51 protein-coding genes and 1 pseudogene are annotated in these 56,087 nt (G+C 64.3%); 17 read left to right on the top strand and 35 right to left on the bottom strand.

From position 1 onward, the window contains the following. Positions 1-36 precede the first annotated feature (36 nt). Positions 37-4,320, bottom strand: a complete 4,284-nt coding sequence (locus tag DMX06_RS18755) for a DEAD/DEAH box helicase (protein WP_110738822.1) — start codon at positions 4,318-4,320, stop codon at positions 37-39. A 139-nt stretch (positions 4,321-4,459) separates the two neighbouring features. On the opposite strand from DMX06_RS18755, the gene DMX06_RS18750 reads away from it, so the two are divergent. Next, positions 4,460-4,873, top strand: a complete 414-nt coding sequence (locus DMX06_RS18750; RefSeq protein WP_110738821.1) for an NUDIX hydrolase — start codon at positions 4,460-4,462, stop codon at positions 4,871-4,873. Here DMX06_RS18750 and metR read toward each other — a convergent pair. Both metR and DMX06_RS18740 read right to left on the bottom strand, forming a co-directional pair. Further along, positions 4,857-5,774, bottom strand: a complete 918-nt coding sequence (gene metR / locus DMX06_RS18745) for a transcriptional regulator MetR (protein ID WP_110738820.1) — start codon at positions 5,772-5,774, stop codon at positions 4,857-4,859. The two genes, DMX06_RS18750 and metR, sit on opposite strands and share 17 nt — an antisense overlap. A 111-nt stretch (positions 5,775-5,885) precedes the next feature. After that, positions 5,886-11,240 carry a hypothetical protein gene (locus tag DMX06_RS18740; RefSeq protein ID WP_110738819.1) on the bottom strand — a complete coding sequence of 1,785 codons (5,355 nt, stop codon included), beginning with the start codon at positions 11,238-11,240 and terminating at the stop codon, positions 5,886-5,888. A 257-nt stretch (positions 11,241-11,497) separates the two neighbouring features. Between DMX06_RS18740 and DMX06_RS18735 the strand changes: the two genes are divergently transcribed. Next, positions 11,498-12,493, top strand: coding sequence for an alpha/beta fold hydrolase (locus DMX06_RS18735; RefSeq protein ID WP_110738818.1), 996 nt, complete (start codon positions 11,498-11,500; stop codon positions 12,491-12,493). Positions 12,494-12,540: 47 nt separating this feature from the next. Here the strand turns inward: DMX06_RS18735 and DMX06_RS18730 are convergent, their stop codons facing one another. The 11 genes from DMX06_RS18730 to DMX06_RS18680 form a co-directional block, all read right to left on the bottom strand. Then, entirely contained in the window at positions 12,541-12,876 is a 336-nt protein-coding gene (locus tag DMX06_RS18730; protein WP_110738817.1) for a GlpM family protein, read from the bottom strand. A gap of 27 nt (positions 12,877-12,903) precedes the next feature. After that, positions 12,904-14,232 (bottom strand): sigma-54-dependent transcriptional regulator, encoded by a 1,329-nt coding sequence (locus DMX06_RS18725; protein ID WP_110738816.1) that lies wholly within the window; start codon positions 14,230-14,232, stop codon positions 12,904-12,906. Then, a complete protein-coding gene (locus DMX06_RS18720) occupies positions 14,229-16,133 on the bottom strand; it encodes a sensor histidine kinase (RefSeq protein ID WP_110738815.1) in 1,905 nt (634 codons plus the stop codon). Before DMX06_RS18720 ends, DMX06_RS18725 begins: the two co-directional genes overlap by 4 nt. 68 nt (positions 16,134-16,201) lie before the next feature. Beyond that, the gene (locus tag DMX06_RS18715; RefSeq protein ID WP_110738814.1) at positions 16,202-16,936 is read right to left on the bottom strand and encodes an amino acid ABC transporter ATP-binding protein; all 735 of its coding nucleotides are present in this window, start codon (positions 16,934-16,936) and stop codon (positions 16,202-16,204) included. Continuing rightward, a complete protein-coding gene (locus DMX06_RS18710) occupies positions 16,933-17,604 on the bottom strand; it encodes an amino acid ABC transporter permease (protein WP_011532506.1) in 672 nt (223 codons plus the stop codon). The genes DMX06_RS18715 and DMX06_RS18710 overlap by 4 nt, the downstream gene beginning before the upstream one ends. Beyond that, entirely contained in the window at positions 17,605-18,351 is a 747-nt protein-coding gene (locus DMX06_RS18705; RefSeq protein ID WP_023629014.1) for an amino acid ABC transporter permease, read from the bottom strand. Between the two features lie 147 nt (positions 18,352-18,498). Further along, entirely contained in the window at positions 18,499-19,416 is a 918-nt protein-coding gene (locus DMX06_RS18700; protein ID WP_110738813.1) for a glutamate/aspartate ABC transporter substrate-binding protein, read from the bottom strand. Positions 19,417-19,750: 334 nt separating this feature from the next. Continuing rightward, entirely contained in the window at positions 19,751-21,283 is a 1,533-nt protein-coding gene (gene glpD / locus DMX06_RS18695; protein WP_110738812.1) for a glycerol-3-phosphate dehydrogenase, read from the bottom strand. Positions 21,284-21,549: 266 nt separating this feature from the next. Then, complete coding sequence (glpR, locus tag DMX06_RS18690; protein ID WP_110738811.1) at positions 21,550-22,305, bottom strand: DNA-binding transcriptional repressor GlpR; 756 nt, start codon at positions 22,303-22,305, stop codon at positions 21,550-21,552. A gap of 113 nt (positions 22,306-22,418) precedes the next feature. Further along, entirely contained in the window at positions 22,419-23,918 is a 1,500-nt protein-coding gene (glpK, locus tag DMX06_RS18685; RefSeq protein ID WP_050704018.1) for a glycerol kinase GlpK, read from the bottom strand. Positions 23,919-23,997: 79 nt separating this feature from the next. After that, complete coding sequence (locus tag DMX06_RS18680; protein ID WP_110738810.1) at positions 23,998-24,849, bottom strand: MIP/aquaporin family protein; 852 nt, start codon at positions 24,847-24,849, stop codon at positions 23,998-24,000. A gap of 306 nt (positions 24,850-25,155) precedes the next feature. On the opposite strand from DMX06_RS18680, the gene ybaK reads away from it, so the two are divergent. After that, positions 25,156-25,626, top strand: coding sequence for a Cys-tRNA(Pro) deacylase (gene ybaK / locus DMX06_RS18675; protein WP_028690086.1), 471 nt, complete (start codon positions 25,156-25,158; stop codon positions 25,624-25,626). Between the two features lie 99 nt (positions 25,627-25,725). Continuing rightward, a complete protein-coding gene (locus tag DMX06_RS18670) occupies positions 25,726-26,505 on the top strand; it encodes a PhzF family phenazine biosynthesis protein (protein ID WP_110738809.1) in 780 nt (259 codons plus the stop codon). A gap of 247 nt (positions 26,506-26,752) precedes the next feature. Here DMX06_RS18670 and DMX06_RS18665 read toward each other — a convergent pair whose 3' ends face one another. Together DMX06_RS18665 and argF are read right to left on the bottom strand one after the other, a co-directional pair. Beyond that, entirely contained in the window at positions 26,753-27,862 is a 1,110-nt protein-coding gene (locus DMX06_RS18665) for an ABC transporter ATP-binding protein (RefSeq protein ID WP_110738808.1), read from the bottom strand. Continuing rightward, a complete protein-coding gene (gene argF / locus DMX06_RS18660) occupies positions 27,859-28,779 on the bottom strand; it encodes an ornithine carbamoyltransferase (RefSeq protein WP_110738807.1) in 921 nt (306 codons plus the stop codon). Before argF ends, DMX06_RS18665 begins: the two co-directional genes overlap by 4 nt. Before the next feature lie 364 nt (positions 28,780-29,143). Between argF and DMX06_RS18655 the strand changes: the two genes are divergently transcribed. Together DMX06_RS18655 and grxD are read left to right on the top strand one after the other, a co-directional pair. Further along, positions 29,144-31,252, top strand: coding sequence for a molybdopterin oxidoreductase family protein (locus DMX06_RS18655; protein ID WP_110738806.1), 2,109 nt, complete (start codon positions 29,144-29,146; stop codon positions 31,250-31,252). 91 nt (positions 31,253-31,343) lie between these two features. Next, positions 31,344-31,679, top strand: a complete 336-nt coding sequence (gene grxD / locus DMX06_RS18650; RefSeq protein ID WP_103449407.1) for a Grx4 family monothiol glutaredoxin — start codon at positions 31,344-31,346, stop codon at positions 31,677-31,679. Positions 31,680-31,949: 270 nt separating this feature from the next. On the opposite strand, the gene bfr is transcribed toward grxD, so the two are convergent. Further along, on the bottom strand, positions 31,950-32,423 hold the full coding sequence (bfr, locus tag DMX06_RS18645) for a bacterioferritin (protein WP_110738805.1): 474 nt from the start codon (positions 32,421-32,423) through the stop codon (positions 31,950-31,952). A gap of 202 nt (positions 32,424-32,625) precedes the next feature. Next, positions 32,626-32,847 carry a bacterioferritin-associated ferredoxin gene (locus tag DMX06_RS18640; protein WP_011532520.1) on the bottom strand — a complete coding sequence of 74 codons (222 nt, stop codon included), beginning with the start codon at positions 32,845-32,847 and terminating at the stop codon, positions 32,626-32,628. A 214-nt stretch (positions 32,848-33,061) separates the two neighbouring features. On the opposite strand from DMX06_RS18640, the gene DMX06_RS18635 reads away from it, so the two are divergent. Beyond that, the gene (locus tag DMX06_RS18635) at positions 33,062-33,664 is read left to right on the top strand and encodes a peroxiredoxin (RefSeq protein ID WP_023629028.1); all 603 of its coding nucleotides are present in this window, start codon (positions 33,062-33,064) and stop codon (positions 33,662-33,664) included. Between the two features lie 77 nt (positions 33,665-33,741). On the opposite strand, the gene rnt is transcribed toward DMX06_RS18635, so the two are convergent. After that, complete coding sequence (gene rnt, locus DMX06_RS18630) at positions 33,742-34,353, bottom strand: ribonuclease T (RefSeq protein ID WP_225933324.1); 612 nt, start codon at positions 34,351-34,353, stop codon at positions 33,742-33,744. A 59-nt stretch (positions 34,354-34,412) separates the two neighbouring features. Next, positions 34,413-35,459 carry a dihydroorotase gene (gene pyrC / locus DMX06_RS18625; RefSeq protein WP_110738804.1) on the bottom strand — a complete coding sequence of 349 codons (1,047 nt, stop codon included), beginning with the start codon at positions 35,457-35,459 and terminating at the stop codon, positions 34,413-34,415. 130 nt (positions 35,460-35,589) lie between these two features. On the opposite strand from pyrC, the gene DMX06_RS18620 reads away from it, so the two are divergent. Both DMX06_RS18620 and DMX06_RS18615 read left to right on the top strand, forming a co-directional pair. Beyond that, entirely contained in the window at positions 35,590-36,570 is a 981-nt protein-coding gene (locus DMX06_RS18620; protein ID WP_110738803.1) for a flagellar protein MotY, read from the top strand. 128 nt (positions 36,571-36,698) lie between these two features. Further along, entirely contained in the window at positions 36,699-37,916 is a 1,218-nt protein-coding gene (locus DMX06_RS18615; protein ID WP_110738802.1) for an argininosuccinate synthase, read from the top strand. Positions 37,917-37,958: 42 nt separating this feature from the next. On the opposite strand, the gene DMX06_RS18610 is transcribed toward DMX06_RS18615, so the two are convergent. Continuing rightward, positions 37,959-38,414, bottom strand: coding sequence for a hypothetical protein (locus DMX06_RS18610; protein ID WP_110738801.1), 456 nt, complete (start codon positions 38,412-38,414; stop codon positions 37,959-37,961). A 371-nt stretch (positions 38,415-38,785) separates the two neighbouring features. Here DMX06_RS18610 and DMX06_RS18605 point away from each other — a divergent pair, with 371 nt between their 5' ends. Next, positions 38,786-39,412 (top strand): response regulator transcription factor, encoded by a 627-nt coding sequence (locus DMX06_RS18605; RefSeq protein WP_110738800.1) that lies wholly within the window; start codon positions 38,786-38,788, stop codon positions 39,410-39,412. Positions 39,413-39,458: 46 nt separating this feature from the next. Here the strand turns inward: DMX06_RS18605 and DMX06_RS26365 are convergent, their stop codons facing one another. From DMX06_RS26365 to metG, 7 genes are all read right to left on the bottom strand, one after another. Further along, positions 39,459-39,635 carry a PA3496 family putative envelope integrity protein gene (locus DMX06_RS26365; protein WP_181427862.1) on the bottom strand — a complete coding sequence of 59 codons (177 nt, stop codon included), beginning with the start codon at positions 39,633-39,635 and terminating at the stop codon, positions 39,459-39,461. A 104-nt stretch (positions 39,636-39,739) separates the two neighbouring features. Next, complete coding sequence (nth, locus tag DMX06_RS18600) at positions 39,740-40,378, bottom strand: endonuclease III (RefSeq protein ID WP_110738799.1); 639 nt, start codon at positions 40,376-40,378, stop codon at positions 39,740-39,742. Between the two features lie 4 nt (positions 40,379-40,382). Continuing rightward, entirely contained in the window at positions 40,383-40,907 is a 525-nt protein-coding gene (locus DMX06_RS18595) for an Rnf-Nqr domain containing protein (protein WP_110738798.1), read from the bottom strand. Continuing rightward, positions 40,904-41,515, bottom strand: a complete 612-nt coding sequence (locus tag DMX06_RS18590) for an RnfABCDGE type electron transport complex subunit G (RefSeq protein WP_110738797.1) — start codon at positions 41,513-41,515, stop codon at positions 40,904-40,906. The genes DMX06_RS18595 and DMX06_RS18590 overlap by 4 nt, the downstream gene beginning before the upstream one ends. Next, positions 41,512-42,483, bottom strand: a complete 972-nt coding sequence (locus tag DMX06_RS18585; protein WP_110738796.1) for an RnfABCDGE type electron transport complex subunit D — start codon at positions 42,481-42,483, stop codon at positions 41,512-41,514. The genes DMX06_RS18590 and DMX06_RS18585 overlap by 4 nt, the downstream gene beginning before the upstream one ends. A gap of 75 nt (positions 42,484-42,558) precedes the next feature. Next, positions 42,559-43,107 (bottom strand): Rnf-Nqr domain containing protein, encoded by a 549-nt coding sequence (locus tag DMX06_RS18580; protein ID WP_110738795.1) that lies wholly within the window; start codon positions 43,105-43,107, stop codon positions 42,559-42,561. A gap of 89 nt (positions 43,108-43,196) precedes the next feature. Next, complete coding sequence (metG, locus tag DMX06_RS18575) at positions 43,197-45,239, bottom strand: methionine--tRNA ligase (RefSeq protein ID WP_110738794.1); 2,043 nt, start codon at positions 45,237-45,239, stop codon at positions 43,197-43,199. Between the two features lie 158 nt (positions 45,240-45,397). Between metG and apbC the strand changes: the two genes are divergently transcribed. Next, complete coding sequence (gene apbC / locus DMX06_RS18570) at positions 45,398-46,492, top strand: iron-sulfur cluster carrier protein ApbC (RefSeq protein WP_110738793.1); 1,095 nt, start codon at positions 45,398-45,400, stop codon at positions 46,490-46,492. 128 nt (positions 46,493-46,620) lie between these two features. On the opposite strand, the gene DMX06_RS18565 is transcribed toward apbC, so the two are convergent. Further along, positions 46,621-46,830 carry a cold-shock protein gene (locus DMX06_RS18565; RefSeq protein WP_003254922.1) on the bottom strand — a complete coding sequence of 70 codons (210 nt, stop codon included), beginning with the start codon at positions 46,828-46,830 and terminating at the stop codon, positions 46,621-46,623. A gap of 328 nt (positions 46,831-47,158) precedes the next feature. On the opposite strand from DMX06_RS18565, the gene dcd reads away from it, so the two are divergent. Both dcd and DMX06_RS18555 read left to right on the top strand, forming a co-directional pair. After that, positions 47,159-47,725, top strand: a complete 567-nt coding sequence (gene dcd / locus DMX06_RS18560; protein ID WP_050704036.1) for a dCTP deaminase — start codon at positions 47,159-47,161, stop codon at positions 47,723-47,725. 97 nt (positions 47,726-47,822) lie between these two features. Further along, positions 47,823-48,065 (top strand): hypothetical protein, encoded by a 243-nt coding sequence (locus DMX06_RS18555; protein ID WP_062363571.1) that lies wholly within the window; start codon positions 47,823-47,825, stop codon positions 48,063-48,065. Positions 48,066-48,071: 6 nt separating this feature from the next. On the opposite strand, the gene DMX06_RS18550 is transcribed toward DMX06_RS18555, so the two are convergent. The 6 genes from DMX06_RS18550 to DMX06_RS18525 form a co-directional block, all read right to left on the bottom strand. Further along, positions 48,072-49,187 (bottom strand): succinylglutamate desuccinylase/aspartoacylase family protein, encoded by a 1,116-nt coding sequence (locus tag DMX06_RS18550; protein WP_110738792.1) that lies wholly within the window; start codon positions 49,185-49,187, stop codon positions 48,072-48,074. A gap of 178 nt (positions 49,188-49,365) precedes the next feature. Continuing rightward, positions 49,366-51,801 carry a penicillin acylase family protein gene (locus tag DMX06_RS18545; protein ID WP_110738791.1) on the bottom strand — a complete coding sequence of 812 codons (2,436 nt, stop codon included), beginning with the start codon at positions 51,799-51,801 and terminating at the stop codon, positions 49,366-49,368. Positions 51,802-51,994: 193 nt separating this feature from the next. Beyond that, positions 51,995-52,192: an SEC-C metal-binding domain-containing protein gene (locus tag DMX06_RS18540; RefSeq protein WP_110738790.1), complete on the bottom strand. Its 198-nt coding sequence runs from the start codon at positions 52,190-52,192 to the stop codon at positions 51,995-51,997. A 7-nt stretch (positions 52,193-52,199) separates the two neighbouring features. Further along, on the bottom strand, positions 52,200-52,676 hold the full coding sequence (locus DMX06_RS18535; protein ID WP_110738789.1) for an LEA type 2 family protein: 477 nt from the start codon (positions 52,674-52,676) through the stop codon (positions 52,200-52,202). Positions 52,677-52,678: 2 nt separating this feature from the next. Continuing rightward, positions 52,679-53,155 (bottom strand): YchJ family protein, encoded by a 477-nt coding sequence (locus tag DMX06_RS18530; RefSeq protein ID WP_110738788.1) that lies wholly within the window; start codon positions 53,153-53,155, stop codon positions 52,679-52,681. 4 nt (positions 53,156-53,159) lie between these two features. After that, positions 53,160-53,654: a DUF6231 family protein gene (locus DMX06_RS18525; protein WP_110738787.1), complete on the bottom strand. Its 495-nt coding sequence runs from the start codon at positions 53,652-53,654 to the stop codon at positions 53,160-53,162. Between the two features lie 160 nt (positions 53,655-53,814). Between DMX06_RS18525 and DMX06_RS18520 the strand changes: the two genes are divergently transcribed. From DMX06_RS18520 to DMX06_RS18505, 4 genes and pseudogenes are all read left to right on the top strand, one after another. Next, a complete protein-coding gene (locus tag DMX06_RS18520; protein ID WP_110738786.1) occupies positions 53,815-54,507 on the top strand; it encodes an OmpA family protein in 693 nt (230 codons plus the stop codon). Positions 54,508-54,596: 89 nt separating this feature from the next. Beyond that, the gene (locus tag DMX06_RS18515) at positions 54,597-55,316 is read left to right on the top strand and encodes an OmpA family protein (protein ID WP_110738785.1); all 720 of its coding nucleotides are present in this window, start codon (positions 54,597-54,599) and stop codon (positions 55,314-55,316) included. Between the two features lie 98 nt (positions 55,317-55,414). Beyond that, a complete protein-coding gene (locus DMX06_RS18510) occupies positions 55,415-55,690 on the top strand; it encodes a DUF1145 domain-containing protein (RefSeq protein WP_110738784.1) in 276 nt (91 codons plus the stop codon). After that, a pseudogene (locus DMX06_RS18505) lies at positions 55,683-56,087 on the top strand (collagen-like protein); the annotation flags it as partial. The gene DMX06_RS18510 and the pseudogene DMX06_RS18505, both read left to right, overlap by 8 nt.

Genomic DNA, 56,087 nt, shown 5'->3' with positions numbered 1-56,087 from the left:
GTTGGTGATGCTGCCAGGCGTACTCTGTACGATTTTCTAAGGTGGTGTGTCGCGCAACAGATGCTGGCGCCATTGCGCCTGTTCGGTGGCTGGCGCATCGACAAGAAACTGGTACTTGCCCGCCACGCGAGTGGCTACCGCGACACCCTCCCGGTACAGCACCCGGTTGCCCGCCACCGCCGGTACCTTGGCCCCAGGCAACAAGGTACCCACCAGGTTCAACGGATCGCAGCCACTGACTACCACCAGCTCGCCCTGCGGCGAGCGTCTGCGTACCTGGCGCAACAGCCCTACCGCTTCGGGCAAGGCGAACTGCTCACCCGCCAGCCCGGCGATAAAGCGCCCGCCACGGATCTCGCCGCGGGCTTCGAGGCGGTGGTAGCAGCGCAACAGCTCACGCCAGGGTGGCAGCACATCGCTCTCGCGCTCCAGAAGGCGCCAGCAGACGACACCGTAACGGCGCAGCAGGCTGCGAGACACATGTTCCAGGCGTAGGTCCACGTCCACGGCGGTGCTCGAACGACGCAGCAGCGCCCAGCGTCCGGCGTGAACCATGCTGCTCGACAGCGCAGGATGGCCGCGGCGGCTGTTGCGCGAAGTGCGCTTGGCCGCGGGTGTGATCAGGCTACGCAGGCCGCTGAAACCATCGGCGCTGACCAGGCCCGAACCGACTAGCTCCTGCAGGGCTATCTCCAGCTCGCTGGGTAGCAGGTGGGCCTCTTGGGCCAGCTCATCGAAGAACAGTGCGCCTTGTTCCTGCAGCGTCTGCAACACCCGCCGCGCACGTGCGCCCAATTGCTCGAGGTCTGGTGTGGGCGCCAGGCTGCGCCACAGCCCCAGGTGTTCGCGCGGCAGCAGCACCAGTGGCGTGCTGGTCAGGGTACTGGCTGATTGTGTGGAGGCCAGCCGGCTCCAGGCCCACTGGCCGCTGCGACAGGCATCGTCCAGCCAGTGCGGGCTGTAGTCCTTGATCCGTGCCGGCAGCAGGTCGCTTTCCCAGGCCCTGGCGGCAGCTGGGAAACCCTGCAACTGGGCGAGCACTTCGCTCAGCGCCTGTTGCCCGCGCAGTCGGGTTTCGCCGCCCAGGTGCTGCCAGTCGAACAGAAAACGCAGGAAGTCCTGCAGACTGACCGGCTCGATTTCCTGGCGCAGGCGCTTGACCGTGTAGCGGTGGATGCGTGCCAGCAGGTGCCGCTCGCACCACTGCAGGCCAGTCTGGCCTGGGCTGAAGTGGCCACGCATCACATAGCCTTCGCCTTCCAGGCGGGCCAGCGCCTGTTCGGCATTACCCGCTGCCTGTGCAAGCGGTTCGATGATCTCGGCCAAGGTCAACGGACCGAAGCCACTGAGCCGGGCGCGCAGCAACTCGACCAGGGCCGTGTCGAGGTCGGGCGGATCGGCGAAGCCCGGCAACACCGCAACGTCCGGATTCGGGCGTGCGTCGGGATACAGGATCAGCATTGCCTGCAGGCGCTCGCGGGCGAACCACAGGCGTCGCTCCCCGGCATCCAGATGACAGGCGCGCCCCGCCTTGGCCAGTCGCAGCAGCAGTTGCGGCCAACCGGGATTGCCCTCGACTTCAGGTTGGGTAATGGCGCCGAGGCTCATCAGCGCCTCATGCATTTCGTCGGCGTTGTCCGCCTGTGGCCAGGCTTCGGCCTGGACTGCGGTGATGGCGTCGCCGTCCAGCGCACCCAGGTCGTCGGCGCTGTGCACGTCGTTCCAGCGTCGGTTGAGCACGGCCTGGGTACGCCGCTCTTCCAGCGGAGCGTCGTCGAGGAAGGTGTAGGGCCGGGCGTTGAGAATGGCCGAGGCCAACGGTGAGGGGACCGGCAGGTCGCGACTGAGCAGGCGCACCTCACCGTTTTCCATGCGCTGCAGCAACGCCAGCCATCCCTCGCTGTCCATGGCCTCGTGCAGGCAGTCGTCGAGGGTCTGCTCCACCAGGGGGTGGTCGGGGATCTGCCGCTCGCCGACGATATTCTCCAGGCAGGCGATCTGGTCGGGGAACACTGCGGCCACCAGGTCTTCGCTCTTCATTCTCTGGATCTGCGGCGCCACCTTGCGTCCGCCCACATGGCGCGGCAAGGCCAAAGCCACCGCCGCGTTCCAGCGCCAGCGCACGCCGAACAACGGCGCGTCCAGCAGGGCCTGGACCAGGATCGGCTCGGCCGTGCGGCTGTTCAGGTAGCGCCATACCTCGTCCAGCTCGAAGCTATGGCTGCTGGACAGCGACAGCACGATGGCGTCTTCGCTGGCCGCCGCCTGCAGCTCGAAATTGAACGTGCGGCAGAAGCGCTTGCGCAGGGCCAGGCCCCAGGCACGGTTGATCCGGCTGCCGTAGGGGGAGTGGATGATCAGCTGGGTGCCGCCGGACTCGTCGAAGAAGCGTTCCATCACCAGCGTCTGCTGCGAGGGCAGGGCGCCCAATACCTGCCAGGTACGGCACAGGTAGTCGAGCAGTTGCTCGGCGCAGGCCTCATCCAGCAGGTAGGTCGTTTGCAGCCAGGCACGGGCCTGCGGGTTATCGCCGACCTGCAACTGCTGGTCGAGCCGCTGCTGAAGACGGGCCACCGCGGCGGACAGCTCGTCACTGCGTCCCGGCGCCTCGCCCAGCCAGAACGGGATGGTCGGCGGCAGCCCGTGGGCGTCCTCCACCCGTACCCGGCCAGGCTCGACCCGCAGGATGCGATAGGAGGCGTTGCCCAGCTGGAAGATATCACCGGCAATGCTCTCCACCGCGAAATCTTCGTTGACGCTGCCGATGTTCAGCGCCTGGGGTTCGAGCAGCACCGCGTAGTCGGCGGTCTCGGGGATGGTGCCGCCGCTGGTCAGGGAAGTCAGCTGGCTGCCGCGTCGACCGCGCAGGGTGTGGTTCAGCGCATCACGATGAAGGTAGGCGCTGCGAATACCCTGGCGGCCGTTGAAGCCTTCTGCGAGCATGCGCAGCAAGGCCTGGTAGTGGCTTTCGTCGAGCTCGCCATAGGGACTGGCCCGGCGCAGCAGGTCGAACAGCGCCCGTTCTTCCCAGGGCTGGTTGCTGACTTCGGCGACGATCTGCTGGGCCAGCACATCCAGAGGCGCCGCTGGGATGTGCAGTTCGTCCAGCTCGCCCCGGCGCACGCAGTCGAGCAGGGCGACACACTCGATCAGGTCGTCACGTGAGGTGGGGAACAGGCGTCCCTTGGGCACGCCGTCGACCTGGTGGCCGGAGCGCCCGACCCGCTGCAGGAAGGCGGCGATCGAACCCGGTGAGGCGATCTGGCAGACCAGGTCGACCTCGCCGATATCGATGCCCAGTTCCAGCGAGGCGGTGGCCACCAGTACCTGCAGTTCGCCGCCCTTGAGGCGTTGCTCGGCCGCCAGGCGATGTTCCTTGGCCAGGCTGCCGTGGTGCGCGGCCACGGCGTCGTTGCCCAGGCGCTCGCCGAGGTGGCGGGTCAGGCGCTCGGCCAGGCGCCGGGTGTTGACGAACACCAGGGTGGTGCGATGCTCGCGGGCGAGGCTGGCGAGGCGGTCGTAGACCAGCTCCCAGACATCCGTGGCCATCACCGCGCCCAGCGGCACGGGTGGCACCTCCAGGGCCAGGTCACGATGGCGGGCATGGCCGATATCGACGATGGCGCAGGGGCGTTCATGCCCGACCAGAAAACGCGCCACGCGCTCCACAGGGCGTTGGGTGGCGGACAGGCCGATGCGCCGCAACGGCCGACCCGCCAGGGTCTGCAGGCGCTCCAGGGTGAGCGCCAGGTGACAGCCGCGCTTGTTGCCGGCCAGCGCGTGGATCTCGTCGACGATCACCGTGTGCACGCAGGCAAGCCCCTCGCGGCCCGAGGCGGAGCCCATCAGCACGTAGAGCGATTCCGGCGTGGTCACGAGGATGTGCGGCGCCAGCTTGCGCATGGCCGCACGCTCCTTCTGCGAAGTGTCGCCGGTGCGCACGGCGGTGGTGATGCGCGGGGCTTTCAGACCGAGCTGTTCGATCTGCCGGTTGATGCCTTCGAGCGGTGCGTCAAGGTTCAGGCGGATGTCGTTGGACAGCGCCTTGAGCGGCGAGATGTAGACGACCTGGGTCTGGGCCGGCAGTTCGCCGCCCTGCGCCAGGCCCTGGCGGAACAGCTCGTCGAGCACGGCAAGGAAGGCGCTGAGGGTCTTGCCCGAGCCGGTCGGCGCGGCCAGCAGCATTGACTGGCCGCCATGGATCAACGGCCAGGCGCCGGCCTGGGCCTCGGTGACCGTGGTGAAACGCTGGCGGAACCAGGTGGCGACGGCGGGGTGGAACAGGCCGAGCACCGGGTGCTGGTGGGCGGGGAGGTTCATGGGATGGTTATGGCGGGTTGCCGGCGGATTGGCAAGGGGCCGTTCGTCTGCCCCTGCCGAGTACTCGTGGGAGCGGGCTTTCCCCGCGACAGGGCCCTGTCAGGTATCCTGCGCCCTTTCATCCGCCCGTGAGTCCACCATGTCCAACACCATCCGCATCGCCGCCGCCCTGCTGATCGACGCGCAAGGCCGCACCCTGCTGGTGCGCAAGCGCGGCACCCAGGCGTTCATGCAGCCCGGGGGCAAGATCGATGCAGGCGAGTCGCCGGCCCAGGCGCTGGTGCGCGAGTTGCACGAGGAGCTGGGCCTGCGCGTCGATCCGGAGCAGGCCATCCACCTGGGCCGTTTCAGCGCCCCGGCCGCCAACGAACCGGGTTTCGAGGTGCAGGCCGAGTTGTTTCGCGTCCAATGCACCGAGACGGTAACCCCAGCGGCGGAAATCGAAGAGGTGACCTGGCTCAGCGCCGAGCAGACGCCGGACCTGGACCTGGCGCCACTGACCCGCGACCTGATCCTGCCGCTGTGGCGCGAAGGCCTCAACGCACCGCGCTGACCCCGTCCAGGGTGGCGAACGAGGTGTCCTTGGCGGTCAGCAGGAAGTCGCGCATGTACGGTGCATCGAGCATGTCGGTGCGCACCGCCGCGTAGAGCGTGGCGAACAAGCCTTTTTCGCCCAGGCGCTTGCCCTTCACGTAGCCCCGCGAGCTGTACTCGTGCAGCGCCCAGTGCGGCATGCCGCACACGCCCCGGCCGCTGGCCACCAGTTGCATCATCATCACCGTCAGCTCCGAAGTGCGCACCGCCGCCGGCTCGATGTCGGCCGGCTCCAGGAAACGGGTGAAAATGTCCAGGCGGTCGCGTTCCACCGGGTAGGTGATCAGGGTCTGGTCGAGCAGGTCCTGGGGCACGATGAATGGCTTGCCGGCCAGCGCATGCTGGTTGGCCACGGCGAGCATGGCCTCGTAGGTGAACAGCGGCACGTAGGTGATGCCGGCCAGGTCCACCGGATCGGAGGTCACCACCAGGTCCAGGTCGCCACGGGCCAGGGCCGGCAGCGGGGCGAAGGCGAAGCCCGAGGCCAGGTCCAGCTCCACCTCCGGCCAGGCATCGCGGAACTGGTCGATGGTCGGCATCAGCCACTGGAAGCAGCTGTGGCACTCGATGGCCATGTGCAGGCGTCCGGCGGTGCCACCGGCCAGGCGGGCGATGTCGCGCTCGGCGCCGCGCAGCAGCGGCAGGGTGGCGTCGGCCAGTTGCAGCAGGCGCAGGCCGGCGCTGGTGAAACGGATGGGTTTGGTCTTGCGCACGAACAGCGGCAGGCCCAGGCGTTCCTCCAGCTCCTTGAACTGGTGCGACAACGCCGACTGGGTCAGGTGCAGGCGCTCGGCGGCCTCCACCAAGCTGTCGGCCTCACGCAGCGCATGAAGGGTTTTCAGGTGACGCATTTCGAGCACGACAAACTCCGGGACACGAGGGCAGGGGATGTTGAGTTTCTCTCATGTTCACGCGGTTGTCGATGCGCCTGGACGGGAAACAGGGCATCCCTGGGGATGCCCTGTCGATGGTCAGAACAACGGCTGGAAATGCCGCACGGCCATGGGGCGGCCGATCTCGCCTCGCCAGATGTCCTCGACGTGGGTCGCCTGCCACTCGCCGCCCAGGTAGCGTTGCGCCGGAATCTTCAGGTGAGCCGCTTCGAACTCGGTGAATCGCGGTTGTGCCTTGCTGAAATGGAAGTGAGCGAACCAGAGGTCGGCCGGTGGTTGCTGGGTGAGATCACGCACCACGAATTCCTGGAGGAAATCCTGGCGACCGTCCAGCCGTTTGCCCAGGGGGACAAGGCTGCCGATACGCTCGATATCGACGGCCTGCTGGTCCAGGAGGTAGCCAAGCATGGCCGCGGTGGGGCGATGGCTCGTCATGTATTGGCGGACATGCAGTTTGCGTCCGTCTTCCATGAGCGACGCTACTTCCCGGCGCAGCCTGGCAAGCAGCGCAGCGGAGGCGTCCATGGCGTTGATCTGACTGGCAAGGTCGTTCAAATCCTGGGCCTTGAAGCGCATCAGGTCCTCCAGGCTGGCGCCGTCCATGCCTGTGCGGGCATAGCGCTCGATCTGCTGGCGATAGCCGGCAAGGCCATCGAGGTGCCGATTGGCTTCAGCCTCGAGCTCCGCCATTGTCGCGGCCCTGGACCTGGGTGACGCAAGTGGGTTGCTCAGGGTGAACTTGCCCGGGGCGGACTCGATGTAGATCTCGGTATGCCCGCTCGGCCCGGTAATCCGGAATTCGTTGGCCTGTCGGCGCGGTTCGCCGATCAGGTAGTGGTTGTCCGTGGTCTCGAAGACTCGCTGTGTGCTTGCATCGGCTTGTCGGGTTGGTGAGCGAGGTGTCGGGCTTGGCTCTCGCACAAGCATGCGGTAGTGCTCGGTGTGCCGCTTCAGGACACTCTTCAACCGTTCGAACGACGCCGTGTCGAAGAACTGGCCGTAGCTCGCCTGCCAATAGCGCAGCTTGCTTCGGTAGCCGTCGATCTTGCCCAGTGCGGTGCCCAGGATATCCTGTCGCTGATGCTTGCTGGAGTGCACGCCAGGCAGTTGATGGAGGGCATGGAGGGCACGGTCCAGTTCGATCAGCGGATCGTGCATGAGCTTCTGCAACTTGACCCACGACAGATCCAGCGTTGCCGGTGCCCGCGTGATCAGCGCGGTGAGCTGACTGATCAGCAGGTAGTCCAGGGCCGGGCGGGTCAGGCGCATCAGATCGTTGTCGATGGCGTCGAACAGCTTCAGGCGCTTGCGAGGCCGGGCGGTCTTGGCCTCCCAGTGCCGCAACTGTTCCAAGCGCATGCTCAGCTCATCCACCTCGATCAGTGTGCTCTGGCGAATCTCCCGCATCCGTCGACGCAGCTGCAGCATCTGCGAGGTCAAGGCCACCATCCGCGGCCGTTCGAGGTCGGGGGTGAGCTGGCCGGAGACGCCCTGAAGCGTGTCGATGAGCTGCTTGATCTCCTCCAGGTGCCTGAGGAAGCGCTTGTGCGCGTGAACCCGCAGGTGATAGTTGCCTTCGCAGATCGCTTCGGCCATCTCGCTCGCCAGTTTCTTCGCCTCGCTTCGTCTTGCCCTGCTCGAAACGCCTTGAAGCCCTTCGTAGTCGGCATGATTACGGCGTGCCTCGTCGATGTAGCGCATCAGGCTCGACCTTAGCACTGTATCGTCCATGGCATTTTCCGCTGCCGTTCTCGACTCGAGGTCCTTGCCGAGCTTGCTCAGGGTGTGTGTGCGGGCACTGATCGAGTCCTGCAGCTGCTTGCGCAAACGGTAGGTCCGATCACGCCACCAGAGCGGCAGTCGTGCCTTGATGGCGGCAGGCCAGAGCGGATCCAAGGTGTCGGCAATGTGGCTGGCGGCTTGTCCACCACCACCTCCGGCGCCGCGCACATGAACGCCGTGCAAGGCGAAGTGGGTGTCCCAGCGTCCCAGTTCATCCAGGCCGACCGCCATCTTCCAGGAGGATCGGGTATTACCGCTAAGGCGCCAGGTGTGCAGGGTGGCATCCCACTCGACCTGGAAGGGGGTGCCTTCGATCAGGATGAAATCCCCTTGTCCGGTTCGGTACACACCGCGCCAACGTCCCGAGGTGGCGCATGGCAAGCCATGCAGCGACAGCGGTTGATCGTACTCGTACCCTCGCAGGCGTTTCAGGCGTTGCCCGGCTGCGGTAGAGAGGTAGTGGCTGCCTGGCTTGTGGCCCTTGAGCTGGCGCAGTTGTCGTTGCTTGCTGGTGCGCAGGGCTGCGCTGGGGCTGAAGCCCACGCCGTTCACCAGGTCCATCGCGGCGTCGATCAGCGAGGTGATCGCGTTTTCCAGCTCGTCCAGGCCATGGGCAATTTCACCTTGGGTGAAGGATTTGGCCGCCCGGTGCATGGCGTCGACCACATCGTAGAGGCCGATGGCGGTGCCGACGAAGGGAATGAAACCCAAGGCCATTTTCAGGTAGTTGAAAACCATGCCGCTCTGGTAGGTGAAATTCTCCTGCCACAGGTCGCGGCTGGAGCGAGAGGTGGCACGGTTCGCCTCGATCAGCCGGCCCATTTCGCTATCGAGCAGCAATTGCGCCAGGGATGTGCTGGCGGGCCACTGTGCGCCCAGGCCGATGATGCCGCTGAAGCGATTGGTGTGGGCCTGGGCGAGGCGCGACCTGTGGGCGTCGGGATTGCCGAGCAGTGCGCGACTGATCAGATACTCCTGTTCTTGCTCGATCTTGCTGCGGTCGTACAGGCTCAGGCGCGCGTCCTCCAGGCTGGGGTGCTGGCGTACCGGACTGGAGGGATGGTCGGTCTGATAGAGCAGGGTAACGCCACTGGCCTGGTCCTCGATGAAGGTGACGCCGGACAGGGTGACGGGCTGGTCCGCCGTGTCCGGGCCACCGCTGGTCAGCCGGGCCGCGAGCAGGCGTATGTCGTGCCCGTCGGCCTGGTACCGGCCTTCGCTGGCGAGGGCCAGGATGGTCTGGCTCTGGTCATCCAGGTAACCGCGTTCATGGAAGAGCAGCCGTTGGATCTGCAGCATCAGCCGCACGGGCTCGAGCAAGGTTTCCCGGCGGTATGCCCAGGCATGCTCTGTCTCGTCAAGGCCCAGGAACGCCTGGCGGATCCGGTCTTCGTAGGCTTGTGCCAGATCGAGGGCCGTCGCCAGGCCCTGGACGTAACTGGAGGTCAGGCCTGATGTCAGGACTCGCACGGTGTCGGCGCTGGCGGAGGCGACCTGCACCTTCAGGAACGGCAAACGACGGGCCATCTCGGTATCAATGTTCTCTAGCAGCACCGTCTGCAAGGGTACCTGGGTACGTTCCTGGCTGGGGGTATCCTTCAGCTTCGCAGGAACGCCCTGCGCGCCGCTGCCGACGATCGGATCCTTCTGCGAGATAACCCGTATGGGAAGGTCCAGGTAGATCTGACCGGCGTCGTCGGTATCGAAATCTTCCTTCAACTTTCGGTTGATCAATGCCCGGCAGAACGCTTCCCGAACTGGCAAGTCGCGCGCGAGCAGTGCACGGCTGCTGCGCATGGCGCTGATGTAGCGCTTGAGCACCTCCACCAGTGCTTGTCGAGTGGTGGTCGACATGGCTTTCAGCCAGGAGGGCGCGGCCCCGGCCAGTTTCACGGCATGTGACTGTTCTTCGAGCAGGCCATGGGCGACGGCCCTGGCGGCGTGCCCTGGAACCTGCAGGTCCGACTTCAATGCCTGGCTGATGCGTGGTAACGCCTGTTTGAGCGCGTGAATGCCCTCGTCCTGAAGAATGCGTGCGCAGCTCTGACGTGCCGAGGCGAACTTGTGGGCAAGGCTTTGCGCCATGGCATCGCCGCTGATTGGCTGCAAGCTCAGCGACTGGCCATTGTCCTTGCTGACGCCCAGGCACTGTTCCAGCGCGGTCTGGTCGGGGCAACGCAGCAGTCCGCCGTGTTCACCTGCCCAATACATCAGCAGGCTCCGGGTTGTGGGGCGGGCGTCCAATGCCGAAGGATGGGTGATCACCAATGCGTCCATCAGGCGGTGCGTGTTGTCGACATCGGTGGCAGGCGGCTCGGTCTGCTCGAGCTTTGGGCAGGCGACCGAGCCCGCGGTGTCATTGCGGTGGGTCAATGCCTCGATCCAGCCCAGTTCGGTCGCGTCGATCTGGCCAAGCAGATGCTGGATCTGCCCATGGGCACGCATTGCCTTGAAGTGCGCGTCGACCAGCTCGCGGGAAGGGAGGACAGCTGCCGCGTCGGAATGCCAGCGCGGGGATTGCAAATGCGCATCGATCGCCACCAGGGCATTGTCTTGCGCGGTTTGCAGGCTGGACTCGTGGTTCCTGAGCTGTTGCAAGGTCGCTTCGTCCAGACTCGACAGCCGTTCGAGCTGGTCGTTGACCTGGCGTGAGCGCACCGAGTGGGGAATGTCCTTGGTGAGGGCCCCGAAATCGAAGAGCGAAGGCTGGCTGTCGTCCTCGGTGTCCGCTTCAAGTACGGGGGGGCTGGCGAATACGCCGGGCGAGCGCCGCTGGAGATTCAGGTCGTCCGCGCGGCTCAGCGCGAACTCGGCATGCTGCCTGATGTCGGCCCCCGGGTCGTGATCCAGGGTTTCCAGGGTGGCGGCCAGCAGTTCGTCGAGCAGGGCGGTAAAACCATCGGCAATGCCATCGAGCGTGAGGTACTTGAGGTCGGTAGGTGTGCCGGGAGAGAGTGCCGCTTCGAGCCTGGCCTGGTTTTCGTAGCCGCTGAAGACGGGCTGCCCGGCCGGACGATAGAGCACGCGCGCGGGCTCGTCGGCAAGACTGAAGACCAGGCTTCCGGGGTGTCCGACGAGGCTCTGGATGCAAACCTGCTGGCCGTCCTTGACCCGCCATTCTGGATTGTCCACCACCGTCTGTACTGGGCGCAGCTGTGCCTCGCTCAATGCCTGCTCGAGGGTGGCAATCTTCAGTGCCGCGTCGAAATGCCCGACATATTGTTTCCTGGCGTGCTCCTGGCGGCTGAGAGGCGTGCCGGCGGCACGGGCCTGCCAGTAGGTGTTCCAGCGCTCGCGGACCGAGCGGGATGCATCCACTGTCGCCAGCCGTGCGTACAGCTCGCTAGGGCGCAGCTTGGCAAGGACGGGGCCGACATCCGGTGTCCCGCGCACCTCGGCGACGGTGTCCAGATCACTGGGTGGTGTGGGGTGATGGCGGACGAAGGCATGCAGGTGCGTGAGGCTGATAAAGGCGAAGTCGTCATCGGTGCGCAACACCAGGCCGGTGATGTCGGGATCCACCTTGAACGTGTCGGCGAGCAGGGTACGCATGATTTCGCGCACCCCTGGTGCGTTGTCCAGCAGGCCATTGAAGGTGGCGAGCAGGGTTCGCCACTGCTCGACGGCGACATGCGCCGCGGGGCTCTCCATAAAAGAAAATCGCGCGCTCGCAGGCTCGAAGGCGGGCGTGTTGGGGATAATGTTCATGGGGCGATGACACCGTTGCTTGAGGCCGGAATTGGCCTGGCAATTGAGCGTCCACCAGGAGCACCGCAGGTGTTAGTTAATGCTCGTCGCTTACCGCTCGGCAGGGTTCATCAAATTGTCACTGAACTGTGGCAGCGCGCTTGAATGGATTTCATCAGACTCGCGCTCTACTGGGGATTTGCATTCTGGTGTTTCTTTTCATGCGGGCTTTACTACTTTTCTTCTTTCTGATGGTCAGCGTGCCGGCAACTTTCGCCGGTGGCCGCTGTGACGTTCATGTGCCGGTGCAACGTGCCGAGCTAGGTGAGCTGAGCCTGGTCTACCAGAGCATCGGCGCGCCGCGCGATCCCGCGCTGCTGCTGGTCATGGGCCTGGGCGGGCAGCTTATCCACTGGCCTGACGATGTGGTCGAGGCCCTGTGCCTCCAGGGGTTTCGGGTGATCCGCTATGACAACCGCGATGTCGGGCTGTCACGTTGGAACCAGTTGCCGGCCTCGGCGAACCTGACCATCGAGTTGTTGCGCTACAAGCTGGGCCTGCAGGTGTCGGCGCCCTATACCCTCACCGATATGGCCGGTGACGGCCTGCGCCTGATGGATGCCCTGGAGATCCGCCAGTTCCATGTGTTGGGGGTGAGCATGGGCGGCATGATCGCCCAGCACCTGGCGGCCATGGCCCCGGAGCGGGTAAGCAGCCTGACCCTGGTGATGTCCAGTTCGGGCGCCGCTGGCCTGCCGGCGCCGGATCCGGCGCTGGTGCAGTTGCTTGCGCGGCGCAGCGCGCCGAGCCGCGAGGTGGCCATCGAGCAGCAGGCCGACCTGCTGGCGGCGTTGGGCAGCCCCGATGTGCGGGACGACCGTGCCGTGCTGCTGGAGCAAGCCGCCGTGGCTTATGACCGGGCGTTCAATCCGGAAGGGGTCAAGCGCCAGATCATGGCGATCCTTGCCGAGCCCAGCCGGGTCGAACTGCTTAACCAGCTACGGGTGCCGACGCTGGTGGTGCATGGCACCGCCGATCCGTTGTTGCCGGTGATGCACGGGGTGCATCTGGCGGCGCATATCCAGGGCAGCCAGTTGCGGCTGATTCCGGGGCTGGCGCATCGTTTCCAGGAGCCGTTCAAGGCGCCGTTGCTGGGGGCAGTCCTACCCTACCTGCAGGCGCATCGGCAGGATGTCACGCATATCGCCCGGCTCTAGAGCCCATCGCGGGGCAAGCCCGCTCCCACGTTAGCCCCGCGGTACGCTCAGTGCATTCTTACCCAGAGGCTTACCAGCACCGTCGCCGCCACCAGCCAGGCCACCGTGGCCAGTGCCAGCGACGCTTCCAGGCGCAGGCGGTCGACCAGCACATACAAGGTCGCCAGGTACACGAAGTACGGAATGATCGACCACATCCCGAACAGGATGGTGGTCTTCAGGTCTTCCAGCGACCGTCCCTTGCCGACGATGTAGTGGGCGATCAGGGCAAAGGTGGGAAACAGCGGCACCAGGCCGGCAATGTAGTAGTTGCGGGTCTTCGACAGGATTGCCAGGAGCACCACCACGCCGGCGCCCAGGGCCGCTTTGAATACCAGGTCCACGTTGAACTTCCAGGGTCAGGTTGCCGATCAGCCGAGGCCGTACTTCTTCACTTTGTCGAACAGCGTGGTCTTGGCCATGCCCAGCTCCAGGCTGGCCTGGCTGAGGTTGCCGCCGGTACGCTGCAGGGCGTCGCTGAGCAGGTTGCGTTCGAACGCCTCCACCGCCTCGGCAAAGCCCAGGCCCTGGCTGGCGCCGCCGCTGGGGCCCTTCTTGAACGCGGGCAGGCCCAGGGCATGGCGCTCGGCGACGTTGCGCAGCTCGCGCACGTTGCCCGGCCAGTCGTGGGCCATCAGCCGCGACAGGGTCTGGCTGTCCAGCTCCGGCGCCTCGCGGTCGAAGCGCAGCGCCGATTGCTGCAGGAAGTGCTCGAACAGTTGCAGGATGTCTTCGCGACGCTCGCGCAGCGGCGGCAGTTCCAGGGTTACAACGTTGAGCCGGTAGTACAGGTCGCTGCGGAACTGGCCACTCTGGCCCAGGATGGCAAGGTCTGACTTGGTCGCGGCAATCACCCGGCAGTCCACCGGGATGCTCTGGTTCGAGCCCAGGCGTTCCAGGGTGCGCTCCTGCAGCACGCGCAGCAGTTTGATCTGCAGGTTGACCGGCATGCTCTCGACCTCGTCGAGGAACAGCGTGCCGCCGTTGGCGTGCTCGATCTTGCCGATACGGCGCTTGCCGGCGCCGGTGAAGGCATTGGCCTCGTGGCCGAAGATCTCGCTTTCGAACAGGTTTTCCGGCAGGCCGCCGCAGTTCAGCGCCACGAACGGCTGGCCCTGACGCCGGCTGAAGTCATGCAGGCAGCGGGCGACCAACTCCTTGCCGGTGCCGGTCTCGCCTTCGATCAGTACGTTGGCCGAGGTGTCGGCGACGTTGGCGATCAGTTCGCGCAACTGCTCCATGGCCGGCGAGCGGCCGATGATGCGCCCTTCCAGGCTGCTCTGTTCGGCCAGTTGGCGGCGCAGGGCGAATACCTCGCGGGACAGGCCGCGCTGTTCCAGGGCCCGGCGCACCACCTCGACCAGACGTTCGGGCGAGAAGGGTTTCTCCATGAAGTCGTAGGCGCCGTTGCGCATGGCGCCGACCGCCATGTCGATGTCGCCGTGGCCGGTGATCAGCACCACCGGCAGGCTGCGGTCGCGGGCCTTGAGACGGTTGAGCAGTTCCAGGCCGTCGATGCCCGGCAGGCGGATATCGCTGACGACGATACCGGCAAAATCGTCGCCGATGCGCTCCAGGGCCTGCTCCGCGCTGCCGACGCCTTCGCAGGCGATGTCTTCCAGGGCCAGCGCCTGCTGGCAGCCGAGCAGCACGTGCGGGTCGTCTTCGACGATCAGGACGGTGAGAGGTGCTTGTTTCATAGAGGCTCAGCCAATTCGCTAGGGGGCGTGACCAGGGGCAGGGCAAGCACGAACGCGGTGCCGCCACCGGCAGGATGTTCGACGCTCAGTGTACCCTTGGCGGCGGTGGCCAGGCTCGCCGACAGGGTCAGGCCCAGACCCAGGCCATGCTCGCCCGGTTTGGTGGTGAAGAAGGGTTCGAACAGGTGCTTGCGTGCCTCGGCATCGATGCCGTGGCCGTTGTCGAGCACCCGCAGGCGGTACTTGTCGCCTTGTACCTCGCCTTCGAGCCACAGTTGCGGCAGGGGTTGGGTGGCCATGGCGTCGAGGGCGTTGCCGATCAGGTTGACCAGGATCTGTTCCAGCCGGGTCTGGTCGATGGCCAGCAGCTGGTCGTCGAACTGTCGGTGCAGTTGCAGATGACAGGCGCTGATGCGGTTGGCCAGCACCTGAAGGGTGGCCTCCACCGCCTTTTCCAGCGAGGCCTGCCCGCTATCGTCGCCACGTCGGGCGAACGAGCGCAGGCTGGCGGTGATGCGGCCCATGCGGTCGATCAGGTCGTTCATGGTGCGCAGGTTGGCGCTGGCGGTTTCCAGTGCGCCGCGTTCGAGGAAGCGCACGGTGTTGCCGGACAAGGTGCGCAGGGCTGCCAGCGGCTGGTTCAGCTCGTGGGCAATGCTGGTGGACATCTGCCCGATGGCTGCCAGCTTGCCGGCCTGGACCAGTTCGTCCTGGGCGTGGCGCAGGGTCTGCTCGGCGTGCCGACGTTCGCGTATCTGGCCCTTGAGCCGCTCGTTGCTGGCGCGCAGGTCGACGGTGCGCTCGGTGATCTTGCGCTCCAGCTGGCTGTTGGCTTCTTCCAGCGCCTCGCGGGCGGCCAGGCGGGTGGCGATCACCTTGCGCCGCTCGTTCCAGGCGATGGCCAGGATCGCCAGCAGGGCGAAGGCCACGCCCACCAGGATGCCCTGCATCATCGATTCGCGGCGCAGGTCCTGCAGCGGGGTGAGCAGGGTGAAATGCCAGGGGGTGTCGACCAGGCGGCGGGTCTGGGCCAGGTAGGACACTTCACGCTGCTTGCCCTGATCGGTCTCGCTGTTGGCCGGGAAGGTGAGCTTCTCCACGCCGTCGGCCAGGGTTTCGCGGGCCAGCGGTTGCAGTTCGTTGAGCGGCCACCAGTAATACTGCAGGCTGCGCGCCAGGCGTTCCTTGATCTGCGGCGTCAGCGGCCGTACCGATTTCAGGCGCCGGGCCGGGTCGCTGGAGAGGATGATGATGCCGTTCTCGTCGCTGACGAAGGCTTCCAGGCGGGCACGCTGCCAGCGCTCCTCGAGGGTGTCCAGACGCACCTTGATCACCGCCACGCCGATGATCTTGCCGTGCTCCTCCAGCCCGTGGGCCAGGTAGTAGCCAGCTTCGCCGGTGGTGCTGCCGATGCCGTAGAAGCGTCCCGGCTCGCCGCGCACGGCGACCTGGAAGTAGGCGCGAAACGCCAGGTCCTCGCCGAGGAAGGAGTCGGCGTCGCGCCAGTTGCTGGTGGCCTGGACCCGGCCGTTGGTGTCGAGCACGAAGATCGCCCGGCTGCGGCTGCGCCGGTTCAGGCCTTCGAGGTATTCGTTGACGGCCTGGCGATCACCGGCCTCGGGGTCGGTGAGCAGGCGCGAGACGCTGTCCTCCAGCTCCAGTAGGCTGGGCAGGTAGGTGTACTTGCTGATTTCGCTCTCGACGGTACGTGCGTGCAGCTCGAGCTGGCGCTCGCCGTTCTCGCTGAGGGTGCGGATGCCGTTGCTCTCGCTGATCAGGAAGCCGGCAAAGCCCAGCCCGACCATCAGCAGGATGACCAGGGGCGGGACAAGCAGTTGGCGGATCAGACGGGATTTCACGGCAGGCTGGGCAGGGCGAAGGAGCGAAGGATCGCATTTCATCACAGTGGCCTTGTCACGACCAGCATCCGCTGCCCGGCAGGTGGCCGGGCAGCGTCACTGTAGCCGACTCAGTGTTGCAGGATCTTGCTCAGGAAGTGCTGGGTGCGCTCGTGGCGGGCGTTCGGGTTGCCGAAGAAATCTTCCTTCTGGCAGTCCTCGATGATGTTGCCCTTGTCCATGAAGATCACCCGGTTGGCGACCTTGCGCGCGAAGCCCATTTCGTGGGTTACGCACATCATGGTCATGCCTTCGTGGGCCAGCTCGACCATCACGTCCAGTACTTCGTTGACCATTTCCGGGTCCAGCGCCGAGGTCGGTTCGTCGAACAGCATGACGATCGGGTCCATCGACAGGGCGCGGGCGATCGCCACGCGCTGCTGCTGGCCGCCGGACAGCTGGCCGGGGTGCTTCTTGGCGTGGGCGCTGAGGCCCACGCGGTCGAGCAGGGCCAGGCCCTTCTTGGTGGCTTCCGCCTCGCTGCGGCCGAGCACCTTGCGCTGGGCGATAGTCAGGTTCTCGGTGATCGACAGGTGCGGGAACAACTCGAAGTGCTGGAACACCATGCCGACCCGCGAGCGCAGCTTGGGCAGGTTGGTCTTCGGGTCGGCGATGGAGGTGCCGTCGACCACGATGTCGCCCTTCTGGAACGGTTCCAGCGCGTTGACGCACTTGATCAGGGTCGACTTGCCCGAGCCGGACGGACCGCACACGACCACCACTTCACCCTTCTTGACCTCGGTGCTGCAGTCGGTCAGCACCTGGAAGTCCCCGTACCACTTGTTGACGTTCTTGATGGAAATCATACGGTGATCCTTTTTTGCAGGCGCTTGACCAGCCAGGAAGCGGAGAAGCTGATGAGGAAGTAGACGACACCGGCGAAGATCAGGAACTCATGGGAGCGCCCGATGATGTCGCCGTTGGAGCGGGCCGAGTTGAGGAAGTCGATCAGGCCGACGGTGTAGACCAGCGAGGTGTCCTGGAACAGGATGATGCTCTGTTGCAGCAGCAGCGGGGTCATCTTGCGAAACGCCTGGGGCAGGATGATCAGGCGCATGCACTGGCCGTAGCTCATGCCCAGCGCTTGCGCGGCGCCCATCTGGCCCTTGGAGATCGACTGCACGCCGGCGCGGACGATTTCGCAGAAGTAGGCCGCCTCGAACATCATGAAGGCCACGACGCAGGAGGTGAAGGCGCCCACCGGGGTGTCTTCGCCGGTGATCCAGCGCAGCACGAACGGCACCGCCAGGTAGAACCAGGTTATTACCAGCAGCAGCGGGATGGAGCGGAAGTAGTTGACGTAGGTGCCGGCGATATTGGCCAGCAGCTTGTTCGACGACAGGCGCATCAGGGCAAGGATGGTACCCAGGGCAATGCCACCGACCACGCCCATGACCATCAGTTGCAGGGTCAGGACCATGCCGTCCCACAGGGCGGGCAGGGCCGGGATGATTTCACTGAAATCCATGTCCATTTACTTGCCTCCCACGGAAATCAGGCCCGGTACCGCGACTTTCTTCTCGACCATGCGCATGAGCAGCATCAGGCCCATGTTCAGGGTGAAGTAGATCAGGGTGGCCAGGGTGAATGCTTCGAACAGGTTCGCGGAGAACTCGGCGGTCTGCTTGGTCTGCGCCAGCAGCTCCATAAGGCCGATCAGCGAGGCCACCGAGGAGTTCTTGAACACGTTCAAAAATTCCGAGGTGAGCGGCGGAATGATGATCCGGTAGGCTTGGGGCAGCAGCACGTTCATGTAGATCTGCGGCAGGCTGAAGCCCATCGCGCGCCCGGCCGACTCCTGGCCGCGGGGCAGTGCCTGGATGCCGGTGCGCACCTGCTCGCAGACACGGGCGGCGGTGAACAGGCCCAGGCAGATGACCACGCTGATCAGCGCCGAGGTGGTCGGGTTGAGGTCCTGCTTGAACCACTCCTGCAGGCCTTCTGGCAGCAGGTCCGGCACCAGGAAGTACCAGATGAACAGCTGCACCAGCAGCGGCACGTTGCGGAACAGCTCGACGTAGGCGGTGGCAATCCCTGACACCAGGCGGTTTGGCACGGTACGCATCACGCCGAGCAGCGAGCCCAGCAGCAAGGCGATGATCCAGGCGGAAATGGCGATGGCGATGGTCCAGCCCAGACCGGTGACGTACCAGTCCAGGTAGGTTTCGCTGCCCACGCCGGTGGACTTGAAGAACACGCCCCAGTCCCAGTTGTAATTCATCGGGATTTCCCCTCAGACGGTTGTTTCACGGGCACCTCGATACATCCGGGGGCGTTCGACGCCCTCGGATGTAAAGGTTAGACACTAACTAAGTGGCCTGTTGGATGGATTCGCGTGGATGCGCTTCAGGCCACTATTTGCCGCAGGTCAGGACTTCTTCTCGTCCGCGGCCTTGTCGGTCGGCTCGGCGATCAGCTTCTTCAGCTCGTCGCTCATCGGGAACTGCAGGTTCAGGCCCTTTGGCGGAATCGGCTGCTGGAACCACTTGTCGTAGCTCTTGTTGACTTCACCCGACTTGAAGTAGGCGACGATAGCCTCGTCGACCGCTTTCTTGAAGGCCGGGTCGTCCTTGCGCACCATGCAGCCGTAAATTTCGTACGACTGTGGCGTGCCGGTGATGACCCAGTCGGTCGGCTTCTTGGCCTTGGCCATTTCACCGGCCAGCAGGGCGTCGTCCATCATGAAGGCCACGGCGCGGCCGCTTTCGAGCATGTTGAAGGCTTCACCGTGGTCCTTGGCGGAGATCACGTTCATCTTCATCTGCTTGTCGGCGTTCATCGCCTTGAGGATACGCTCGGAGGTGGTGCCGGCGGTGGTCACCACGTTCTTGCCGGCCAGGTCGGCGAAGTCTTTATAGGATGGCTGGCCATCCTTGACCTTGGTCAGCAGGCGGGTGCCGACTTCGAAGATGCCCACCGAGAAGCCGACCTGCTGCTGGCGTTCGACGTTGTTGGTGGTGGAGCCGCACTCAAGGTCGACGGTGCCGTTCTGCACCAGCGGGATGCGGGTCTGCGAGGTGACCAGGTTGTACTTGACCTTGATGTCGGTGCCCAGTTGCTTTTTCAGGGCTTCGACGACGGCCAACTGGATGTCGTGGGAGTAGCCTACCGGTTCCGGTTTGCCGGCCAGGTAGGAGAACGGGATGGAGGAGTCGCGATGGCCCAGGGTGATGGTGCCGGAGTCCTTGATCTTCTTCAGGGTGCCGGTCAGCTCTTCGGCCATGACAGGCGACGAAATGACTGCTGCCGCGATGGCGGCGCCCAGCAATTGACGAACGATGCGCATCAAATTTTCCTCGACGTGTTTGTTTTTTTTATGGAGCCGTTGGCGGACTCTTTCGTTCAACGAATACAGCATGAAGCGTGGTGCATTCGGCTTCCAAGTGTAGAGCATTAGTCGTGCCAAGCTCTGATGTCGATCATAACGCCGCGAAAATGCTGGGGATTAATGTTTTTTGATGCCTTTACGACAGTATGTGTCGTACGGATTTCCGAAAGGGTGGCACGTCGCGCATTCGGAAATCCGAACGAATGGGCACGCAGGCGCAGCAGTCAGATGCATTGGGGCCGCAAAGCGGCCCCATGGATGATGATCGAACCCATACTTTACCGGTTTGGCGTCAGGCAGCCTGCACGCGGTTGCCCTGGGTCTGTTGCAAGTAATCAGCCAGTGCCTGTTGCTCGACCGCGCTGGTGAACAGGCCCAGCTTGGTGCGGCGCCAGAGAATGTCGTCGGCGCTGCTGGCCCATTCTTCGCAGCACAGGTAGTCGACCTCGCGGGTGAACAGGCCACCGCCCATCGACTGGCCGAGGTCTTCAGGGCCGTTGACACCGTCGAGCAGGCGCCACACACGGCTGCCATAGGTCGTGGCCCAACGCTTGGCAATATCCAGTGGCAGCCAGGCATGACGTGCCACCAGCGCATCGACCAGGGCTGGCGCGGTAGTCATGCTTTCACCGCCGGGGAGTGGTGCGCCTGCGGTCCAGCCGCCGCGCATCTGGGTGAAGAATGGCTGCAGCTCGGCCATGGCCGATTCGGCCAGCTTGCGGTATGTGGTCAGCTTGCCGCCGAACACCGACAGTAGCGGCGCCTCGCCCTGGGCGGCGGACAGCGCCAGGGTGTAGTCGCGGGTCACGGCCGAAGGGTTGTCCGATTCGTCGTTGCACAGCGGGCGCACGCCGGAATAGGTGTGCAGGATGTCGGCGCGGCTGAGCTGGTGGTTGAAGTGCTCGTTGACCACCTTGAGCAGGTAGTCGGTTTCCTGTTCGGTGATCGCCACCTTGGCCGGGTCACCGCTGTATTCGCGGTCGGTGGTGCCGATCAGGGTGAAGCGATCCAGGTAAGGAATGCAGAAGACGATGCGCTGGTCTTCGTTCTGCAGGATGTAGGCGTGTTCGCCTTCGTACAGGCGCGGCACGATCAGGTGGCTGCCCTGGATCAGGCGGATGCCGTAAGGTGAATCTAGCTTGAGGTCGTCCTTGATGAAACTGGCGACCCAAGGGCCGGCAGCGTTCACCAGTGCCCGGGCGCGGATGCTCTGCAGGCTGCCGTCGGCATGCTGCAGTTCCACCTGCCACAGGCCATCGACGCGTTCGGCGCGCAGGCAGCGGGTGCGGGTGTGGATGTGCGCGCCCTTTTCTCGGGCGGCCATGGCGTTGAGCACCACCAGACGGGCATCGTCCACCGCGCAGTCGGCGTATTCGAAGCCGCGGGTGATGGCTGGCTTGAGCGGGTAGCCCGGGCCGAAGCGCAGGCTGCGCGAGGCGCCCAGGCGCTTGCGTTTGCCCAGGTGGTCATAGAGGAACAGGCCGGCACGAATCATCCAGGCCGGGCGCAGGTGAGGGCGATGGGGCAGCACGAAACGCATGGGCTTGACGATGTGCGGCGCCTTGGCCAGCAATACTTCACGCTCGGCCAGTGCTTCACGCACCAGGCGAAACTCGTAATGCTCCAGATAGCGCAGGCCGCCGTGGATCAGCTTGCTGCTGGTTGAGGAGGTGTGCTGTGCCAGGTCGTCCTTTTCGCAAAGGAACACCTTCAGGCCGCGCCCGGCGGCATCGGCAGCGATACCGACGCCATTGATGCCACCGCCGATTACGGCGAGGTCGTAGCAGTCCTGGAGTGGTTGCTGGGACGAAACGGGCTGGGACACGGGCAAGGCCTCCTGAGGCTGTTCACATCGAATATGAACATTGATGTTCGTTTTCGAAAATACTAGCGCAATGAACAGGCGGCTGCCAGTCAGTCTTTATAGAAAAAACTGATCGGATGACAGGTAAATGAACATTTGTGAAAAAGTGGGGGGAACGGTTGAAGATTTTCAGGGGGGTTGAGATCGAGCGTCACCCGCGCGGCGCTCGATCTCACAGGCACTACAAGGGCTGAAGCCTGCGCCCTTCGCCCCCCATGCCCTTTGCTTCAAACCACCTCGAGACGAATCTTGTGCTGGTTGAGCAATTGAGTCAGGGCAGGAGAGGGGGCCTGATCCGTCACCAGGCAGTCGATCAGGCTGATCGATCCGAGGCGGACCATGGCATTGCGGCCGAACTTGCTTGAGTCCGCCGCCAGCAGCACCTGGCGGGCGTTGGTGATGATCGCCTGGGATACCCGTACTTCCTGGTAGTCGAAGTCCAGCAGGCTGCCGTCCTCGTCGATACCGCTGATGCCGACCACGGCGAAATCGACCTTGAACTGGTTGATGAAGTCTACGCTCGCCTGGCCCACCACGCCGCCGTCGCGCCGGACCGTGCCGCCGGCCACCAGCACCTCGAAGTCGTCCTTGGCCGCCAGGATCGCCGCCACGTGCAGGTTGTTGGTGATGACCTTCAGGTGGTTGTGGTTGAGCAGGGCGCGGGCGATGGACTCGGTGGTGGTGCCAATGTTGATGAACAGCGAGGCGTGGTCGGGAATCTGCCGGGCCACGGCTTCGGCGATGCGTTGCTTCTCGTCGCGCATCTGGTCGGCGCGCATGGCGTAGGCGGTGTTCTCGATGCTCGAGTCGTAGGCCGCGCCACCGTGATAACGGCGCAGCAGGTTGGCCTCGGCGAGCTGGTTGATATCGCGGCGGATGGTCTGCGGGGTGACGACGAACAGCTGCGCCATCTCCTCGATGCTGACGTAGCCGCGTTCGCGGACGAGCTCGAGGATTTGTTGTTGGCGTGGGGGCAGATTCATGGGCGGTCCTTTGGGGCTGCCGGACAAATTCTGCAATGATGCCGCAGGAAGGGGAGGACGACCAGTAGCCCTTTGGTCAACTGGGGCTGCGCAGCAGCCCCGGCCATCCTGAATCAGGCGTCGTGATCTTCCCAGTCGCGGGTGCGATCGACAGCCTTGCGCCAGCCCTTGTACAGCTTCTCTTTCGCCGCTTCATCCAGTTGCGGGCTGAACTCGCGCTCGATGATCGCCTTGTCGCGCAGCTCGTCCAGGCCGCTCCAGAAACCGCAGGCCAGGCCCGCCAGGTAGGCCGCGCCCAGCGCCGTGGTCTCGCGCATTTTCGGGCGCTCGACGCAGGTGCCAAGAATGTCGGCCTGGAACTGCATGAGGAAGTTGTTGGCCACCGCGCCACCGTCCACGCGCAGCTCGGACAGCCGCTGGCCGCAGTCCTGCTGCATGGCGTCGAGCACGTCGCGGGTCTGGTAGGCGATCGACTCGAGGGCGGCGCGGATGATGTGATCGACCTTGACGCCACGGGTCAGGCCGAACAGCGCGCCGCGGGCGTACGGGTCCCAGTACGGCGCGCCCAGGCCGGTGAAAGCCGGTACCAGGTAGACGCCATTGCTGTCCTTGACCTTGCTGGCGAAGTACTCGGTGTCGTAGGCGTCGTTGACGATCTTCAGTTCGTCGCGCAGCCACTGCACGGTGGAGCCACCGTTGAATACCGCGCCTTCGAGGGCGTAAGCCACCTCGCCGCGGGGGCCGCAGGCGATGGTGGTGAGCAGGCCGTGGGACGACTGGACCGCCTTGTCGCCGGTGTTCATCAGCAGGAAGCAACCGGTGCCATAGGTGTTCTTGGCCTGGCCCGGTTCCACGCACATCTGGCCGAACAGCGCCGACTGCTGGTCGCCGGCGATACCGGCGATATCGATGCCGCTCTTGGTCTTGCCATAGACTTCGGACGATGGGCGCACTTCAGGCAGCATCTGCCGTGGAATGCCGAGGATATCGAGCAGCTTCTCGTCCCACTGCAGCGTATGGATGTTGAACATCAGCGTACGCGAAGCGTTGGTGTAGTCGGTGACATGCACCTTGCCGCCGGAGAATTTCCAGATCAGCCAGGTATCGATGGTGCCGAACAATAGCTCGCCACGTTCGGCGCGTTCGCGGGCGCCTTCGACATTGTCGAGGATCCACTTGAGCTTGGTGCCGGAGAAGTACGGGTCGGTGACCAGGCCGGTGGCCTCGCGGATGTACTGCTCATGGCCGTCGCGTTTGAGCTGGGCGCAGATGTCGGTGCTGCGGCGGCACTGCCAGACAATGGCGTTGTAAACCGGGCGGCCGGTTTCCTTGTCCCAGACGACGGTGGTCTCGCGTTGGTTGGTGATGCCGATGGCGGCAACCTGGGCGTGGCTGATGCCGGCCTGGGCCAGGGCCTCGACCATGGTCGCGCTCTGGGTGGCGAAGATTTCCATCGGGTCATGTTCGACCCAGCCCGCCTGTGGGTAGTGCTGGGCGAATTCACGTTGCGAGGTGCCCACCACGTTGGCGTCGCGATCGAAGATGATGGCGCGCGAACTGGTGGTGCCCTGGTCCAGGGCGATGATGTAGTTCTTGTCCAGGGTATCGGTCATGTCGGTGGCCTTGCACGAATATGGGAGTAGGTCAGGGCGTGGCGGGCGCCGGCCTTGCGGCCCGGGCCCGGCGCGGGTATCAGGAAACCTGGGTATCGCCCTGAGGATTATCGTCTGACTGTTGGGCGGCGGCCTGGGTGGTCGGCAAGTTGCGGGCGATCAGCCCACGGTACAGGGCCGCGCCCAGGCTGGCACCGAGGATCGGCGCGAACACCGGCACCAGGAAATACGGAATATCGCGCCCGCCGGTGAAGGCGACTTCGCCCCAGCCGGCCAGGAAGGTCATCAGTTTAGGCCCGAAATCCCGCGCCGGGTTCATCGCGAAGCCGGTCAGCGGACCCATGGCGCTGCCGATCACTGCGATCAGCAGGCCGATCAGCAGCGGGGCGGTGGCGCCCCGTGGCAGACCGTTGTTGTCGTCGGTCAGAGCCATGATCACGGCCATCAGGATGGCGGTGATGATCACTTCGACCAGGAAGGCCTGGCCGGTGGACAACGCCGGGTGCGGGTAGGTGGAGAACACCGAGGCCAGCTCCAGGCTGGCCTGGCTGCCGCGCACCATGGCGTGGCTTTGTTCGAAATCGAAGAACAGGTTGCTGTAGAGGAAGTACACCAGGGCCGCGCCGCAGAACGCGCCGCACACCTGAGCCAGCATGTAGAACGGCAGCTTGCGCTTGTCGAAACCGGCGAACACGGCCAGGGCGATGCTGACCGCCGGGTTCAGGTGCGCGCCGGAAACGCCGGCGGTCAGGTAGATCGCCATGCTTACGCCGACCCCCCAGATGATGCTGATCTCCCACAGGCCGAAGCTGGCGCCGGCGACCTTGAGCGCGGCGACACAACCGGTGCCGAAGAAGATGAGCAGGGCGGTGCCGAGAAACTCGGCCAGGCATTGCGCGGATAGCGTTGGTTCGCGTAGAGCAGTTGTCATGTGTGACCTCGGTTCTTGTTGTTGTGAGGCGCTGGGCGCTCGACAGCAAAAAAGCCCGGAGTCGATCCCCATTGACGCCGGGCAGGTACAGGAAGTGCACCTTATAGGTGCACCATTTATTCATAAACGAAAAAATATAGACAAGAAACGCTGATGTCAAAGGTCGAAAATGAACGCTTGGCCACAATCTGACTGGTACGCCGGGTCGTGAATCCATGGCCGCTGCTCTAGCCTGGGACCTGCGCTGGCTGCACCGCTGGAATTGCCCTAAAGTACCGGGCGACTTGTGATCGACTGGAGCCGTTGATGACCCCCGCCCTGGACCTCTTGAAGAAGGCGCGCGCCGAGCACCGCGTGCACAGTTACGAACATGATCCGAAAACTGCCTCGTATGGGCTGGAGGCGGCGGAAAAGCTGGGCCTGGACCCGCTACGGGTGTTCAAGACCCTGCTCGCCAGCAGCGAAAAGGGCGAACTGCTGGTGGCCGTGGTGCCGGTGGTCGGGACCCTCGACCTGAAGGCACTGGCCCATGCGGCGGGGGTAAAAAAGTGCGAGATGGCCGATCCGCAGGCCGCCCAGCGCGCCACGGGTTACCTGGTTGGGGGCATCAGCCCGCTGGGACAGAAGAAGCGCCTGCGCACTTTTATCGATCAATCCGCGCAACAACATGAAACGATTCATGTGAGTGCTGGCCGCCGTGGGTTGGAAGTGGAACTGGCCGCCACGGTGCTGGCCACCCATACTCAGGCACAGTTCGCCGAGATCGGTCGCGGCTGATCATCTGTACTGATGGAAGTTCCATGACTCTGTCACTGTCGGGCCTTGGCGGCATGCCGCATGCTCGTGGCCTTTCCCGCCAGATACAGGAGTCGTGGCATGCAGTTGCATTTTCATCAGGTGGACGCCTTCAGTGACCGCCCCTTCGCCGGCAACCCGGCCATGGTCTACCACCTGGAGCAGTGGCTCGACGATGGCCTGATGCAGCAGGTGGCCGCCGAACACAACCTCGCCGAAACCGCGTTCGTGGTGGCCGAGGATGATGGCTATCGGATCCGCTGGTTCACCCCGAGTACCGAAGTCCCCCTGTGCGGCCACGCCACCCTTGCCAGCGCCCATGTCCTGTTCGACGTCTACGGTGAGCAGTCGCCGCGCCTGGAGTTCCAGAGCCGTTCGGGCTTGCTGAGCGTCAGCCGTGAGAATGGCCGCCTGTGGTTGGACTTCCCGCGTTTCGACCCGCAGCCGCTGACCGAGCCAGTGGCGGTGGCCGAAGCGCTGGGGTGCGAGGTACGCGAGGTCTACCAGACCCGCCAGCTGTTCGTGGTGCTCGGGTCGGAGCGAGCAGTACGCGATTGCGCGCCGGACATGGCGGCGCTGGCTCGTCTGTCGGGGCCGGGGGTGATCGTGAGCGCGCCGGGCGAGCGGTATGACTTTGTGTCGCGCTTTTTCGCTCCGGGCATCGGCATCCCGGAAGACCCGGTCACCGGCTCCACCCATTGCTCGCTGATTCCGTACTGGGCGGCGCGCCTGGGCAAACACGAACTGCATGCCTTCCAGTGCTCGGCCCGGGGCGGTGAGCTGTTCTGTCGTCTGGAAGGGGAGCGGGTGAAGATCGGCGGGATGGCTCGGCGCGTGGCCAGTGGCACGCTGATGTTGTGAGCTGTCAGGTTCTTGCTGGAGATCGCCCAGCCTTGTCGAGCAGGGAACTGTCCCTCTGTGGGAGCGGCCTTGCGTCGCGAAAGGGGCGCGCAGCGGCCCCAGATTCCGAGCCGCAATCGAGATTGCTGGGGGCTGCTGCGCAGCCCTTTCGCGACGCAAGGCCGCTCCCACAGGGGACGGTTCCCAGCGCGACAACGCAGCCCAAAGGGCCGGGCAATCTCCTACAGGGGGTGTCAGAACAGATTCATCAATGCGCGGAACTCACGCGCCGCACGCCTTGCTCATGGCTGGCCAGTTGCGCGGCGACGCTGCCGGGCACCGCGAACAGCACCAGATGGTCCGCAGCTACTGCAATACCGACGTCCTGGCCGACCTGATGGTCGTTGTGGCTGGGGAAGATCGCTTCGAGCTGGCTGCCGGTGGGCAGCAGCAGGCGATACAGCGTCGAGGCGCCGAGGAAGCTCTTGCCGATGATCCGCGCCCGCAACGGGCTCTCGGGGGCATGGATGATGTCATCCGGACGCAGCAGCACGTCCACCGAGCTGCCAGGAGCCATGGTGTAGGCACGGTTGCCGCGTAGCTCGCCGAGTTCGGTGGTCACCGCCTCGTGGCTGCTCATCTGACCGCGAATGAAGTAACCCTGGCCGATGAAGCTGGCGACGAACGGGGTCTGCGGCTCGTGGTAGAGGTTGTAGGGGGTGTCCCACTGTTCCAGGCGACCCTCCTTGAACACACCGACGTGGTCGCTGACGGCAAAGGCTTCTTCCTGGTCGTGGGTGACCAGGATGGCGCTGGTGCCACGGCTCTTGAGAATGTCGCGCACCTCATGGCTCAGGCGCCGACGCAGTTCCACGTCGAGGTTGGAGAACGGCTCGTCGAGCAGCAGCAGCTGCGGCTCGGGGGCCAGCGCCCGGGCCAGGGCCACGCGCTGCTGCTGGCCGCCGGACAGCTCGTGCGGGTAGCGCCCGCCCAGGCCGCCGAGCTTGACCAGTTCGAGCATCTCGTCGACCACCGCCGCCTGGCGCGGGTGCTTGCCGATGCCGAAGGCGATGTTCTGTGCCACGGTGAGGTGGGGGAACAGGGCGTAGTCCTGGAACACCATGCCGATCCGGCGCTTTTCCGGGGCCAGGGTGAACCCGGCGCGGGAAATGACTTCGCCTGCCAGCTGGATCTCGCCGTCGTGCACCGGCTCGAAGCCGGCGATGGCGCGCAGCGTGGTGGTCTTGCCGCAACCGGACGACCCCAGCAGGCAACCGATGTCGCCTGCGTTCAGGTGCAGGTTGAGGTTCTGGACGATGCGCTGTTCGCCATAGCCGCAGGCGAGGTTGCGCAGGTTGAGCAGTAACTGTTGACTCATGCGTGGTGGTAAGCCGGTTCTACAAGGAATTCCAGAAGGGCCTTTTGCGCATGCAGGCGGTTTTCAGCTTCGTCCCAGGCGACCGAACGGGGGTCGTCGAGCAGGTCCTGGCTGATTTCCTCGCCACGGTGGGCGGGCAGGCAATGCATGAACAGGGCATCGGGTGCCGCCAGGTCGAGCAGTTCGCGGGTGACCTGGTAAGGCGCGAAATGCGCCAGGCGCCGTGCAGTTTCCTCTTCCTGGCCCATGGAAGTCCAGACATCCGTGGTCACCAGGTGGGCGCCGCGCACGGCTTGCTTCGGATCACGGATGATCTGCACACGGTCACCGCCCATTGCCAGGAAGCGTTGATCAGGCTCGTAGCCTTCAGGGCAAGTGATGCGTAGTTGGAAATCGAACTGCACGGCAGCTTCGATATAGGAGTTGCACATGTTGAAGCCGTCGCCGACCCAGGCCACGGTCTTGCCCTGGATCGAGCCACGGTGCTCGAAGAAGGTCTGCATGTCGGCCAGCAGCTGGCAGGGGTGCGACTCGTCGGACAGGCCGTTGATGACTGGCACCTTCGAGTTGGCGGCGAACTCGGTGAGTGTGCTGTGGGCGTGGGTGCGGATCATCACCGCGTCGACCATGCTCGACAGCACGATGGCGCTGTCGGCGATCGGCTCGCCGCGGCCTAGCTGGGTGTCGCGCGGCGACAGGAAGATCGCCTGGCCGCCAAGCTGGATCATGCCGGCCTCGAAGGACACCCGGGTGCGGGTCGAGGATTTCTCGAAGATCATGCCCAGCACGCGATTCTTCAGTGGCTCGAACAGCACGCCTCGTTTGCGCAGGTCCTTCAGCTCGATGCCTCGACGGATCACGCCGAGCAATTCGTCAGCGGTGAAATCCATCAGGGAGAGAAAGTGCCTTGCGCTCATGATTGACTACCTTATCTGCAACGTTCTGCAGGTCGACCGTATGGGTTTTGTTGACAACGGGGGTGACCTGCGGCGTAAGCCGCACGGGGCGGACGGAATAGGGGGAGGCGCAATACTATAATTAAATGTCGCCTAAAACCAAGAGGGGAAACAGCGCCACTGTGTCAAAGGGTGTCGTAAGCCCTTGCCGGCTAGCTGTTTTTTATTTGCTACAGCGGTTGTACACGGCTCGGAGCGCATTTGGCAAACCCGTTGTCGCGAATCGCCCGCCTGATGTCGTGCGATTCACGTCGCGAACCTCGCTGGCGAGCCCCCGTCGGCGGGCGCATAGTCGAATCTCGACAATAACAAGGCAGAGGCGGCCATGACCAAGACCCTGCATCACCGAGCCTGTCACCTGTGCGAGGCCATCTGCGGCCTGAACATCGAAGTCACCCACGAAGCCGAGGGGGCGGCGCGGATCAGCTCGATCAAGGGCGACCCGCAGGATCCGTTCAGCCGCGGCCATGTCTGCCCCAAGGCGGTCGCCCTGCAGGACATCCAGGATGACCCCGACCGCCTGCGCCAGCCTCATCGACGCATCGGTGACCAGTGGTTGCCGATCAGTTGGGACGAAGCCTTCGCCCTGGCAGCGCAGCGGCTGTGGGCAATCCAGCAGGCCCACGGGCGCAACGCGGTGGCCGTGTACCAGGGCAACCCCAGCGTGCACAACTATGGGCTGATGACCCACAGCAACTACTTCCTCGGCCTGCTCAAGACGCGCAATCGCTTCTCCGCTACCTCGGTGGACCAGTTGCCGCAGCACCTGACCAGCCACCTGATGTATGGCCATGGCCTGTTGCTGCCTATTCCGGACATCGACCAGACCCAGTTCATGCTGATCCTGGGCGGCAATCCCGTGGCGTCCAATGGCAGCATCATGACCGTGCCGGACGTGGAAAAGCGCCTCAAGGCGCTCAAGGCCAGGGGTGGGCAGTTGGTGGTGGTGGATCCGCGGCGCAGCGAGACGGCGGCGCTGGCCGACCAGCACCTGTTCATTCGCCCCGGTGGTGACGCGGCGCTGTTGTGTGGCCTGCTGCATACGCTGTTCAGCGAGAACCTGGCCCGGGGCTCGCATCTGCCGGTCGCGGGGCTGGAACAGGTGCGCGAAGCCATCCTGCCGTTCGATGCGTCCGCCATGAGCGCGCTGTGCGGTATCCCGGCGGAGGCGATCCGCCAGTTGGCGCGAGATTTCGCCGCTGCCGACAAGGCGGTGTGCTATGGCCGGATGGGCGTATCGACCCAGGCCTTCGGTTCGCTGTGCCACTGGCTGGTGCAATTGATCAACCTGGTCACCGGCAATCTCGATCGCGAGGGCGGCGCCCTGTGCACGGCGCCTGCGGTCGACCTGGTCGCCAGCACTTCCGGCGGGCATTTCGACCAGTGGCGCAGCCGCGTCTCCGGACTGCCCGAGTATGGCGGCGAGCTGCCGGTCTCGGCCCTGGCCGAAGAGATCCTCGAACCGGGCGAAGGGCAGGTGCGGGCGCTGGTGACCGTGGCAGGCAACCCGGTGCTGTCCACGCCCAACGGTCGCCGCCTGGACGACGCGCTGGCCGGTCTCGACTTCATGCTGAGCATTGACCTGTACATCAACGAGACCACGCGCCATGCCGATCTGATCCTGCCGTCGACCTCGGCGCTGGAAAACGATCACTACGATTCCACCTTCAACCTGCTGGCGGTGCGCAACGTCACCCGCTTCAACAGGGCGATCCTGCCCAAGCCCGAAGGGGCGCTGCACGACTGGGAGATCTTCGTGGGCTTGGCCAAGGCCTTCGCCGAGCGCGTGCAGGTCGAGCTCAAGGCGACCCTGCCACCGGCACAGATGATCGACTTCGCCTTGCGCAAGGGGCCCTATGGCGAGGCTTCACCCTGGAAGCTTTCGCTCCAGGCGCTCGACGCGTATCCCCATGGCCTCGACCTCGGCCCCCTGCGGGCCAACCTGGCGACACGTCTGCGCACGGCCAGCGGCAAGGTCGAGGCGGCCCCGGCGGTGCTGCTCGACGATCTTGGGCGCCTCGCCGGTGTGTCCGCGCCCACGGATGACCAGCTGTTGCTCATCGGCCGTCGCCATGTGCGCAGCAACAATTCGTGGATGCACAACTACCATCGGCTGGTCAAAGGCAAGCCGCGCCACCATTTGCTGATGCACCCGGACGACTTGAGCCGGCGCCAGTTGCAGGACGGCCAGATGGTGCGGGTCCGCTCACGCACCGGGGTGATCGAGGTGGCGGTACAGGCCAGCGAAGAGATGATGCCGGGGGTGGTCAGCCTGCCCCATGGTTACGGCCATGGGCGCCAGGGCGCACGGTTGCAGGTGGCCGCTGCGCAGCCGGGGGCGAGTGCCAATGACCTGACTGACGAACACCTGCGTGATGGCGTTTCCGGCAATGCTGCCCTCAATGGCGTGCCGGTACAGGTCGAGGCCGCATGAAGCACGGCAAGGCCGAGCACGCCGCTCGGCTTTCCGATACAATGCGTCACCGTGCCGACGACCCTGTCGGAAAGTTCAGCCGAGGTGCTTCATGGATATCATCGATACAATCAAAGAGCAGATTGCCAACAACACCATTCTGCTTTACATGAAAGGTTCGCCGAATGCGCCGCAGTGCGGCTTCTCGGCCAAGGCTTCGCAGGCAGTGATGGGTTGCGGCGAGAAGTTCGCCTACGTCGACATCCTGCAGAACCCGGAAATCCGTGCCAACCTGCCCAAGTACGCCAACTGGCCGACTTTCCCGCAACTGTGGGTGGCCGGTGAGCTGGTCGGCGGCAGCGACATCATGCTGGAAATGTTCGAGAAGGGTGAACTGCAGACCCTGATCAAGGACGCGGCCGCCAAGGCCAAGGCTTCCGAGGCCTGATTCAGGTCTACTCGCCAGCACGCAAAAAGCCCCGCATCAGCGGGGCTTTTTGTTGGGTAATCGTCAGTAATTGCAAGGCCACAATTCGTCGACTGCATGCGGCTTGTGTAGGAGCGGCCTTGTGTCGCGAAAGGGCCGCATAGCGGCCCCGGCAATATCAGCTTGATGCGTAGATCTGGGGCCGCTACGCGCCCCTTTCGCGACACAAGGCCGCTCCTACAGGGTTACGCGATCGCCTGCTGGAGATGCTTTGTCTGACTGACGTAAAACCTATTCTTCGCCCATCTGCGACTGCAGGTAGTTCTCGATTGTGACCTTGTCGATCAGGCCCAGCTGGGTTTCCAGCCAATCGATGTGCTCTTCCTGGTCTTCGAGGATGTCTTCGAGCACATCACGCGAGCCGAAGTCGCCGGCGGTTTCGCAGTGGGCGATGGCGGCCTTGAGGTCGGCATGGGCCTTTTTCTCAAGTTTCAGGTCGCAGTCGAGCATCTCCTTGGTGTGCTCGCCGATCATCAGCTTGCCCAGGTCCTGCACGTTGGGGATGCCTTCGAGGAAGAGGATGCGCTTGATCAGCTTGTCAGCGTCCTTCATCGCCTGGATGGACTCTTTGTACTCGAGCTTGCCGATCCTGTTCAGGCCCCAATCTTCATACATGCGAGCATGCAGGAAGTACTGGTTGATTGCGACCAGCTCGTTTCCGAGGATCTTGTTGAGATGCTGGATGACGCTTACGTCGCCTTTCATGATGGGGTCTGCCCTGTAAATGTTGAGCCAATGAAAACAAGTCTGAGCCCCTCAACTATCTATGTCAAACCTAAGTTATTGAATAATAAGTGAAAATTAATCGGAATAAGAATGTTTGTGAACCGCGTTCGAGTGCTAACTTATTGAATTTCAGGCATAAAAAAACCGGACACTGGGTCCGGTTCTTCGAATTCGGGGGTAATTAAGCCGCGTTGAATTCAACGGGGTAGGGCAGGACGGCCTGCTGGCTCAGTTGCAGCTCGGTGAGGGTTTCGCGTACCACCTGCTTGGCGAGGCAGGCGCACTTGCCGCACTGGCTGGCCACATTGGTGGCGGCTCGCACTTCCTTGTAGCTGCAGCATCCTTCGTAGATCGCATCGCGGATCTGTCCATCGGTGACACCGACACAGAGACACACATACATAAAGGCTGACCGTCGCGGGTTGAGTCGATGCGTTGGAGAGTAATGGTAATGAGAATGCTTGTCAAAACACTTTGTGTAAGGTGCGTTCCAGAGCGACCGGCGGTCGAGATTCGGCCTGTCACGCAAAGCTGTGTATGATGGTCGGCCTTTGCTGGATCCGGGGGAACGTGTTCCGCCCGGGCAAGGTTTTTCACCCCTCATCAGGAGAGATCGAATGAGCGTACTCGTTGGCAAACAAGCCCCGGACTTCACCGTTCCAGCCGTGCTGGGCAACGGCGAGATCGTCGACAGCTTCAACCTGGCCTCGGCCATCAAGGGCAAGTACGGCCTGGTATTCTTCTACCCGCTGGACTTCACCTTTGTCTGCCCGTCCGAGCTGATCGCCCTGGACAACCGCATCCCTGACTTCCAGGCGCGCAACGTGGAAGTGATCGGCGTGTCGATCGACTCGCACTTCACCCACAACGCCTGGCGCAACACCCCGGTCAACAACGGCGGTATCGGTCAGGTCAAGTACACCCTGGCCGCCGACATGACCCACGAAATCTGCAAGGCCTACGACGTCGAGTCCGAAGGCGGCGTGGCCTTCCGCGGCGCATTCCTGATCGACACCAACGGTGTCGTTCGTTCGCAGATCGTCAACGACCTGCCACTGGGCCGTAACATGGACGAGCTGCTGCGTCTGGTCGACGCCCTGCAATTCCACGAAGAGCACGGCGAAGTCTGCCCGGCCAACTGGAAGAAAGGCGACAAGGGCATGAACGCTTCGCCGGAAGGCGTTGCTGCTTACCTGAGCGAGAACGCTGGCAAGCTGTAATTTACCACGCGCATAAAAAAACCGGCCCTGGTGGCCGGTTTTTTTATGCGCTGTGAACATGTCGCGGGAGGCGGGCTTCAATCGTTGAAATCGCGCCAGCCGCCCATTTCTTTCCAGCGATTGACGATGCCGCAGAACAACTCGGCGGTCTTCTCGGTGTCGTAGCGCGCCGAATGCGCCTCGCGACCGTCGAAGTCGATATCCGCGCTCTGGCAGGCCCGGGCCAGCACGGTCTGGCCGTAGGCGAGGCCGGCGAGGGTAGCGGTATCGAAGCTGGAGAACGGATGGAACGGGTTGCGCTTGATATCGTTGCGCGCCACCGCGGCATTGAGGAAGCCCAGGTCGAAGCTGCTGTTGTGCCCGACCAGGATCGCCCGCTTGCAGCCATTGGCCTTCAGCGCCTTGCGCACGCCGCGGAAGATATCGGTCAGCGCGCTTTCCTCGCTCACCGCCATGCGCAGTGGGTGGTCCAGCTTGATGCCGGTGAACTCCAGTGCTGCCGCCTCGATATTGGCCCCTTCGAACGGTTCGACCCGGTGGAAGTAGGTGTGCTCGGGGAACAGGAAGCCCTTTTCGTCCATGCCGATGGTGACGGCGGCGATCTCCAGCAGCGCGTCGGTGGCGCTGTTGAAACCGCCGGTCTCGACGTCCACCACCACTGGCAGGTAGCCACGGAAACGCTCGGCCATCGGATGACGCGAGCCACTGCTGACCTGGCTGTCCTGGTCGTCTTCGTAAAGATCTTCGCTCACGCGTTGTCCTCCAGCAGGCGCCAGCGCAGCTTCTCACCGGCGCGCAGGGGGATCACGGTGTTGTCGCCGAATGGCAGGCTGTCCGGCGCGGTCCATTCTTCGCGCACCAGAGTGATGGTGTCGGTGTTGCGCGCCAGGCCGTAGAAGTCCGGGCCGTGCTTGCTGGCGAAGCCTTCGAGCTTGTCCAGCGCGTTGCGCTGTTCGAACGCTTCGGCGTACATCTCGATGGCGGCGTAAGCGGTGTAGCAGCCGGCGCAGCCGCAGGCGGCTTCCTTGGCATGCTTGGCGTGGGGCGCCGAGTCGGTGCCGAGGAAGAACTTCGGGTTGCCGCTGGTGGCGGCATCCAGCAGCGCCACCTGGTGGGTGTTGCGCTTGAGGATCGGCAGGCAGTAGAAGTGCGGACGGATACCGCCGACCAGCATGTGGTTGCGGTTGTACAGCAGGTGCTGGGCGGTGATGGTCGCACCGACGTTGGCCGGCGCTTCGCTGACGAACTGCGCGGCGTCGCTGGTGGTGATGTGTTCGAACACCACCTTCAGGGTCGGGAAGCGCTCGACCAGACGGCGCATGTGCTCGTCGATGAAGCGTTTCTCGCGGTCGAACACGTCGATCTCGCTGCGCGTGACTTCACCGTGCACCAGCAAGGGCATGCCGGTCTCGGCCAGGGCCTCGATCACCGGGAAGATATTGTCGATGCTGGTCACGCCCGAATCGGAGTTGGTGGTGGCACCGGCCGGGTAGAGCTTGGCGGCGTACACGATCCCGCTGGCCTTGGCGGCACGCACATCGTCGGCGCTGGTGCGGTCGGTGAGGTAGAGCACCATCAGCGGCTCGAAGCGGCTGCCGGCGGGGCGTGCGGCAAGGATGCGCTCGCGGTAGGCCGCGGCCTCGACGGCGTTGCGTACCGGCGGAACCAGGTTGGGCATGATGATGGCGCGGGCGAAGGTGCGCGCCACGTCACCGACGGTGTGTGGCAGGACGGCACCATCGCGCAGATGGATGTGCCAGTCGTCGGGGCGCAGGAGGGTCAGGCGATCGGACATTGGAGATTCCAGGCGGGTCGAACTCAGAAGCCAATGCTACCGGAAAACCCCTGTTCGAGCACGGCTATCAAGTTTTCCGACGAGCGTCCGATAGCGTTCAGGTAAGCCGTCGAAATTTGTGGAGCCGCCCGTGCGCCAGCGTTACCTAGCCCTGTTCACCCTCGTTGCCAGCCTGCCGGCCGGGGCAATGACCTTCCAGACCCGCGTGGAGAACGTCGCCTGGAAAGTCGAGGGTGACCAGTTCGAATGTCGCCTGATCCAGCCGATCGACGGTTTCGGCAGCGGTGAGTTCGTGCGCCGCGCCGGCGAGCAGCCGACCTTCCAGCTTCGTTCGGACAGCAATGTCCTGGGCGCTGGCTCCGCCACCCTGCTGGCCGCCGCCGCGCCCTGGCAGCCCGGGCGCGGCGACATCAACCTCGGTGCGGTGCACATGGCCCGTACCGGCGTGCTGTTCACCTCCAGCCAGGGTCAGGCCAGCCGCCTGATCAACGGCCTTCTCGATGGTCGCAGCACCGTGGTGCGCAACTACCGCGGCGAAGGTGGCCGGCCGATGGAAGTGCATGTGATGCCAGTCAGTTTCGCCAAGGCCTACAGCGATTATCAACTGTGCGCCGCCAAGCTGCTGCCGATGAACTACGACCAGATCCGCCAGACCCAGGTCGGCTTCCCCGGAGGCGGGATCGAACTGGACAGCTCGGCGCGCGCGCGCCTGGACGTGCTGCTGGACTACCTGAAGGCCGATCCGACGGTCAACCACATCGAACTCAACGGCCACTCCGACAACAGCGGCAATCGCCTGACCAACCGTGATACCTCGCGTCGACGGGCACTGGCGGTGGCCGATTACCTCAAGGCCCATGGCGTGCCGGAAGAGCAGATCACCGTGCGTTTCCATGGCGAGCGCTATCCGCTGGCCAAGAACAACAGCGCCGCCAACCGGGCGCGCAACCGCCGGGTGAACATCCAGCTGGAGCGCATGACGCCGGTCGAGAAGCCCGTGGAGAAACCGGCAGCACAGGTGCCGCCGTCGGCCCCGGCACCCGCTGCCGCCACGCCTGCACCAACGACGCCTGCGGCCGCTGCCGTGCCGCCCGCTCCCGCCAAATCCTGAGTGCGACAGCGGGTCGCGCTCTCGACAATTCCTGTCGCTTTGTCGTCACAAGCTGTCGCCCCATTGTAAATTTTTCAGCAACGCCGGTAGAATCATCCGCTTTCCGTACAACCCCGTGGAGTGATGGCATGGCGGACGTAAAAAAGGTCGTATTGGCGTATTCCGGCGGCCTTGATACTTCGGTGATTCTCAAGTGGCTGCAGGACACCTACAACTGTGAAGTGGTGACCTTCACCGCTGACCTCGGCCAGGGCGAGGAGGTCGAGCCGGCCCGCGCCAAGGCCCAGGCGATGGGCGTGAAAGAAATCTACATCGACGACCTGCGCGAAGAGTTCGTGCGTGATTTCGTCTTCCCGATGTTCCGCGCCAACACCGTCTACGAAGGCGAGTACCTGCTGGGTACTTCCATCGCCCGCCCGCTGATCGCCAAGCGCCTGATCGAGATCGCCAACGAAACCGGCGCCGACGCCATTTCCCACGGTGCCACCGGCAAGGGCAACGACCAGGTGCGCTTCGAACTGGGCGCCTATGCGCTCAAGCCAGGCGTCAAGGTCATCGCTCCATGGCGCGAGTGGGACCTGTTGTCCCGCGAGAAGCTGATGGACTACGCCGAGAAGCACGGCATCCCGATCGAGCGCCACGGCAAGAAAAAATCGCCGTACTCGATGGACGCCAACCTGCTGCACATCTCCTACGAAGGCGGTGTCCTGGAAGATACCTGGACCGAGCACGAGGAAGACATGTGGAAATGGAGCGTCTCGCCTGAGAACGCCCCCGACCAGGCCACCTACCTCGAGCTGACCTACCGCAACGGTGACATCGTCGCCATCGACGGCGTCGAGAAGACCCCGGCCACCGTGCTGGCCGACCTCAACCGCATCGGCGGCGCCAACGGCATCGGTCGCCTGGACATCGTCGAGAACCGCTACGTCGGCATGAAGTCGCGCGGCTGCTACGAGACCCCGGGCGGCACCATCATGCTCAAGGCTCACCGTGCCATCGAGTCGATCACCCTGGACCGTGAAGTCGCTCACCTGAAGGATGAGCTGATGCCCAAGTACGCCAGCCTGATCTACACCGGCTACTGGTGGAGCCCGGAGCGTCTGATGTTGCAGCAGATGATCGACGCCTCCCAGGTCAACGTGAACGGTGTCGTGCGCCTGAAGTTGTACAAGGGCAACGTCACGGTCGTCGGCCGCAAGTCGGACGATTCGCTGTTCGACGCCAACATCGCGACCTTCGAGGAAGACGGCGGCGCCTACAACCAGGCAGACGCCGCAGGCTTCATCAAGCTCAACGCACTGCGCATGCGCATCGCGGCCAACAAGGGCCGTTCGCTGCTGTAAGCCTTTGGCGTAACAGAAAAACCCGGCCTCGGCCGGGTTTTTTCATGCCCGGGATTCAGGGGGAGGCGCGGGCTCGCCTTCCTGCATCGGCGATACCGACAGGTGGATGCAGGTTCGCGTATCGAGGTTGTACAAGATCCAGCGCCGCTGTTGCCCGTGAGGGCGCTCGATCATTCGCAGCACATGGTTTTCGATGATCTTTCGACTGTCGGCACCGGAGATGGCGATGATCATCGCCCCTTTGTCCCGTGCTACAGAGGGGGGCCGTGATCCGTCCGAAGCGCTGGCACGTCTTTCCGGGGCAAACAATGAACCGCTATTGAAGTTGAGCGTAAGAAAGAACAGCACGGTGAGGAAAAACGGGAAACCTACCAGGAACCAGGTGTAGACGGTCTGGCTGTCGTCACTGAGGAACGGTAGCGAGGCCAAAGCGGATGCCTCGATCACACCCGCAAAGACAGCGATAAGAGTCAACGGGCTGATAGGGTCGCGGTTCATGATGAGTGCCTGGCCATGCTTTGCCCATCAGTAGCCCGTTTCTTTCAGTGTGTTAAGCGTGGCTTGTTTCCCTGCCTGGCGATGCCGTGGGTCGCCGGGCAGGTTTTTATCCAGCCTGTATAGTCGAAATTTCCCGCGAAATGTGTCACCAGATGGCGCTTGGATCCAATTTTGCCGGCTGTTACTTTCTGACTCGTTGCGACGAACATACATCTATTACATTTTGTTAATTAGCTGTTTGTAGGAAGAATCTCTAATAACAGTAGTCCACTTCTTTCGGTGAATCTGCCAGGGAAACCGCTGCATAAATAATCGTTATGCTCGGGTGTGGTGGTCTATCGAACTAAAAACAACGTATCAATGGGAATCGCATGAATAAAGTGCTGATCGTGGATGATCACCCGGTCATTCGCCTGGCCGTACGCATGCTGATGGAGCGGCATGGCTACGAGGTGGTGGCGGAGAGCGACAATGGCGTGGATGCCTTGCAACTGACGCGGGAGTATCTGCCGGACATTGTCATTCTGGATATCGGGATCCCCAAACTGGATGGGCTTGAAGTGATTGCCCGGATGACCCTGGCAAGTCCCGGGACCAAGGTGCTGGTGCTGACCTCTCAGGCACCGGGGCACTTTTCGATGCGCTGCATGCAGGCGGGAGCGGCAGGTTATGTGTGCAAGCAGCAGGAGCTGACCGAGCTGCTCAGCGCGATCAAGGCCGTGCTGTCCGGCTACAGCTACTTCCCCAACCAGGCGCTGCACAAGGGGCGCTCAGGCGTGGGAGGGGCCACGGAGGTGGAGATGGTCGAGCGGCTTTCCGGGCGGGAGATGATGGTGTTGCAGCAGCTTGCCCGGGGCAAGAGCAACAAGGAGATCGCCGACAGCATGTTTCTCAGCAACAAGACGGTCAGTACCTACAAGACGCGCCTGCTGCTCAAGTTGAATGCCCGCTCGCTGGTGGACCTGATCGAACTCGCCCAGCGCCATGGGCTGGCCTGAGCATCATTGAAAATGCCTCCGTTCGGGAGGCTTTTTCGTGTCTGTACTACAGGTCGTAGTCGAAGTCAGCCAATTGCTTCTGCAGGCGTCGTTCCTCGAGCATGTTGTCGATGGTGCGGCGTTTGCTCAGGTTGGTCTTGGCCGGTTCGGCCTGCGGCTCCACATCTTCGTCCGCACTCTGGAAATCGTCGTCGATTGCCAAGTCTTCTTTATCGGTGCTCATGCGTCACTCCAAGCCAAGGGGCCATTGGCCGTCCTTATAACGGGAATCGCAGAGCGGGTAAAAAAGATTTTTTCAATCGCCTAGAGCAAGTATCAGCTATTGCCTCAATCGTCGGAAGTCTTTTGCTTGTATTCGCACAGATCCTCGATCCGGCAGCTGCCACAGCGCGGTTTTCGGGCCTGGCAGACATAACGGCCATGTAGGATCAACCAGTGGTGGGCATCGAGCAGATAGTCCCGAGGGACGAACTTGAGCAGTTTCTTCTCCACTTCCAGCACGGTCTTGCCCGGTGCGATGCCCGTGCGGTTGCTGACCCGGAAGATATGCGTGTCGACAGCCATGGTGAACTGGCGAAAGGCAGTGTTGAGCACCACGTTGGCGGTCTTGCGGCCGACGCCGGGCAGGGCTTCGAGAGCTTCGCGGGTCTGCGGGACTTCGCCTGCGTGCTGTTCGACCAGCAGGCGGCAGGTTTCGATGACGTTCTTGGCCTTGCTGTTGTACAGGCCGATGGTCTTGATGTACTCGCTCAGGCCTTCGATGCCCAGGGCGTGGATGGCCTGCGGGGTGTTGGCGACCGGGAACAGCCGGGCGGTAGCCTTGTTGACGCCGACATCCGTCGACTGGGCCGAGAGGATCACGGCGATCAGCAGTTCGAAAGGGGTGGAGTAGGCCAGTTCGGTCTTGGGCTCGGGATTGTCTTCATGCAGCCTGCGAAAGATCTCCAGGCGTTTGGCGGCATTCATGGGGTCAACGGGTTCCTTGACGGCGAGAGGCGGTGTTCGATGGACGCAGGTGATTGTACAGGCCCAGCACCAGGCCGAGCAGTATCAAGGCGCCAGGAGCCAGCGCGGCGAGGTGCAGGCCGAGACCTTCAGCCAGGAGTTGGCGGCAGATGCCCAGGGCCAGCCCGGCCGCCAGCAAGCCGAGCAGTCCGAGCCCCAGGTGGCGATATCGGCCAGGCTGTGCCGGCAGTTGCTCGCTGGCCAGGCAGGGCAGGGCCAGCAGCAACGGGTAGAGAGCAAGCTGTTGAGCCAGGGGCATTGCCCAGGCTTGCAGGCCGAGGTGCAGGCAGGTCGCCAAGGCGGCGGCAAGTACGGTGCCAGTCCACAGGCGGGGACTTTGTTCCAGGTGACCGCGCAGAGGGGCCATCAACGCCTGGTGCAGGCCCACCAGCAGTATTGTGCAAAGGCTGATCGAGAACGCCTGGACGATGGTGCCGGTCGCGCCGAGCAATGGCGCCAGGCTGATTGGCAGGAGCCAGAAACGGTTCATGGGGGCGTCTCACCGAGCAATGCGGGGCGATGCTGGTCAAAATAGCGCAGTGCATCCTGGATCGCCTTGATGACTGCCCGCGAGGTAACCGTCGCCCCGGCCAGCTGGTCGAACGCGCCCTGGTCGCGCTTGATCGCCCAGGCCTGTTCGGGCGTATCGCGCAGTGTCCGACCGATGAACTGGTCCAGCCAATGGCGTGCCGGGTCGACCAGTTGATCGCCCAGGCCAGGGCTTTCCTGCTGCTCGAGCACGCGCACGCCCACCAGGTGGCCTTGGGGGGCGATGGCGATCACCAACTCGATGGCTCCTCCATAGCCTTGGGCTTTGCTGTGCAGCAGTACGGCGCTGGTGACGCCTGCCAGGCTGGCGCGGTAGGCGGCCAGCAGATGGCTATGGCTCAGCTTGGCATCCGTCAGGGCCACGGGTGTTTGTAGTGGCCGGTTATCGTAGCTGCCCGCTGGTAGCACCTTGAGCCACTGCTGTTCCCGCCATTGGCGCGAGGCCTCGGCAATCGGCCCGGCGGTGAAATGGTGCCAGGCCAGTGTCGCGGCAATCGCCAGTCCTGCCACCAATAGCAGCACTGCGGTATTGCGTTTGCGAGCGGTCATGGGCAGGCCTGCTGGCGGCGTTCCGCCCAGCGATCAAGCGTGGGGACGGCGAGGTTCATCAGCAGGACGGCGAACGCCGTGCCATCGGCAAAGCTGCCCCAGGTGCGGATCAGGTAGATCAGCAGACCGGTGCCGATACCGAACAGCAGGCGGGCCAGCGGCTGCTTGCAGCCGGACACCGGTTCGGTGGCGATGAAGAAAGCAGCCAGCATGGTTGAGCCGGATAGCAGGTGCAGCAGTGGCGAGCCGTTGGAGTCGGAGCCTGCGCCATTCCAGCCTAGCAGGCTGGACAGGACCAAGGCGCCGAGCAGGCCGACGGGGACCTGCCAGCCGAAGACCTTGCGTTGCAGCAGGAACACCCCGCCAAGCAGGAAGGCGAGGTTGACCCATTCGCTACCACGCCCACCCAGGTGGCCGAACGCCGGGTGGCTGGCGAACAGTTCGTCGATGGTCAGGCTGCGGTTGTGGCGCAGCACATCGAGCACCGTGGGGCTGGCCCACGCGTCGATGCGTTCGCTGGCGCCCAAAGTCAGGCCAAGGCTTTCCACGAGCCCAGGTGCCTGACCGGGCCAGTGGTTCATCTGCAACGGGAAGCTCAACAGGACGAACGCATAGCCGACCATGGCAGGGTTGAACAGGTTGCGCCCGACCCCGCCAAAAGCTTGTTTCCCCAGGCCGATGGCGACGCAGGCCGCCGTCATGGGCAGCCACCAGGGCGCCAGGCTGGGCATGGCTGCGGCCAGCAGCACGGCGGTGACCAGTGCACTGCCGTCGCCAAGGGCGCAGGCGACCGGCATTCTCCGCCAGCGCAATAGCACAGCCTCGGTAGCCAGCGCCGCGCAACTGCTCACCAGCAGGTTGATCAGCACGCCCCAGCCATGCAGCCAGAACAGCACCAGCAGGCCAGGGGCGCAGGCCAGCAGAACCAGCTGCATGGTGCTGCGCAGGCGCGGATCAGTGGTCGGCATGGCTTTACAGGTCCTCGAGGTGTTGCACAGCGATGGCTTCCGTTGCCAGGGGCAGGGCGATGCGTGGACCCAGGCTCATTGGGTGAAGAGTCCGTTGAGTCCAGAAAACGCCATGGCCATCACCCCAGCCCCGATCAGCCGGACGGGCAGGCCGCGCAGGGCTGCGGGCATCTCAGCATGGCGGCAGCGGGCGTCAAGGTCGGCATACAGCGCCAGGGCCAGCCAGAATCCCAGCGCGCCGACAGTGGCCCACGCCAGAATACCCCAGCCGTCGACGGCGCCGTTGGCAAGCTGTAACAACAAGCCTAGCACCACGGCGTTTGCGCTCAGCAGAGGTTGCAGATCGTGCAGGGGCCAGCCTGGCCGAAAATGTCGGAGCAGGTTTGGCAGTGTCCAGGCCAATGCCGCCAGCAAGGGCAGGAAGATGAACAATTGCAGGTCCTGCAACCCCATGGGCAGGAGAAATTGCCGGTGCAGCCAGACGCCGACAGGTAGCGCAACGAGGATCAACAGGGCCGAACACAGACCCAATGCATGCAGGCGCGCACGCTCGACCGGCTCGGCCTGCAGGACCAGGTGATTGACCAGCGCGGCGCTGACCAGGATCAGGACGTAGTCACTCATGGCGATGCCGAAAGCCGGAGGGTGCCATCATTATCGGATAGCGGGCGGCAGATGCAACTGCCCCGGCCAATAGGCCGGGGCAGGAGGGCTTACTTGATGCGCTGGCCTGGCTTGGCGCCGCTGTCGGGGCTGAGCAGGTAGATCTCTTCGCCGCCGGGGCCGGCGGCCATGACCATGCCTTCGGAAACGCCGAAACGCATCTTCCGCGGCTTGAGATTGGCCACCATCATGGTCAGGCGGCCTTCCAGCTGGGAAGGATCCGGGTAGGCCGACTTGATGCCCGAGAACACATTGCGGCGCTCGTCACCGATGTCCAGGGTCAGCTGCAGCAGCTTGTCGGCGCCGGGCACGGCTTCGGCCTTGACGATCAGCGCCACGCGCAGGTCGACTGCGGCGAAGGTATCGAACTCGATCTCGGCCGACAGCGGGTCCTTGGCCAGTTCGCCATTGCCCGCCGGAGCAGCCTTGGCTTCGGCGGCCAGCAGGTCTTCCTTGCTGGCGGCGACCATGGCTTCGACCTTGGCTGGCTCGATACGGCTCATCAGGGCCTTGAACGGGTTGAGCTGGTGGTTTTCCAGGCGCGACAGGTGGTCGTTCCAGGTCAGCGGGGCGACGTTGAGGAACGCCTCGGCGTCGGCTGCCAGCAGTGGCAGTACCGGCTTGAGGAAGATCACCAGCTGGCGGAACAGATTGACACCCTGGGCGCAGATGGCCTGCACTTCGTCCTGCTTGCCTTCCTGTTTGGCCAGCGACCAGGGCGCCTTGTCGGCGATCCAGGCGTTGGCGCGGTCGGCCAGGGCCATGATCTCGCGCATGGCGCGGCCGAAGTCGCGGGCCTCATAGGCCTCGGCGATCGACGGCGCGGCGGCGAGGAAGGCCTCGGTCAGCTCGGGCGCGGCATCGCCGGCAACCATCACACCGTCGTTGCCCTTGTGGATGAAGCCGGCGCAGCGGCTGGCGATGTTGACCACCTTGCCGACCAGGTCGGAGTTGACCTTCTGCACGAAGTCCTCGAGGTTCAGGTCGAGGTCGTCGACGCCGCGACCCAGCTTGGCGGCGTAGTAGTAGCGCAGGTACTCCGGCTGCAGGTGGTCGAGGTAGGTGCGCGCCTTGATGAAGGTGCCGCGCGATTTCGACATCTTCGCGCCGTTGACGGTCAGGTAGCCGTGCACGTTGACCGCGGTCGGCTTGCGCAGGCCCGCGCCTTCGAGCATGGCCGGCCAGAACAGCGCGTGGAAGTTGACGATGTCCTTGCCGATGAAGTGATACAGCTCGGCCTTGGAGCCTTCGTTCCAGAACGCGTCGAAGTCCAGCTCCGGACGGCGGTCGCAAAGGTTCTTGAAGCTGGCCATGTAGCCGATCGGCGCGTCCAGCCAGACGTAGAAGTACTTGCCCGGTTCGCCCGGGATTTCGAAGCCGAAGTACGGCGCGTCACGGGAGATATCCCATTCCTGCAGGCCCGAATCCAGCCATTCGGCGAGCTTGTTGGCCACCGCGTCCTGCAGGGTGCCGCTGCGGGTCCACTGCTGCAGCATGGCCTGGAAGTCCGGCAGCTTGAAGAAGAAGTGCTGCGAGTCGCGCAGCACCGGAGTGGCGCCGGAGATCGCCGACTTGGGGTTCTTCAGTTCGGTGGGGGCGTAGGTAGCGCCGCATTTCTCGCAGTTGTCGCCGTACTGGTCCTCGGCCGCGCACTTGGGGCAGGTGCCCTTGATGAAACGGTCGGCGAGGAACATGCCCTTCTCGGGGTCGAAATACTGGGTGACCGAACGGTTGGCGATATGCCCGGCGTCGCGCAGGCGAGTATAGATCAGGCTCGACAGCTCACGGTTCTCCTCGCTGTGCGTGGAGTGGTAGTTGTCGAAGTCGACCAGGAAGTCGGCGAAGTCGGCGCTGTGCTCGGCCTGGACGTTGGCGATCAGCTGCTCCGGGGTGATGCCTTCCTTTTCCGCGCGCAGCATGATGGCCGAACCGTGGGCGTCGTCGGCGCAGACATAGATGCACTGGTTGCCGCGCAGCTTCTGGAAGCGTACCCACATGTCCGTCTGGATGTACTCCAGCATATGGCCAAGGTGGATCGATCCATTGGCATAGGGCAGGGCGCTGGTGACGAGAATCTGACGTGGCTCGGACATGGTGGCTCGGCTACTTATCTGGCTACGGGGTAAAAATGAGGGTGATCGGCCACTATAAAGGGCTGGCGAATTTATTTCACCCCAAGGACGCATCTGCTGACGATTGACGGGTTAGCATAGGCGCCTGTTCCGTATTCAGTTTGCCAATGGGAGCCTCCATGAGTGCCGTCACCCGTGCCGCCGTCGAAGGCGTGCTTCGCCAGTACACCGACCCCTACCTGAATCTAGATCCGGTCAGCGCCGGTTGCGTGCGCGCCATCGACATCCAGGGCGGGCAGGTCAGCGTGCAGTTGCAGCTGGGGTATGCCGCCGGCCTGTTCAAGGGCGGCTGGGCGCAGGTGCTGCAGACCGCCATCGGCAACCTCGATGGCGTTGCCTCGGCCAGCGTGGACATCGACTGCGTCATTGCCACCCACAAGGCCCAGGCCCAGGTGCCGGCCATGGCCAACGTGAAGAACATCATCGCCGTGGCCTCGGGCAAGGGCGGGGTCGGCAAGTCGACCACCGCCGCCAACCTGGCCCTGGCCCTGGCCCGCGAAGGTGCCCGGGTGGGCATTCTCGATGCCGACATCTATGGCCCGAGCCAGGGGGTGATGTTCGGCATCGCCGAAGGTACCCGCCCGCAGGTGCGTGAGCAGAAGTGGTTCGTGCCGATCAAGGCCCATGGTGTCGAGGTCATGTCCATGGCGTTTCTCACCGACGACAACACGCCGATGGTCTGGCGTGGCCCGATGGTCTCGGGGGCGTTGCTGCAACTGGTGACCCAGACTGCCTGGGACGACCTCGACTACCTGGTGATCGACATGCCGCCGGGCACTGGTGACATCCAGCTGACCCTGGCGCAGAAGGTGCCGGTGGCAGGCTCGGTGATCGTCACCACGCCCCAGGACCTGGCGTTGCTCGATGCGAAGAAGGGCGTGGAGATGTTCCGCAAGGTCAACATCCCGGTGCTGGGTGTGGTGGAGAACATGGCAGTGCATATCTGCTCCAACTGTGGCCATGCCGAGCACCTGTTCGGCGAAGGCGGTGGCGAGAAGCTGGCGGCGCAGTACGGCGTCGAGCTGCTGGCCTCGCTGCCGCTGTCGATGCTGATCCGCGAACAGGCCGACAGCGGCAAGCCGACCGCCATCGCCGAGCCGGAAAGCCAGATCGCCATGGTCTACCAAGAGCTGGCGCGTCAGGTGGGGGCGCGGATCGTGTTGCAGGAAGCGGCGGCGCCGGCGATGCCGAGTATTACCATCAGCGAAGACTGAAAGCACCGTCGCCCCCTGTAGGAGCGGCCTTGTGCCGCTCCTACAGGGGGCGACGAATAGCTTTTGAACAGGCACAAAAAAACCCGCCAATGGCGGGTTTTTTTTGAAAGCGAGGAAGCGAGATCGACTTAGGCGATCTGAACTTCTTCAGCCTGCATGCCTTTCTGGCCGCGGGTAGCGACGAAAGTAACAGCCTGGCCTTCTTTCAGGGTTTTGAAGCCGTCAGCTTGGATGGCTTTGAAGTGCACGAACAGGTCGTCGCCCGACTGAGGGGTGATGAAGCCGTAGCCCTTCTCATCGTTGAACCACTTGACAACACCGGATTGACGGTTGGACATTTTTCTGTCTCCTTGGACAAAGTTGATAACGGTCAGGAAACACCCTGACCGGGACTGAGCGCAAAGAGAGCAGAAAATTCAGCGATGGGCCGATCAGGATCGTGCATCAAACTAGAGATTCTCGGTGTCACGTGCAGCACAGTGGCGCCACCTTAACCCACTTTCCACAACCTGCCAATGGCCAAGAAGCGCTTTGGTGAAATTCGGATCGGCGGCCTGTACAGGCCCCGTCCGGCGCGGGATAGGGCGAGGAAACTTTAACCCGGGCGTCGGGACCGGTAAGATGCACCTCTCGTTTTTTACCCCGCACTCTTCAGGACACCCCGCCATGAGCATCAAATCGGACAAGTGGATTCGCCGCATGGCGCAGGAACACGGCATGATCGAACCGTTCGTCGAGCGCCAGGTGCGCGGCGAGCAGGACAGCCGGGTCATTTCCTTCGGTGTCTCCAGCTACGGCTACGACGTGCGCTGCGCCGACGAGTTCAAGGTCTTCACCAACATCAATTCGGCCACCGTCGATCCGAAGAACTTCGATGCCGGCAGCTTCGTCGACATCAAGAGCGACGTGTGCATCATCCCGCCGAACTCCTTCGCCCTGGCCCGTACCGTCGAGTACTTCCGCATCCCCCGTGACGTGCTGACCATCTGCCTGGGCAAGAGCACCTACGCCCGCTGCGGCATCATCGTCAACGTCACCCCGCTCGAGCCCGAGTGGGAAGGCCATGTGACCCTGGAGTTCTCCAACACCACCACGCTGCCGGCGAAGATCTACGCCAACGAAGGCGTGGCGCAGATGCTGTTCCTGCAGTCCGACGAGGCATGTGAAGTGTCGTACAAGGACCGTGGCGGCAAGTACCAGGGCCAGCGCGGCGTCACCCTGCCACGCACCTGAGTCGACAAAGCGCGGGAATTGTTTGCGCGCCCGGCACTCCAACGAGAATACAGTTTCGGCGCGCATGCCGTGCGCCGGGCCTCGTCAGGAGCCGCCCATGAAAATCGACCCCGCAATCAGTGCCAAGCTGGCCGTCCTGCAGCCGAACCAGATCGGATTGCTGGCCTGGTCGCTGATGGCCCATCCGCCGATCCACACACCGCTGCCGATGCAGGCCGGTGGCGTGCCGCACCAGCCCGACCCCGATACCCCGCAGCCGCCGGAACCCGGCGAGCACCCGCCAATGGAACCGGGGGAGCCGACTCTGCCCGACGAGCCGCCTCCAGCGCCAGTGGCCTGACTTTTCTCAGTTGCCCAGCAGGTAGCCGCTGCGACAGACCTGTTCACCGGCCACATGGGCAACCACCATGCCCGCCGTGGCCATGCGCCGGATGCTGCGCGCGTAGAGCAGCCCGGCCTGGGTATTGCGCAGGGGCGTGACCCGGTCGTTGAGCGGGTCGATGACCTCGGCGATCAGCTCACCGGCTTGCAGGTACTGGCCGGGCGCGGCGTGGAACACCAGCAGCCCGCCAAGCGGGGTCATGACCGGCTCCACCGCCGCCAGTGGCGTCGCCGGGTGAACCAATGCGGGCATCGGGGCCGGTTGGCCCTCGATGATCCCGGCATGGGTAAGGAAGTCGAGGATCGCCTGGCAGTCGCGGGTCGCCAGGGGGTGGCTGACATCGGCCTGGCCGCGCAGCTCGATGGTCACCGAGAAGCTGCCCTGGGGGATCGGGAAGCGCTTGCCGAAGCGCTGCTGCAACTGCCACCACACCAGGCTGAAGCACTCATCGAACGACTGTCCGCCCGAATCGGTGGCCAGCAGGCTGGCCTGCACGCCCAGGTAGCGGGCCAGCGGTTCGACCTGGGGCCAGGCCTCAGGCGTTGTGTACAGGTGCTCGACGGCCTCGAAGTCGCAATGCAGGTCGAGCACCATGTCGGCGTCGCAGGCCAGGCGTTGCAGGGTCAGGCGCTGCGACTGCAGCGGCGTGTGCGCGGGGTGGGCATCCAGGCCCCGGCGCAGGTATTCGCGAATCAGTGCCAGGTTGTGCGCAGGATCCTGGGTGAGGTGCCCTTCGATCTGGTCGCCGATGCTGTCGGACAGGTCGACGAACCTGCGGTTGAAGTTCTCGCCGCTCTGCAGTTCGAAGCGTCCCAGGGGCGCATCCAGCAACACCTGCTCAAGGCCCACCGGGTTGGCCACCGGCACCAGGATGATCTCCTTGCGCAGGCGGCCCTGCTGCTCCATTTCCCCGAGTCGCTGCTTCAGGTGCCAGGCCACCAGCATGCCCGGCAGCTCGTCGGCGTGCAGCGAGGCCTGGATGTACACCTTGCCGGCGCCACGCGGGCCGAAGTGGAAGCTGTGCAACTGGCGGGCGATGCCCGGGACAGGGGAGAGCAGGTCGTGGGTCGAGTGGTGCATGGTGGTCCTGATATCAGCGTATTAGGGCGAAGGCTGGGATCAAGGATAGAAGCATAACTTCGGGAGTGGCGCACTATTCACATCGCAGGGCGCAAGGGATGGGCCAGGCGATGACTCTGTATTGGTCATGAGATCGCGCGCCGCTAGCGCGACGCTTGATCTCGGACCGTCAAATGACCTACTTGCCAGGCACCAGCGTCAACCGCTGGCTGCCATAGGCCCGGGCAAAGTTTTGCGGTTGCAGCGGCAGGCTGGTGAAGCGGCCCTTGAACCAGGCATCGAGCCCGTCGCTAAAGTTACGACTGGCCGGGTTGCCGGACTGGCCGTTGCTGGTCAGTACCTGCAGCGGTTCGGCCTGGCCGAAGTCGACGATCATTCGCGCCGAGGCCGGCAGTTGGGTGTCGAAGCTGCTCCCCCAGGCATAAGGCGTCAGGGCCAGGGTGCTGAAGTCGCCGCCCGCTGCCAGGGGCGCACGGTCGAGCTTGTCGCCCAGGCCGTGATAGGCCGGTGCCGGCCAACGGTACTGGTGCAGCTTGCCCCATTGCCAGGCGCGGCGATCGGCGCCGAGCTGGGCGGTGCCGGCATCCACCGCGGCGGCCAGGCTGCGGGCGAGGATGGTCGGCTTGTCTTCCTTCTGCGACGTGCCGCGATCATCCCAGAACGGACTGTCCTCGCGCCCCAGCAGGTGATCGACCTGGGCGGAGTAGGACAACTGGGCATTGCCGACGAACGCCTGCCAGGCCGGGCTGGATTCCGGGCCCAGTTCGTCGAGGAAGGTCTGCCGGGTGACCGCCTGCAGGAACAGTTCATACAGCGCGGCATCGGCCGACACCGGGCTCATTCGGCCATCGAAGGCCTTGAGCCGGGTCAGGGCATCGCGGGCCTTGTCGCGCTGCGCGGCGGGCAGGGCATCGATGGCCTGCTTGAGCGGCTGGGCCATGCCGGGGGCGTCGAACATCTGCTTGAGCTTGTCGGCCAGCAGCGACACCTGATCGTTCTGCAGCGCCATCAGGCTGCGGCTGTCGTGACGACCGTTGCCGGCCAGCTGGGCCATGCGTTCGGCGCGCTCGGGGTAGTACCAGCTGCTCGACAGCTGCATGCCATAGCCCTTGGGCAGGCTGCGCTGGTTGGCGTGACCGATGAAGCCGGCGGGCGGATCCTGGTCATACGGGTGCAGCATTGCGTCGGCGTAGCCATCCCAGTCATAGCGCCCGTCCCAGCCCGGCGAGGGCAGCAAGCCTTGGCCTTCGCGGCGGTTGGGGTAGCGGCCACTGACCTGCCAGCCGATGTGCTGCGGCTCGGCGAACACGAAGTTCAGCGCCGCCGCAGTGACCTCGCGGGTGCTGTCGAAGGCGCGTTCTATGTTCTGCGCACGGGTCAGGTCGAACAGCGCGTCGAGGCTGCGATCTTCCTTGAGCTGTGGCAGGTGCAGGGCCAGGGCCAGACTGCCATGGCCCGGCAGCAGGGTGCCGTGGCGGGTGTCGTACATCACCTCGCGCTGCGGACGCTGGCCGCGGACGAAGAAGGTTTCGTTGCGTGCGCGGGCCTGCTGCCACTTGCCGTCGGCGAGGTAGGTCAGTTGGCTGCCCTGTCGGCGTACCTGCTCGAGGAACAGGTCCTGGTTGTCGGCCATCACCGCGCTGCTGCTCCAGGCCAGCTTGCCGTTGTAGCCGGCCAGCACGATCGGCAGGCCCGGTAGCGACAGGCCGGCAACCTGGTACTTGGTGGTGTGGATCTGCACTGGGCTCAGTGCCCAGGTGGCGCGGCTGTCACTTGCCAGCAGGCTCTTGCCGCTGCGGCTGCGCTGGGGTGTCAGGGCCAGGTTGGCCGAGCCGGGGGCGCCCAGCAGGCCGAGGTCGGCCAGTTGCTGGCCGGCGGCGGTGAGTGCGCCCAGCCCCGGCAGTTGGCTGGCCAGGTTCACGCCCTTGAGCTTGTCGACTTCGCCCTCGGCCAAAGGCTCGTCAGGCGCGCCGGGGAGCAGCCAGGCGAGTTTGTCGGCACCGACCTTCTGTGCCAGGGTCAGCGCCGACAGTTCCTCCTGCAGGTTCACCGACTGGCTAAAGGCATAGAGGCTGAAGATCAGCGCCGAGTCCTCTGGTTTCCAGTATTCCGGGCGGTAACCGCTGCGGGCGAGCTCGCCCGGCAGCTTGTCGCGGTAGCGGAACAGGTAGGCGTTGACCCCGCGGGCGTATACCTCGAAGAAGCGTTTCAGGCGCGGCGAGGCATCGGCATAAAGCTGGCCGGCGCTCTGCTTGAGGTTGGCGGCGCGCATCAGACGGTCCAGCTCCAGGGCGTCGGCCCCGGCCAGCTCGGCCATGCGCCCCTGGGCCAGCAGGCGCATGGCGACCATCTGCTCGATGCGATCCCCGGCGTGCAAGTAGCCCAGGCTGAACAGCGCGTCGTGGAAGCTGCTGCTTTCGATCAGCGGCGCGCCCATCGCATTGCGCCGAACCGAGACGTTCTGCGCCAGGCCCTTGAGCGGTTGCACGCCGGTCGTCGGCAGCACGCTGTCCTGGTGACCACCCATCTGGCAGCCGCCGAGCGCGAGCAGGCCAAGCAACGCGGCAGCACTGCCGAGGCGGAGAGGGAAGGGCGGTAGGACGGGGGCGGCCATGACTAGGCTCCTGCAGGGCGTGGCGGGGTTCTGAAAGGCGCTAAGGTAGTGAGCGCGCAGTCGCCGTGCAAGGTGCCGGGAAGCTTTATTTACCAGTGGTAGTGTTGGTGCGTGCAGATCGCGGGTCAAGCCCGCTCCCGCGACGATTTGCCGGGGAGCGGGCTTGACCCGCAATGGCCTGCGTCGACGTCGATCAGGCGCCGTGGCACTTCTTGAATTTCTTCTCGCTGCCGCACGGGCAAGGGTCGTTGCGGCCGACGTCCTTCAGGGCGTTGCGCACCGGCTCCTGGTGGCCGTGGTTGCAGTGCGGGCCGTGCACATGGCCGTGGTCGTGGTCATGATCGTGACCGTGGTTGCAGTCGGGGCCATGGACATGGGGTTGCTGGGTCATTGCGGGGTTACTCCGGTTGTAGATCGCCGGGGATTATCTCACCCCTTTGCGACAAGTGCAGGTCCCGATGGACGATGAGTCCGGTGGCCAGCTCGCCGTGCAGATGATATTGCAGCGGCTGCCCGCTCTTGAGCAGTTTCGCCAGGGGCTTGAGGTGCTGCCAGAGGTTGGTGCGCACGGTGATCTTGAAGGTGCGCCGGGCCTGGCTGCCGACGCTGCGCCACAGGCTGGCCTCGTCCTCGGCCAGGAGCAGGTCGCCCAGGCGCACCGAATAGGCCAGGTGGCGGATGAACAGACGGCTGTCGTTGGGGTTGTCGACCCGCAGGTGCAGGACGAACTCCTGCTGGTGCAGGCGCATCTTCACCGGTTCCACCTCCAGCAAGTGCAGCTGTGGCTCGCGCCAGGTGTCGCCGCCCCAGCCGGCGCAGCCCGCCAGCCAGCCCAGCAGCAGGCCGAGTGTGAGCAGGCGGGCCAGGGGGCGCATGTTCAGCTACCGAGATAACTGGCGCAGCATTTCTTGAATTTCTGCCCGCTGGCGCAGGGGCAGGGGTCGTTGCGACCGGCCTTGAGCGCTACCGTCGGGTCGATGAAGTACCAGCGTCCTGCATGCTGGACGAACGCCGAGCGCTCGCGGTGCTGATGGTCGCCTTCCAGGTCGTGCCAGCGTGCGGTGAAGGTGACGAAGGCATGCTCGGGTTGCCCGCCCAGCACCTCGGCACTTTCCACCTCCAGCCCCAGCCAGGTGCTTTGTGCGCTCCAGGTCGCCATGGCGACTCGATCCAGCTCGGATTGCTGAGCCGGCAGGGTGGTGTCGACCAGGTAGTCCACCAGGCCCAGCACGTAGGCGCTGTAGCGCGAGCGCATCAGGGCCTGGGCGTCCGGCGCCGGGGTGCCGCTGTGATAATGCCCGCAGCAGGCGTCGAGCAGGTTGCCGCTGCCGCAGGGGCAGATCGAGACACTCATCCAGTCACCACCAGTACTTGCCGAAGTTTTCAGGGTTGGCCCAGAACTTCGCATTGAGCCAGTCCGGGACCTGCTTGTAGTCATGCAGATCATAGGTGAACAGGCTCAGCACCTGTTCGTCACGCTGGAATTTCTCGCTGGCCGAGAGTGCCAGCGAATAGAAGTCGGTGTCCTGCCAGCCGCAGGCGGCCAGGTCCGCCAGTACCGCGACGCGGCTGGCGTTGAGGTTGCGGATGCCGCCCAGCAGCTCCAGGCCGGTGCGCTTGGGCAGGTGCTCCAGGCAGTCGACCAACACCGCCAGGTCGAAGCGCCGGGCCGCTTGTTCGGCGGGGAGCGGGCCGGGTACGGCGACCTCGATCCGGGTATCGGGGTGGGCGGCGGCGAAGGCCTCCAGGGCCGGGAAGCGGCTGCCCACCAGCAGCAGATGGCGCGGGGTGAAGCGATCGAGCAGGGCGGCCAGGGCCTGCTGCGGCGTGCGTTGTGAGAAAACCTCGGTCATTGCCATTCCTCGTTCAGGTCGCTCAAGACTAGCGGTCCTGGGCGATCGGGCAAAGAGGCGCGTCGCCACGTCGTGGCTTATTGCTGGCAGAGCGGTAATCGCCGGTCTTTACTCCCAGAGCATCGGTAATGCACCGATTCCCCCTAGGAGAAGCAACAAGATGAGCATAGTACGCACAGCGATACCCCTGGTTCTGCTCACCAGTGTGTTGACTGGTTGTGCAGGTTTGCAAAAAACCGACTGGCCGAAGTGTGCTGCCGTCGGGGGCGTGGGCGGCGCGGCCCTGGGCGCGATCGAAAGCTCCAGCTGGGCCGGCTGGGGCGCATTGCTCGGTGGCGGCCTGGCGGCCGGCTATTGCTGGGCCCACGGTGATGGCGACGAGGACGGCGATGGCGTGCCGGACAGTCGCGACAAGTGCCCTGGCACCCCGCGAGGCGTACAGGTCGATGCCAACGGTTGTCCGCCTGAGCCGGCGCCGGTGGTCGAGGAAGTGGTGGTGCAGAAGGAAGAGGTTATCGTCATCCGTGATGTACGTTTCGAGTTTGATTCGGCACGCCTGACCGCCACTGACAAGGAACGCCTCAATACCATTGCGACACGCCTCAAGCAGGAAGCCCCGGGCGCTCGCCTGAGTGTTTCCGGCCACACCGACAGCGTCGGCTCCGACAGCTACAACCAGAAGCTTTCCGAGCGTCGCGCCCAGTCGGTGACCAACTATCTGGTTGAAAGTGGTGTGCCGCGTGCCAGCTTCGTCTCGGTGGTGGGTGCTGGCGAGACTCAGCCGGTCGCAGACAACGCCACCGCCGACGGCCGTGCCATGAACCGCCGCACCGAGATCAAGATCCAGCGTTGAGCGCCGTGCGCCTGCGCCTTGAGAAGTGGCGCGGGCGCGTCTTTACTCCTGTGTGACCGGTAGCGGCCGGTGACACAGGAGCAATCACCATGCGTGTTTTGTCGAAAGCGGCACTGCCGTTGCTGGTGGCCACAAGCCTGCTTACAGGCTGCGCCACCCACAGCGATGGCAGCGCGCCCCTCAATCAAAGGACCTGGCCCATCTGCAGCCTGCTTGGCGGACTGGTCGGCGGCGGCCTGGGCGCCATCGAGAGTTCCACCTGGGCGGCTGGTGCCGGTGTTGCCGGTGCGATTGCCGGTGGCCTGATCTGCTATGCCCAGGATGGCGACGAGGATGGCGATGGCGTATTCGACCGCCGCGACCGCTGCCCGGACACCCCGGCCGGCACCCAGGTCAATCACATGGGCTGCCCATTGCCGCAGTATCCGGCGTCGGCACCGCAACCGGAGCCGGCGGCAACCCCGGAAGTGATCACGCTCGATGACCAGGGCCAGGTGCTGTTCGCCTTCGACTCCGCCGAGTTGACCCAGGGTGCCCAGCAGCGCCTGCAAGGCTTGCTGCCCAAGCTCAACGAGCCCGGCGTGGCCAGTATCAAGGTCCTCGGTTTCACCGACAGCGTGGGTTCGGACGCCTACAACCAGCGCTTGTCCGAGCGCCGTGCCAGCGGCGTTGCCGAGTATCTGATCAGCCAGGGGCTGGCGCCGAACAAGGTGACCAGCCAGGGCCGTGGTGAAAGCGAGCCGGTGGCCGACAACAACACCGACGAAGGCCGCTCGCGCAACCGACGGGTGGAGCTGCACCTGAACTGAACCCCTCTGGCGCATGTCCTGGCAGTAGGGTTACTGTTGCCGGCGCGGTCCGCTCGAACGGGCCGCGCCGACATAACAACAATCCATGGGGGCCGGACATGAAGTTCATCCTGGGCCTGGGCAAGGCTCTGACGGTGGCGTTCTGGGGCGTGGTGCTGTTCAACCTGTTCATGCCGCAGCCGTTGCCGCTCAATCTGTTGATCAATGCCACGGGTATCGTCCTGTTGTCGCTGCATGCGCTGGAGGTGCTGTTCTTCAACGGCAGCCTGCGTGGGCGCAGTCACCGCTGGTTCGACCGGCTGCAGATCCTGTTGACCGGCATCTTCCATGTCATGTCCATCCCCCGACCGCAGGAGGCGTCGAGCCATGCGTAAACTGATGTTGCTGGCCGCACTGGCCAGCCCCCTGGCCCAGGCCGAAAGCCTGGAGGTCCCCGCCCATTCGATGTTGCGTCTGCCCAACAAGGCGGCCAGCGTCCACCTGGAGCAGTTGCGGGTGGCCGACTCGGCGACGCTGTTGCTGCCGGCCACGCTTACCGAACTGAAGATCGACCGGCTCGAGCTGGGGCGTGATGCGCGGATCGCCATTGCGCCGGCCGAGCGGGACCTGAGTATCGAGGCATTGAGTGCCTACCTGGGCGAAGGCAGCGAGTTCAGCGCGCCCGGGGCGCCCGGGACCTACGAGCGTGCTGCGCGGCCGGGGCGTAACCTGGATCTGCGGCTGCAGGCGCTGGAGGCGGATCGGCTGTCGATCGACGCCCGGGGCGGGGCT

The organism is Pseudomonas mosselii (genome assembly GCF_003205295.1).
GTDB classification, from domain to species: domain Bacteria; phylum Pseudomonadota; class Gammaproteobacteria; order Pseudomonadales; family Pseudomonadaceae; genus Aquipseudomonas; species Aquipseudomonas mosselii_B.
This window is presented reverse-complemented; position numbering and strand designations above follow the sequence as displayed.

Excerpts from the sequence above, each read along its gene's own strand:
- DMX06_RS18755 (WP_110738822.1), bottom strand. The coding sequence starts at position 4,320 with ATGAACCTCCCCGCCCACCAGCACCCGGTGCTCGGCCTGTTCCACCCC.
- DMX06_RS18750 (WP_110738821.1), top strand. The coding sequence starts at position 4,460 with ATGTCCAACACCATCCGCATCGCCGCCGCCCTGCTGATCGACGCGCAA.
- DMX06_RS18740 (WP_110738819.1), bottom strand. The coding sequence starts at position 11,240 with ATGGAGAGCCCCGCGGCGCATGTCGCCGTCGAGCAGTGGCGAACCCTG.
- DMX06_RS18735 (WP_110738818.1), top strand. The coding sequence starts at position 11,498 with ATGCGGGCTTTACTACTTTTCTTCTTTCTGATGGTCAGCGTGCCGGCA.
- DMX06_RS18725 (WP_110738816.1), bottom strand. The coding sequence starts at position 14,232 with ATGAAACAAGCACCTCTCACCGTCCTGATCGTCGAAGACGACCCGCAC.
- DMX06_RS18720 (WP_110738815.1), bottom strand. The coding sequence starts at position 16,133 with ATGAAATGCGATCCTTCGCTCCTTCGCCCTGCCCAGCCTGCCGTGAAA.
- DMX06_RS18715 (WP_110738814.1), bottom strand. The coding sequence starts at position 16,936 with ATGATTTCCATCAAGAACGTCAACAAGTGGTACGGGGACTTCCAGGTG.
- DMX06_RS18710 (WP_011532506.1), bottom strand. The coding sequence starts at position 17,604 with ATGGACATGGATTTCAGTGAAATCATCCCGGCCCTGCCCGCCCTGTGG.
- DMX06_RS18705 (WP_023629014.1), bottom strand. The coding sequence starts at position 18,351 with ATGAATTACAACTGGGACTGGGGCGTGTTCTTCAAGTCCACCGGCGTG.
- DMX06_RS18700 (WP_110738813.1), bottom strand. The coding sequence starts at position 19,416 with ATGCGCATCGTTCGTCAATTGCTGGGCGCCGCCATCGCGGCAGCAGTC.
- glpR (WP_110738811.1), bottom strand. The coding sequence starts at position 22,305 with ATGAATCTGCCCCCACGCCAACAACAAATCCTCGAGCTCGTCCGCGAA.
- glpK (WP_050704018.1), bottom strand. The coding sequence starts at position 23,918 with ATGACCGATACCCTGGACAAGAACTACATCATCGCCCTGGACCAGGGC.
- DMX06_RS18680 (WP_110738810.1), bottom strand. The coding sequence starts at position 24,849 with ATGACAACTGCTCTACGCGAACCAACGCTATCCGCGCAATGCCTGGCC.
- ybaK (WP_028690086.1), top strand. The coding sequence starts at position 25,156 with ATGACCCCCGCCCTGGACCTCTTGAAGAAGGCGCGCGCCGAGCACCGC.
- DMX06_RS18670 (WP_110738809.1), top strand. The coding sequence starts at position 25,726 with ATGCAGTTGCATTTTCATCAGGTGGACGCCTTCAGTGACCGCCCCTTC.
- DMX06_RS18665 (WP_110738808.1), bottom strand. The coding sequence starts at position 27,862 with ATGAGTCAACAGTTACTGCTCAACCTGCGCAACCTCGCCTGCGGCTAT.
- argF (WP_110738807.1), bottom strand. The coding sequence starts at position 28,779 with ATGAGCGCAAGGCACTTTCTCTCCCTGATGGATTTCACCGCTGACGAA.
- DMX06_RS18655 (WP_110738806.1), top strand. The coding sequence starts at position 29,144 with ATGACCAAGACCCTGCATCACCGAGCCTGTCACCTGTGCGAGGCCATC.
- grxD (WP_103449407.1), top strand. The coding sequence starts at position 31,344 with ATGGATATCATCGATACAATCAAAGAGCAGATTGCCAACAACACCATT.
- bfr (WP_110738805.1), bottom strand. The coding sequence starts at position 32,423 with ATGAAAGGCGACGTAAGCGTCATCCAGCATCTCAACAAGATCCTCGGA.
- DMX06_RS18640 (WP_011532520.1), bottom strand. The coding sequence starts at position 32,847 with ATGTATGTGTGTCTCTGTGTCGGTGTCACCGATGGACAGATCCGCGAT.
- DMX06_RS18635 (WP_023629028.1), top strand. The coding sequence starts at position 33,062 with ATGAGCGTACTCGTTGGCAAACAAGCCCCGGACTTCACCGTTCCAGCC.
- rnt (WP_225933324.1), bottom strand. The coding sequence starts at position 34,353 with ATGGCCGAGCGTTTCCGTGGCTACCTGCCAGTGGTGGTGGACGTCGAG.
- pyrC (WP_110738804.1), bottom strand. The coding sequence starts at position 35,459 with ATGTCCGATCGCCTGACCCTCCTGCGCCCCGACGACTGGCACATCCAT.
- DMX06_RS18615 (WP_110738802.1), top strand. The coding sequence starts at position 36,699 with ATGGCGGACGTAAAAAAGGTCGTATTGGCGTATTCCGGCGGCCTTGAT.
- DMX06_RS18610 (WP_110738801.1), bottom strand. The coding sequence starts at position 38,414 with ATGAACCGCGACCCTATCAGCCCGTTGACTCTTATCGCTGTCTTTGCG.
- DMX06_RS18605 (WP_110738800.1), top strand. The coding sequence starts at position 38,786 with ATGAATAAAGTGCTGATCGTGGATGATCACCCGGTCATTCGCCTGGCC.
- DMX06_RS26365 (WP_181427862.1), bottom strand. The coding sequence starts at position 39,635 with ATGAGCACCGATAAAGAAGACTTGGCAATCGACGACGATTTCCAGAGT.
- nth (WP_110738799.1), bottom strand. The coding sequence starts at position 40,378 with ATGAATGCCGCCAAACGCCTGGAGATCTTTCGCAGGCTGCATGAAGAC.
- DMX06_RS18595 (WP_110738798.1), bottom strand. The coding sequence starts at position 40,907 with ATGAACCGTTTCTGGCTCCTGCCAATCAGCCTGGCGCCATTGCTCGGC.
- DMX06_RS18590 (WP_110738797.1), bottom strand. The coding sequence starts at position 41,515 with ATGACCGCTCGCAAACGCAATACCGCAGTGCTGCTATTGGTGGCAGGA.
- DMX06_RS18585 (WP_110738796.1), bottom strand. The coding sequence starts at position 42,483 with ATGCCGACCACTGATCCGCGCCTGCGCAGCACCATGCAGCTGGTTCTG.
- DMX06_RS18580 (WP_110738795.1), bottom strand. The coding sequence starts at position 43,107 with ATGAGTGACTACGTCCTGATCCTGGTCAGCGCCGCGCTGGTCAATCAC.
- metG (WP_110738794.1), bottom strand. The coding sequence starts at position 45,239 with ATGTCCGAGCCACGTCAGATTCTCGTCACCAGCGCCCTGCCCTATGCC.
- apbC (WP_110738793.1), top strand. The coding sequence starts at position 45,398 with ATGAGTGCCGTCACCCGTGCCGCCGTCGAAGGCGTGCTTCGCCAGTAC.
- DMX06_RS18565 (WP_003254922.1), bottom strand. The coding sequence starts at position 46,830 with ATGTCCAACCGTCAATCCGGTGTTGTCAAGTGGTTCAACGATGAGAAG.
- dcd (WP_050704036.1), top strand. The coding sequence starts at position 47,159 with ATGAGCATCAAATCGGACAAGTGGATTCGCCGCATGGCGCAGGAACAC.
- DMX06_RS18555 (WP_062363571.1), top strand. The coding sequence starts at position 47,823 with ATGAAAATCGACCCCGCAATCAGTGCCAAGCTGGCCGTCCTGCAGCCG.
- DMX06_RS18550 (WP_110738792.1), bottom strand. The coding sequence starts at position 49,187 with ATGCACCACTCGACCCACGACCTGCTCTCCCCTGTCCCGGGCATCGCC.
- DMX06_RS18545 (WP_110738791.1), bottom strand. The coding sequence starts at position 51,801 with ATGGCCGCCCCCGTCCTACCGCCCTTCCCTCTCCGCCTCGGCAGTGCT.
- DMX06_RS18540 (WP_110738790.1), bottom strand. The coding sequence starts at position 52,192 with ATGACCCAGCAACCCCATGTCCATGGCCCCGACTGCAACCACGGTCAC.
- DMX06_RS18535 (WP_110738789.1), bottom strand. The coding sequence starts at position 52,676 with ATGCGCCCCCTGGCCCGCCTGCTCACACTCGGCCTGCTGCTGGGCTGG.
- DMX06_RS18530 (WP_110738788.1), bottom strand. The coding sequence starts at position 53,155 with ATGAGTGTCTCGATCTGCCCCTGCGGCAGCGGCAACCTGCTCGACGCC.
- DMX06_RS18525 (WP_110738787.1), bottom strand. The coding sequence starts at position 53,654 with ATGACCGAGGTTTTCTCACAACGCACGCCGCAGCAGGCCCTGGCCGCC.
- DMX06_RS18520 (WP_110738786.1), top strand. The coding sequence starts at position 53,815 with ATGAGCATAGTACGCACAGCGATACCCCTGGTTCTGCTCACCAGTGTG.
- DMX06_RS18515 (WP_110738785.1), top strand. The coding sequence starts at position 54,597 with ATGCGTGTTTTGTCGAAAGCGGCACTGCCGTTGCTGGTGGCCACAAGC.
- DMX06_RS18510 (WP_110738784.1), top strand. The coding sequence starts at position 55,415 with ATGAAGTTCATCCTGGGCCTGGGCAAGGCTCTGACGGTGGCGTTCTGG.